Genomic DNA, 57,671 nt, shown 5'->3' on the forward strand with positions numbered 1-57,671 from the left:
CAGCAAAACCTGTTCCTGCTGCCGAATATGCAGATGACTGACTGTTAGCAATACTGCAGGCTGTGATGCAGTTGAAGAATTAACGTCTTGGATCGAATGCATCACGGGTCGCCTCCCCAATATAAATTAACAAGGACAGCACAATTGCTAAGGTAAAAAAGCCTGACAATGCCAACCAAGGTGCATTTAAATTATTTTTACCTTGTAACAACAACTCCCCTAAAGATGCTGCATCGGGCGGTAAGCCATAACCTAAAAAATCCAGTGCAGTTAAAGCTGTAATATTGGCGGTTAGCATAAATGGCAACTGCGACAAACTCGAACTCATGGCATTGGGTAAAATATGCCGAAACATAATGGTACGATCGGTTACGCCTAAACTTCGCGCTGCACGGACATAGTCAAAATTTCGGGCGCGTAAAAATTCTGCTCGAACCAAGCCGACCAGTGTCGTCCAGCCAAATAACAGCATAATCACAAATAGCCAATACACACTTGGGGTAAACATGCTGACCAAAATCATCACCATGAACAGCATCGGTAAACCGCCCCACACCTCTAAAACGCGCTGACCAATTAAATCGACCCAGCCGCCATAGTAGCCCTGAATTGCCCCGACCAAAATGCCCAAAGCTGCCGATGCAAAAGTCAATGCAAAGCCAAATAACAGCGATACACGCAAGCCATATAAAATTCGCGCCAACACATCGCGCCCTTGGTCATCTGTACCTAGCCAATTTTGTGCAGTTGGTGCAGAAGGTACAGGAACGGCCAAATCTAAATTCGGGGTCTGGTAAGAAAACTCAATGAGCGGCCAAACTGCCCATCCTCGGTCTGCAATCAGTTGTTGCACCACTGGGTCTTTATAATCTGCTTCGGTTTCAAATACACCGCCAAAGGTCGTTTCAGGATAAGCCTTGAACACTGGCAGATATAAAGATTGCTCATATTTGACCAATAACGGTTTATCATTGGCAATCAGTTCTGCCGCCAAAGACAACACAAAAATAATGATAAAGACAATGAAACAACCAAAACCCAATTTATTCTGTTTAAAACGCTGCACACGCGCCTGCATGATCGGTGACATTATTTTGCCCCTCGCGATTCAAAACTAATACGTGGGTCAATCACCTGATATAACACATCGCTGATTAAGCGTAGAATTAAGCCCAATAAGGTAAAAATAAACAAAGTGCCAAAAATTACAGGATAATCACGCTGTACAATCGCCTCAAAACCAAGCAGGCCTAATCCATCTAAATTAAAAATAATTTCGATGAATAAATTCCCAACAAAGAAAATACTCACCAACGCTTCGGGTAAACCTGCAATCACAATCAGCATGGCATTACGAAACACATGCCCATATAACACACGCGATTCAGTAAGACCTTTAGAACGTGCCGCCAACACATATTGTTTGTTTAATTCTTCCATAAATGAATATTTGGTCAGATAGGTCAGCCCTGCAAAACCACCAATCACCATCGCCAATAAAGGCAAAGTCATGTGCCAAAAATAATCGGTGATTTTTCCCCACAGACTCAATTGAGCAAAGTTTTCAGACACCAAACCCTGTAAAGGAAACCACTGAAAATATGAACCGCCTGCAAAAAATACAATCAGTAAAATAGCAAAGGCAAACGCAGGAATGGCATAGCCAATCGCCAACAAAATAGAAGTGGCTTTATCAAACAACAAGCCATGCTGACGGGCTTTTTTAATGCCTAAAGGAATAGAAATTAAATAAATCAGCAAGGTGCTCCATAAACCTAAAGATAGCGATACAGGTAATTTTTCCCATAACAATTGGGTCACAGGTTTATCTTTAAAAAAGCTGGTGCCAAAATCGAACTGCACATAGCTGGTGAGCATTTGCCAAAAGCGCTCATGTGCAGGTTTATCGAATCCATATTGCGCTTCGATTTTTGCGACCATTTCATCACTTAAACCTTTAGCACCTTGATAATTGCTGCTATTGGAGGTTGCAGCAGTTTCACCGCCTGTCGCCCCCATGCCCTGAAAGGCTTCGGCTTGCTGAATCGCCTGTTCGACTGGACCGCCCGGTGCAATTTGAATCACCACAAAGTTAATCAATAAAATGAAAAACAAGGTTGGAATAATCAGGAGCAATCTTTTGAGTATGTATGTGCCCATGTACTTACCTTTTGGCAATGTTCTGGTTTATCGCAAACACTGTCATGCTTGAGTTTTAAAATCGTTATTGTTGACGTAAATAATGTGCAACTTTCTTGGCTTGGGCAGCATCACTCCACCAATAATCAATTCCTGCCGATAGTTTAGGTTTGATGGCGGGCTGACGATACATATTCCAATAGGCATACCAGTTTTCACCTTTGCCATAGGTTGGAATTTGATAATACCCCGCACGCAATAAACGATCCAAAACTTTGGTACGCACAATCAATTGTTCACGATTAGGCGCACGAATCAACTGTTGTACCACTTCATCAATTACTGGGTTTTTAATGCCTGCGTAATTATAGTTTCCTGGTTGATCTGCGGCAGCACTACTCCAAAGCTGTGCTTGCTCATTGCCTGGACTTAAAGATTGCGGCATGACACTGGTGGTCATATCAAAATCGGCACGGCGCATGCGTTCAATATATTGCGGCACATCGACATGCCGAATATTTACCGTAACACCCAGACGTTTCATATTGCGCACAAAAGGCACTAATGTGCGTTGCAAACCATCCTGATGAATTAAAAATTCAATTTGAATGGCTTTGCCTTTGGCATCGACCAATTTACCTTGCTGAAAACGATAACCCGCTTTCAAAAGCAATTCACGGGCTTTAAGCAAGCCGTTACGGTTAAAGCCACTGGCATCAGTCACAGGATAATGCCAATTTTGCAATACGCCTTGGCGTTGAATAGGATGCAGCTTGGCCAAATAGGGTTTTAAAACAGACAATTCTGCGGCTGAAGGTGTGCCTTTGGCTTCTAATTCACTGTTAGAAAAATAACTTTGCAAACGGCGATATTGCCCATAAAACAAGGCTTTGTTTTGCCATTCAAAATCATAAGCGTAGGTTAAAGCCTGCCTAAAACGAATATCCTGAAACGCATGTCTACGGGTATTAAAAACAAAACTTTGAGTCGGAATTGGGTTTTGGTGCTGAAATTTATGCTTGACCACCATACCCGCATTCACAGCAGGAAAACGATATTCCGTAACCCATTTTCGTGCGGTATATTCTTCATGCAGCGTGTATTGCCCTGACTTAAACCCTTCAAAGGCAATATCCAGATTGCGATAATAAACATACTTCAGGCGGTCAAAATTATAGCGCCCTTTATTTACGGGTAAATCTTTGCCCCAATAATTTGGATTACGCTTATAAGTAATGCTGCGCCCTGCATCAATCCGCTCAATAAGATACGGCCCTGAACCTAAAATCGGTTCTAGTGTGATGCGGGTAAAGTCACGCTTTTGCCAGTCTTTTTTAGAATAGATTGGCATTTGCGACAAAATCAGCGGCATTTCTGCATTGTTAGTGGATTTAAAACTGACTTTAACCTGATGCTTAGACAAGACCGTGGTTTTATCTAAATCGGATAAATACATTTGCAAACCTGGATTAGACTTGGTCTGAAAAGCATCAAAACTGAATTTCACATCATCTGCTGTAACTGGGCTGCCATCACTAAATTTAGCTTTAGGATTTAAATGAAAAATGACAAATGCAGTTTGCTTGGGGTCATAGCTGACTTTTTCTGCCAATAAGGGATACATCACCCCCGGCTCATCTAAAGAACTGCTCATGAGTGAATCGAATATAAAACTCACCCCATCGGTTGAGCTGCCCTTGCCATTCATGTCATTTAAATTATCAAAAGTGCCATTACTGGCACGAATTAAATCGCCACCTTTGGGCGCTTGCGGGTTGGCATAAGGCATAGCCGAGCGCCCCACATACTGAGGCTGGCTATGTACGGCAATATAGGGCGTGGTTTGTAACGCAGCCCATCCAAACTGCGGCAAGACCACACAACCTAAAATACAGCCCAGATATTGGTGTGTCTTTTTTATGGCAAATGACATGCACACAGCTCCTTGTGCAGTATTCCTGAGGATGCCGTCAAAACATGACATCCTCAGGATTAAACTTTACAGATTCGGGACTTTAATCACATCGCCAATACGCAATTGAGTATTTGGCTGCATATCATTTAAATCTGCCAATGCTTTGGTGTCGATGCCATAACGACTGGATAAGCCAATCAGCGTATCCCCACGTTTCACTTTATATTCAGTTACGGTTTTGGGAACTTGAATATTTTGTCCAATGCGTAAACCTGAACGTGGCGTTAAGTTATTTAAACTCGCCAATTCTGCAACCGACACACCCACACGGCTGGCAATCGAATTTAAAGACTCACCACTTTTAACGGTATAAGTTTCGGTGGCTTTACTACTGCTGCTTTTCGCAGCACTTACGACCTCTGTTTTTACTTCATTTTTTGCAGCGCTGGCATCGACTTTTAAGCGTTGTCCAATGCGGACATTGGCAGTACGTGAAAGGTCATTCAGCTCTGCCAAATAATTCAATTGCAATTTATATTGGCGCGCAATACTGCTTAAAGTTTCCCCTGCTTTGACCACGTGAATATCATTGGTGGTTTCAGCCACCGCTTCAACTTGGGCTTTTTTCTCAGGAACATCACCCGTGAGTTTAAGAATTTGTCCTGCTCTTAAACCACTGTTACGGCTTAGATTGTTTAAGTCTGCAATATAGTCTTGGCTGAGATTATATTTTGTCGAAATCGCCGATAAGGTATCGCCACGTTGTACCGTATAACGCTCAGGCACATTGACACCTGCAGGCACTTTGAGGGTTTGACCAATGCGCACACCGCTTTGCGTGCTTATATTATTTAAACTGGCGAGCTCTGCCAAAGAAATTTTGGCTTGGTTGGCAATGCTCGATAAAGTATCACCACGCTGTACTTGGTAGTTTTCAGTCGGATAGTTTGGCTCTGCTGCTTTTGTTTCTGACTTACTGGCTTCAGCTTTGCTCGCTTCCGTTTTTTGTGCAGTCACTTCATTTACAGGCACATTAATGCGTTGCCCAACCAATAAGCTACTGTTCGCGTTTAAACCTGGAGTTAAATCAGCCAATTCCTGATTTGACAAGGCATAACGGTCTGCAATCAGTTTTAAGTATTCGCCACGCTTCACTACGTAAGTTTTGGTTGCGATTTTTGCAGCCTGTTCTGCGGCTTTTTTGTCGGCTTCTGCTTTGGCTTTAGATGCAGCCGTTTCTTTTAAACTTAGACGCTGCCCTACAAATAAGCCACTGGTGGTGCTTAAGTTATTAAAATCTGCCAATTGTTTTACAGTTAAACCAAACTGACTGGCGACACCTGTTAAGGTATCATTGGCTTGCACCACGTATTGCTCAGGCATGGTTTTTAGCTTAGCAGGCTCTGCCTGTACTTGTGGCTTGGCGTCGTATAAATAAATACTGGTGCCCACATACAAAGTTGCATCTGGAGCAATTTGGTTCCACTTGGCAATATCACGCCAGTTCAAGCCATTTTTCATGGCAATACTGGCCAAGGTGTCCCCCGCTAACACGGTGTACGTGGTACGTTTGCCTTTTGGTGGTACGACCACCACTTCAGACTCCGTACGCACATAATTCTTACCTTGGTTACGCTTTGCTTCTTCTGAATCTAGGCGCGTATTTTCTGCCACACTTTTCGGGTAAGCAAAACCTTTGGTTAATTCTTTACCTTGCTGCTCTGCAACAGACAGACTGGTCTGAATAGCGGTCAGCTTAATTTTTCCATCGTATGGATCAACAATTTCAGTGCCTTGAGGCGCAATTTGTTTCAACTCAGCCACAAGTTGTTCTTGTTCTGCTTTAGAAGCCACAGGCTGCAACACTTCTTCTACAGTTTTATTGCTACCTTCTGCCTGCACTGCTGCAAGAATTTGCTCACGCTCAGTATTGGAAATTGGTGGTTCAATCCGCACAGGCTGAATATTGGCAGCAGGTGTAACAGCAACAGGAATACGCGGCGCACTTGGAATATCGCTACCCGCAGCAAATGCTGCCAAAGCGTCCGAACCTTGTGGCGTACGTGACAAACGTGTAGGCGTAGTCGTTGCTGGTTTTGAAACACTGGCTGTAGTCGATGCTGTGCTTGGTGTAGTGGTAGTTGTGACTGCCGTAGAGGCAGCAGGCTTGCCTGTAGTCGTTCTGGTTGTTGTACTGGTCGTTAACGCAGGTGGCTCAGATTTAGATGGTGTAATGGCCACACCAGAAGATGAAAACGATGGTGTGTTGCTGCTATTGCTTGCCCATAAACCGCCACCACCTTGTAGTTTTTTCAATCGTGCATCGACTGTTGGGCTTAAATCTGCAGGAATCAAAATACGCATTGGACTTTGGGTGTCAATCCGATCCCCACGATGTCCAGGGTTAAGCGAATACAGTTCGGCACGGCTGAGACCGGTAATATTGGCCACATCATTTAAATTCACCGCGCCCACATTAATTTCACGGAAGTGTGGACGGTTGGCAATTGGGGGTAAAGACACGCCATAAGCATGCGGGCTTTTAATAATTTGTGCTACCGCCAAGAAACGCGGCACATAGTTCATGGTTTCTTGCGGCAGTTTTAAAGACCAATAATCGGTTGGTAAACCTGCAGCTTTATTGCGGTTAATGGCTTGTTGAATACGACCTGGGCCTGCGTTATAAGCCGCCAATGCCAATTCCCAAGAACCAAACTGATTATACAAACTGCCCAAAAACTCATAGGCAGCACGAGTCGACTCCACGACATCTCGGCGACCATCGTACATCGAAGTTTGTTTTAAGCCGTAAATACGCCCTGTACTTGGAATGAACTGCCATAAACCTGCGGCAGCTGCGCTACTGGTTGCTGCAGGGTCATAGGAACTTTCAATCACAGGTAACAACGCCAATTCAGTTGGCATACCACGACGTTCAGCTTCTTTAACCGTGTGATACAAATAACGTGACGCACGCGCACTTAAACGATCCAAATACGGTTGACGTGAAATAAACCAGCCTCGCTGCGCTTCAATACGTGGGTTCCAATGGTTTAAATCCATTTTGAAACCAACGGTCATACGCTTCCAGACATCACCGTGTTTTAAAATTAATAAACGGTCACCTTCTACCGCGCGCATATCGGTTGCAGAGAGTAAATCTTCCAGACCATCTAAAGTACTGGCATCTAAATAACCCGAACCGACCTGACTTGAAGTGAGTGGCTTGCTCGCACCCTGCGTCGAGCTACAGCCCGTCATCAAGCCAAGGGCAGCCAATGCTGAACCTAAAACTGTAATTTTTAAAAATGAAGGTAAAGTCGGCTGCCACATGCGCGTGGTTGGTTTATACATAAAAAAATCCAAACAACTCGTATATAAATTATTTTTTAGACTTGCCATTGTAGTAGAGCTAGACAACGACACAAGGCATTAATTTAGCGCGTTTCGTCTATAAATGTTACAAGAAATTAAAAAATAGACAGGATTTACACGTCTAAACCGAATTTGCGATATACAATAGCTTTTCATTTTGATTTATTTTGCACAACCTGCGGATCTGATTTATGTCTCAAACAATCACTTTATATGTTGATGGTGCTTGTCGTGGTAATCCTGGCTTGGGTGGCTGGGGTGCGTATATTGTTACCGAACAAGAAGAACATAAATTATATGGTGGCGAAGCTCAAACCACCAATAACCGTATGGAATTGACTGCAGCAATTGAAGGCATTTTATTTTGCCCAATGGATGCCAAGCTGATTATTTGGACTGACTCCAATTACGTCAAACAAGGCATTACCGAGTGGATTCACGGTTGGAAAAAGAAAAACTGGAAAGATGTCAAAAACCCTGACCTTTGGCAAAAATTAGATGCGGTCTGTCAAGGTCGTGAAATTGAATGGCACTGGATTAAAGGTCACGCAGGACATGCAGGTAATGAAATGGCAGATCAACTCGCCAATGTGGGTGCAGATCAAGTCAGCAAAATGTTAAAAACCGCAGACTCAAACCCAACCCTCAATGCAACCTTAATCACATCGGCAGTAGACATAGCAGAACATGATAAAAAAAAAGCGGAATCTGACTGGTTGCTCGATGACCCGTTTGGTTTTGATTTAATGGGCGATGATGCCGAGGTTGAAACAGAAGATATGCAAAATACGCTTCAGGAAGCTCATCAGGCAACCGACACGGAACTCGAAATCAGCGCATCTGTTCATGTCATTGAAGCAGAAACCAACGTGCCTGCAACTGAATCAACCATTACAGATGAAACTGAAACAGAAAAAACCAATCCATCAGCTCGCGTTGACGCAGTGAACACAACTCAATTGCATCCGCATATTGTGGTCACCCCTGCCACAATGGAGCTACACGGCCCGCGCCAACTGATTCTGGATACCGAAACCACAGGTTTTTACTATCAAGATGGTGACCGAATTATTGAAGTCGGTGCGCTGGAAATGATTAACCGTAAACTCACGGGCAGTTCCATCCACATTTATATTCAGCCTGAAAAACTGGTCGGTGAATCAGAAAACATTCACGGTATTTCAGATGAGTTCTTAAAAGACAAACCCAAGTTTGCCGAAATTGCCGATGTGCTGTATCAATATCTTAAAGGTGCAGAAATTATTGCGCATAACGCCACCTTCGATATGAACTTCTTAGATATGGAGTTCAGTCGTGCGGGGTTGGGCAATTTGTCCGAAGTATGCGAAGTGACCGACTCACTGCTCATGGCAAAAAGTAAGCATCCTGGGCAAAAAAACTCACTCGATGCGCTCGTCAGACGCTATGAAATTCCTGCGCGTGACCGTACGTTCCACGGCGCATTACTAGATGCTGAAATTCTAGCCGATGTTTACTTGGCAATGACTGGCGGACAAGTCGCCTTTGATATGGATGCTCTGTCTGCAAGCGAAGAACAGCAACGTCAAAGTGATCGTTTAAGCATTGATATTGATCTTGCTGTGATTCTGCCATCAGAAGAAGAATTGGCTGCACATGAGAATTGGGTCAAACAATTTGAAGAAAAACACGGTAAACCTTGCTTTTTTGCCAAATAAAATCTACGAGTTTTGTAATTTTATGTATTTAAAGATTTGCCAGTTCAGTTATAGTTAAAGCAAATAGGACTTTGTGTATTTTGCAAAGAACCAACAAACAGATAAAACACTAGGAAAGGTGCAGATCCATGTCTTACCAAACCTCTATACATTTTGATCCAACTGCCTTACTGATAATAAAAAATGAGGTTGATAATTCTATCAAACTGGTTGAATCCGCAGTAAGCACCTTAGCAGAAGATCAAACTTTGCCTTTTGGGATTGATGATGCACTGAATCAGTTTGAACAGTGTGCTCAGGTTTTAGCCTTAATTGATATGGAAAGCTTGGCAAAAATTGCGCAATACTCAGCAGAGCTGATGCGTAAAATTATGGGGAATCCAAGCAATATCAACACGCTGGAAGTCATTGCACTTAGCGAAGGCACCACCATGCTCAAGCGTTATATTGAGTTTATTTGCCTACGTGAAGTTAAAATTCCACAATTCCTACTCGACACTTTAAACCGTTTAGAATTGGCATTGGGTAAACCATTGACTCAGGAAGGTCAGCATATTGAAACTTTATTGGACTGCATCACTCCAAGTTTCCAATTGCCGCAAGTGCCTTCTTTAGAAAAGTCGGCTTATGTGCATCGCTTATATAAACTGTCATTACATAACCTGCTCAAGCAAGAAGAATCTGCCATGGATCTTCAAGCGATTAAACTGGTAGGAACGTATTTGGCAGGTTTGGCAGAACAACATCCGAGTCAGCAATATTGGGGCTTAGTACACGTTGCCTTTAACCATATTGATAACTTGTTGTTGAATGAGCCACGTTTGCGTACTTTTATTAGTATTGAGCACAATATGCGTCAATACTTTGCTACGCCAGAAAGCTTTACCGCCAGCTTGTCTGATCTTGCGAATGTGTTGAGCCTGTGTATTAGTCAAGAAGATGAAATTTCTCAACATATTCGCAGTCAAATGAATATTGGTGAAGACTTACTCACCGACATGCAGCTCCAAGTATTCAGCCGTCATTTATATGGTCCAGATTTTGACACCATGCATACCATTAGCGATTTGGTCACCACAGAAATGACACAAATTCGCAATGATATTGAATACAACTATCAAAACATGAGTCCTGAAAAAACGCTGGAATTACAAGGCAAATTAACAGAGTTAGCAAACTTGTTTAAAGTCTTGAACTTAAATGAAGCGCATTTGGACTTACAACGCCAAGCTGAATCATTAAGCCGTCCTGAATTACTCAAAGATGAAAACTTTGCCCAGCAATTAATGAACGTGATTTTATCGGCCATGAACTCAATCGGTGTGCTTGAACGTCACCACACCTCTAGCCGTTTGCAGTTACGTGTGAATAACATGAACATTTCGCTAGATCGTTTAGATGAAGCACACGAAGCATTGCTGACTGAAACCAAGTTACTGATTGACTTAATCACGCAAACACTGACACAGCACCTACAAACTCAAAGTGTTGCAGATTTAGAGCATACTTCAGCGCAAATTCGTGAAGTTGCAGGGGCAATGTTGTTCTTGAATGCTGAAAGTGGTCAAAAAGCACTAAAAGTATCTGCAGATTTTGTGCATGCACAAGTTGAAGCAGGGCAAAACTTAACAGCTGAACAGGTCAACAATATCTTAGATACGCTTGCCAGTGCAGATATGCTGATTGACAATTTAAAGAACAAACAACCTGTTCTGCAAAGCATGTTTAAGGTAGCATTGGACAGTAGTGAAAAATTGAAAACTGTAGCCTAATGACTGAACTCTCACTTGCATATATTTTTCAGCAACAACAACTTTTGGTCGATGAAAACTTCCAATTACCACGTGTGGAAAAGTTGGCAAGTGATTTAAGTTTTAGCTCGGGTGATCAAGTGATTGCCCGAGATCTACTTGAAGATGAATCTATCCCTGAAGGCTTTCAACTGGTTCCAATCCGACAACTTTTACAAGTCTGGAACACCCAACAGTTTGAACAAGCTAGCCGTGCCATTCAGTTACTCGAATGGCGTCGCAATCATAAATTCTGCAGCCATTGCGGTCATAAAACCGAAGTCCATGCGACTCAATATGCCATGGTCTGCCCTGCTTGTGGCTATCACCAATATCCGCGCGTAAATCCATGTGTCATTACCGTGATTACTCGTGGTGAAGATGAAGTCTTATTGGCGCGTAATGCACGCAATAAACTGCCCATTTACGGTTTAATCGCAGGCTTTGTTGAAGTGGGTGAAACACTCGAAGAAGCAGTACGTCGTGAAACTTTTGAAGAAGTTGGCGTACAACTTAAAAATATTCAGTATCTTGCCAGCCAGCCGTGGCCTTTTCCAAGTAACTTAATGATCGCCTTTAAAGCTGAATATGCAGGCGGTGAAATTCAGTTACAGGAAGAAGAAATTCGTGATGCACAGTTCTTTAAGTTTGATCAACTGCCTGATATTCCATTTAAAGGCAGTATCGCCCATGCCATGATTATGCATGTGACCCAAGGCACGCCTGTGGCAGATGACACCAAAGCTTGGCTATAAGTCTAATTCGCAATCTTGCATTTAAAAACCGTTGCACCCCATAAGCTGCAACGGTTTTTTTAATTACCATTTTCCACAGAAGATCAATCAACATCACGCATCTTTAAGTGCCTGATCTAAAGCACGCATAATTTGGCGTTTGGTCGCAAAGAAACGACTAAACAAACTCGACACCGATGCCATAACACTGACATGCCCTGTTTTTGGAATGACAATAATTTCACTATGATTGCCATATTTCTTTAATACGTGGTCGAAGTCTGTGGCATTACTTGCCCCCACAATTTGATCTTTTTCTGCCACCAATAAATAGTGTTTGACTGAATTCGGCTCCACAAAATAATACGGCATCACATCCTGATACGGCACCTCTTGATCAAAGGCATCGGCACATAGCGGATCATCCTTATAATCAAAATGATAAGGCCCTGCCAAACCAATAATCGCACGAATGTGATCTTTACAGCTTAAAGCATAGGGCTGGGGATGGTACAACAAGGACATCACATTAAATGCCCCAGCCGAATGTCCCATCAATACCACCTGTGCCGTAGAAATACCCAGTTTGTGTTGCTGCTGAGTCAAGTAATTCAGTGCAAGAGTTAAATCATCAATATAGGTGGGAAAAATATGCTGTGGCGCGAGTTGATAGTTCATCACCGCAACATCAAAGCCTTCTTTTGCAAAAGCTTCGCCCACAAAACGATAATCCTGCTTATCGCCACGTGACCATGCCCCACCATGCACAAACACCATGAGTGGACACTGCGGGCGTGGTGTTGTAGTGCGGTACAAATCCAGACGATGTCGCGCACGTAAACCATAAGCAATATTGCTTTGAACGGTATAACCCTGACGTGGGGTTAAACGGTTCAGCGCATAGCTGCCCAAACTATACAGGCGAAATTCTTCATAAATACGTTTCGCCTGTTCTAAAGTTTTATTCAGTTGTTTAAACCAGTGTCCCACATTATTGAACATGTGTCGGTTCAACCTGATCTGGGTCAATCGCGACTGGCGTTTGTGTTTCTGGAGCAACCATTGGGCTGACAAAGTTCGCATTGTTGCTCGGTTGTAGCTCAATATTATCAATCAGGGTAATAATTTTAGTGACATTGCCCACTTGTTGTAGCACTTGGTTTAAATCCTGCAATTCTGCATTGTTTAAACGTCCCATCACATACAACACACCATCTTCGGTATGAATACGCACTTTGCTGTCTGACACCACAGGTGCTTTCATAATCAAACCACGGGTATTTGCAGTAACCGTGGTGTCCTGCATAATGGTGCTATAGCTGATTTGATTACCCACTGTAATATAATTGTGGATGGTTTTTACATCACTCATGGCACGCACATTGTCTTCTGCCAACTGTTTTAAATGCGCGTCAGGCACTTGCCCTGTCAACAACACATTGCCATGAAAACTTTCTATATTGACACGTGATTGTTTAAAACGTGAATCCAGTTTATATAAATTAATTTTTGCAGTACGTTCAATAGAGTTATCTATAAACACTTGCCCAAGTGAGCGTGCACCACTTTCTGTACCCACTGGCGCAGTGCCTGTGCCACTTGAAATAAAACTTGCACAACCCGATAAACTTGCTACACACAGCAAGGTCACTGCAATACGCTTGAACACTCAGCAAGACTCCTATTATTTTCTTTCAATTCTGGCTTGTGCTGTGCATTTCATCCTTAGATTTGCACGATCAACAATACACCGACTGATGCTTTTGCTTTAAATTTCACTCAAAGATTAATCAAGTCTGCATCAAAAGTAAAAGCATTTTCAATCCATTGCAAATCATACGGGAATTTGGAAAAGTCTTGCTGTACTGTTTTTGCAAATTGCTGAGAAAAATCAAAGCAAATCACATCAAAACGACAATAATATTCTGAATAGTGTGGATATTCTGTTAAAAACTGCATGGCGGTTTTCATAATTTTACGCTGCTTAGATGCAGACACCACTTCGTAGGCTTTGCCATAGCCAGTTTGCGAACGCGCTTTAACTTCTACAAAAATCAGTTGTTCTGCTTGAATAAAAATACCATCTATTTCACCAAAAACACTGTGATAATTCTGCTCCAGCATACGCCAACCGTGTTGATGTAAATATTGCCAAGCCGTCTGCTCTGCCCATGTGCCAATGCTTTGCTGCAGTGTTTTTTGATTCATGCTATATCCGATTTTTTTTATTTTGTTATGGTGCGCAATCGTAGTATTCGCTGAAGTGCGATGACGCGAGTTTCACACGCCAGACTGCAATTCAGGTAGAATAAGCGCTTGGTCTGTAACTTGTATCAGACGCAAGCCAATACTGCTGTTGTTTCGTGTTCCATCATTTTTATTTTAGTTTGCTATTTCCCACGGAGAAAACTCAATGAGTGCCCAGTTATTTGTTGTTGCTACCCCAATTGGTCACTTAGATGATATGAGCTACCGTGCAATTGATGTGCTCAAATCGGTCAGCCTAATTGCCGCTGAAGATACCCGCACCTCTGCACAATTAATGAAACATTTTAATATTTCAACTCCGCTTACAGCCTGCCATGAACACAACGAAAGCAACAAGATTGATATTTTAGTCCAAAAATTACTCAATGGCGAAGATATTGCGCTCATTAGCGATGCAGGTACGCCACTGATTAGCGACCCAGGTTTTAAACTGGTTCGTGCAGCACAAGCCAATGGTATCCGTGTGATTCCAGTACCCGGTGCATGTGCAGCGATTGCAGCGCTCAGTGCTGTTGGTTTACCCAGTGATCGCTTTAGTTTTCAGGGATTTCTCGCGTCCAAACAGTCACAGCGATTACAGCAACTTGAAAAGCTGAAAGATGAAACCCAAACCCTGATTTTTTATGAAGCACCACATCGAATTTTAGATTCAGTCAAAGATATGGCTGCCGTGTTTGGTGCAGATCGCCCTGTTGGCTTTGCCCGTGAAATCACCAAAACCTTTGAAACCATTAAAAAAATGACTTTAGGTGAATTGGCTGAATTTATCGCAGCAGATCATCATCAACAAAAAGGTGAAATTGTATTGGTGGTGGGGGGAGCGAGCGAAGAAAAAGACATGGAACAAGAAAAATTAGATCAATTATTGCAGCGTTTGTTGCAAGATTTATCGGTAAAAGCAGCATCACAATTGGCGGCTGATCTAACAGGGATTAAAAAGAAAATTGCCTATCAACGTGCGTTGGAATTAAGCCAAGCAGCTGAATAAGCCGATTGAGCAATAACAGTGATGACGATCATCGCGCATAAAAAAAGCATCACCCTTTATACAAGGTGATGCTTTTTTATCTTGAAGTGATAAACATTAGAGCAGCCTGCATAGTAAGCATCCCGCCCTAACTCACTCAACAGTTCAACGAATAAATTCAATCAACAAGTTCAACAAGCACGTTCAACAGATTAGTCGCGCGCAGACTCATCTGGTGGCACTTCGGTAATTTTTCCGCCACGCGCCAAGAATGCAGCCACTTCATCTTCCAATGCCTGACGCTGTTTTAGTTTGGCAGTTACAGTGAGAGTTTCTGCTTCTGCAAGATCACCATCTACAGCACCTTCTTCTGATTCTGCTGCACCTTTTTCAGCCGCTTTCGCTTCATCTTCGTCTACAGTTGAATCTTCTACATCATCGTAATCGTTCATGTCCGTCATCTTAATCTCCCCACAAATGACTTCAATTTAGTCCAAGTGAAAACTGGTTATGAATTACGATGAAATTTAGCAATCTCTTGGCCTTTCGCATAGAGTCTAGATTAAAAAAAACGTATCTTTTTTAACCAAATTCGTAATCAGGTATGTATGACCGTACAAAAAACGACTGTTTTGCTTTAAACCGCGTAGCGTGTGTCTTTAAGCAGGCTTAATCCACTGGCTTGTGACATAAAGGCATCTTTTAACGCAGGCAGCTGCTCCACCTGTTTTAAACCAAAGTTACGTGCCCACACCACAGGGAATAAAGTGGTGGTTTCCATCCAGCCAATCGCAGACATACTATGCATCATGGCATCATTTTGTCCTTTACGACGATGCTCGTAACGCTTTAAAGTTTGCTCATGCGCCCAAACACCACGTTTGAAATCATGCAACAACACATCGCACAGTACGGCTGCATCCAGACAACCAATATTCACGCCCTGCCCTGCAAGCGGATGAATTACATGCGCGGCATCACCAATAAGTGCCAAACCATCTTGCACATAACGCTGCGCTGCACGTGCTTTCAGTGGGAAAATAGCACGTGGGGTTGCCTCTAAGACTTCCCCAAGCATGTGATGACTTTCACGAGTCAAAAGTTGGGTAAAGTCGTCATCATTCAGTTTGGCATATTCTTCGGCATAGTCATCAGGCAAAGTCCAAACAATCGACTGCCAATGCCCTTCCTGCTCGGCTTGTAAACTTGCCATCGGTAAATAGGCCAAAGGACCAGTTTCTAAGAAAATTTGACGTGCAACATGCTGATGCGGCTGCGCAGTACGAATTGCACAGGTTAGACCTGCCTGACGATAATCCAACACATCAAAATCAATAAAGGCTTGTTCGCGCACAAAGGAGTTAGCACCATCTGCGCCAATGACTAGCTTAGTCTGTAATTGTGTACCATCGGCCAAATAAATGTGCCAAACGCCAACACCACGCTCTAAACGGGTCACTTTGACTTGCGTTCGATAATCTTGCACTTGTTGCAACATTTGCTGCTGAATCGCTAGATTTAAAATGCTTGGCTCGACCATTGAACCCAGAGCCTGCTCAATAGCGGGTGTACGTTCGTTACTTGCCCCAAAGTTAATTTCGCCATAGCCATTTTTATTCCAAACCTGCATGCCGCTATACGGCATATGTCGCGCCAGTTTAGACCAGACATTGACTGTTTTTAACAGGTGGATGGTGGCCTGACTTAAAGCCAATACACGCGGATTGGCAACTGCAAGGGTTTTCTCTGCATCTAAAATAGGTGCGGCATCTAAAACTGTAGCCTGCACACCCCCTTGTGCCAATAAAAGTGCAGTTAAGCCTCCCACCAAGCCGCCTCCAATAATGACGACATCTAACACTTGCGTTTGTTGATTTGCTGTGATCATGCTTTTAACCCCATGGCATAATTGGCGACCAAAGGTTTAATGCCTGGAATGGTATCAAACGCGACTAAGCCTGTATTACGCATAAATTTCAGGATTGGGTTTTGATTGCTAAATCCACGTACCACGCTGTCACAGAATTTAATGACTCGCTGTTGATCTTTCAAACGCGATTGTTCATAGTCACGCAGCATTGCAGCATCGCCTAAATCTGCTGACTGTGCCGCCTGTTCGGTGAGATAACGCAATAATACGTAAGCATCTCGCATACACAAGTTAAAGCCCTGCCCTGCGACTGGGTGAATGGTATGCGCTGCATTACCCATCAGTACAACGCGACCAACCGCCTGTTTTTCTGCCAGAACTTGTGACAATGGAAAACTAAAACGACGTCCTGTTTTTTCAAACTTCCCTGCACGGTCACCATAGGCTTGTTGCAAGGCATTTAAAAAGTGTTGATCATTTTCATCACCAATCCATTCATGTTCTGTCCCTTTTGGCACAGGCCACACCACAGAACGGCGATATTCACCTGGCAGGGGCAGCAACGCCAAAGGCCCTAAATGACTAAAACGCTCAAAACCCACATGCGCATGCGGCTTGGAGGTTTGCACTGTGGTCACAATCGCTACTTGGTCATAATCATGTTCCGATGCACCAATGCCCAAGGCTTTACGGCAGAAAGAATCACGACCATCGGCAGCAATCAGTAGTTTGGCAGCAAGCTGTAATTGTTCCTGACCACGTACCGCTTCAATATAGGCAAAATCTGCATCTTGTTTAAGACTGGTGACCTGCACACCATCAATCAATTCAATCAAAGGTTGTTTACGTACTTCGGTCAACAACACTCGACCTAACCATGCATTTTCAATCACCTGACCAAAGCTTTCGACTTTTTCTTGTTCGGCCAATAAACGTGCCTTGCCAAAACTACCTTGTTCGGTAATTTGAACTTCTAAAATAGGCGTAGCATGTTCTTGCAAGGCATCCCATAAACCTAGCTCTTGGTAAATTTGTACGCTGCGACGCGACAAGGCACTGTTACGTGCATCAAAACTGGAATGATACGGCGCAAGGCTGGCATCGTCATAATTGGGGTATTGAATCGCTTCTAGCAACTTCACTGCAATGTTTGACTTAGCCAACATCAAGGCTAAGCTTAGCCCGACCATACCACCGCCTACAATGATCACTTCTTGTTGCATGCCTTGATCCTTTTTATGAGGTATTCGACTTCAAAAGATTCAATCGAAATACGTATAATCTGTAATGGATTTTATCTTACCGCAAAGTCATTTATTTTTATAATGAATTAGTGTTGAAGCTATGGAAGATGATTAGACTTCTTGCAAATGTCCGATTCAAACTATAATTATTAATCCCCCATCTTCTTGCTCCGAGCCATGCATGACACAAGAGAAGATATATTCCATACTTAGTACTATTGATGGCTGATGATCAATTTTGAAATAAGCTCAATGATAAAAATGATCTCACATAATGATTATTATACAAACTATCTTTGTAATGCATATTGCATTACAATATTTCCATACATTCAATAACTGAGAAAAGTGATGGCTACTGTTAATTTCAGGGTCGATGAAGCCCTTAAAGAAAAATCTTATTCTATTCTTAAAGAACAAGGTATTTCACCTACCGATTTCTTCACCAATATTCTTGAATATGTGGCAACGACTGGAAAACTTCCTGTACAAAAAGTATTGCTTTCAGAAGAAGATGCAGAACTATTGGCACTCGTCCGTAAACGCATGAATGATCCTAAAGAGATGTTCGAGGAAGTCACATTAGATGACTTATAAACTTTTACGTCACAAGGACTTCACTGCAGAATGGGAAAAGCTTCCGAGTGCTATCCGCGACCAATTCAAGAAAAAATTAGCCAAAGTCATTGAGCAGCCACATATTCCAAAGAACATGCTTAAAGGTGATCTTGCTGGCTGCTATAAAATCAAATTATTAAAAGCGGGTGTCCGACTTATTTATCAGGTCAAGGATGATCAGGTCGTTATTTTGCTCATTACCGTTGGAAAGCGTGCTGATAACATTGTTTATGATGAAGCAAAAAAGCGGATCAAAGACTAAAAATTATTTACATACTCAAAATTTACACGCGCTTTCTAATAAAAAAGCTGATCACTTGACCAGCTTTGATTAGACCCAATTAAGCAGATTTAGCTTTTGCCATCAATGCTTCAATCTCTTCCACAGTTTTAACCACTTTTGAAGTCAGATTCAATGGCCCGTTCGCAGTCGCCACAATATCATCTTCAATACGGATGCCTATACCACGCCATTTAGCATCTACCGTTTCATCATCGGGTGCAATGTATAGACCCGGTTCAACGGTCACCACCATACCTTCTTCATAAACACGCCAGTCTTCACCATGTTTATAGCTGCCGACATCATGCACATCCATGCCCAACCAATGCCCTGTACCGTGCATATAAAACTGACGATAACTTTCTGAAGCAATAATTTCTTCTAAATCGCCCTGCATAATGCCTAGATCAAGCAATCCTTGCACCAAAATACGCACCGCAACATGATGCGGCTCTTTGTAGGAGTTACCAATTTGCACGGCTTCAATTGCTGCAATTTGCGCATCCAATACAATGTTATACAGCGCTTTTTGTTCTGGGCTGAATTGACCATTCACGGGAAAAGTACGGGTAATATCTGAGGCATAGCACTGATATTCACAGGCTGCATCAATCAGGACTAAATCGCCATCTTTAAGCACTTTGTCATTTTCGACATAATGCAAAATGCAGGCATTTTCACCACCACCGACAATACTGTTATAGGCAGGTACGCAGCCATTTTTACCAAAAATATAATTCAGTTCAGCTTCTAGCTCATATTCCATCATGCCTGCTTTTACTGTTTGCATGGCACGAGTATGTGCTTCTGCACTAATATTTGAAGCAATTTGCATCAGTTCCAATTCAGACTCAGTTTTATGCAAACGCATTTCATCCAGCAAACGATCTAACTGAACAATTTTGGCAGGTGCAGTATTGCCTTGACGATGTTGTGCATCAGCTTGTTGGTTCCATGCCGCAACACGTACATCAAATTCAGTCTGATGCCCCAAGCGATAGTACAACGTGTCTTTATTGACAATTTTGGCGATGATTTCTGCATCTAATTGCGCAATTGCAAAAGACTCATCTGCCTCAAACAGCTCAATTGCACCTTCTAAACCTGCACGATAACCATTCCAGATTTCCATTTCACGGTTACGTTCACGGCAGAACAACGTGTAGGTATAACCTTCATCAATTGATTCATAGGTTTCAATCACCGCAACTGCTTCAGGTTCAGCAAAACCTGTTAAATAGAAAAAACTGCTGTCGGCACGATATTTATAATCTGCATCACGATTACGCATTGCCACAGGACTGGTTGCAATAATTGCGACACTATTGGGCCCCATCAGTTCTGCAAGTTGATCACGACGTTCTTTAAATTCGACTTGAGTCAGTTTTTTCATAAATACGGTCTACATATATAAAATGATGAAAATATGATTGTTGTAATGACTTAAAACACCTTACACCGACATACTTAGGCACACAACGCCCGATTAACTCGGACGATGTGGTGTAAACATTTCAACAACAGCACTTGCGTTTTGTGTTTGTGCGGTTTGTTGACGCGACTTGGCATGTAGATTTTGCAATAAAGAGCTTTCTTCTACAGACACTTTTTTACGTCCTACAGATAAACTCACAGGAATTAAACGTACAAATTCATATAATTCCTGATAGCTTTCTTCGCCTTCTTCGTCATTGTCTGAATCTTCAAATTCAACTGCAGCGACATCTTGTAAATGCTCAATCAGTTCAATTTCATCTGAACGAATATGCCCAGAAGCTAAACCAAACCCAAGCACGACGCCTGCACACCAATCCGCCAAAGCTTGCACACGTTCTTGTAAAAGATGTTCATCATCTGGCAACAACGGCAAATAATCCAACTCATCTTCAGACAAGGCATGTGCGACATCTTCTGATTCATCGGTTAAAAGTGACAGTGCGGCTGGCTCTAATTCTGGCACATTTAAAGTTTCTAAAATCTGCTGCCATTCGGTTTCGGTTGGTGCATTTGTCACACAAACTATACCTGTCAGCAAGCCATGTAACTCACTTGGGCTTGAAATTTCTTCAATGTTAGAAAAATTGCGGAACCATTCCGACCAACCTGAAATATCGTCTTGCATTCGTTTATCCAATCTCTATACTTCGTATATATTACCTTTGTTTGCAATACTGTGCGACCACGATATGTTAGAAGAATTACAGCGTCTACAAGCGTATATTGGTGTTTTAAAAACACGAATTAATCATTATGAAAGTGAAAATGCCGCCCTCAGCACAGCCAAGCAAACTGCTGAGGAACAGCATCATGCACAAATTGTGCAAAGAAACGGCATCATTACTGCCAAGCAAGATGAAATTGAGAATCTGACTGAGCAATTAAGCAGCACGCAAGCGCAATTACAGCAGTTAAATCAAGATGCGACAGCATTGGCAGATCGTTACAGTCGTTTGGAAAAAAGCTGTACTGATTTGAAAAACCGCTTTCAGGAAATTTTGGCTGAACGCAATGAATTACGCATTTTAAAAGAAAAAATGCTGAATGATCAGCGTTTAAATCAGCACGAAATTCAGACACTCAAACAAGAACGTGAAAGATTGTTACAAAAAAATGAGCATGCCAAAGCCAAAGTGGAAGCCATTATTCAGCGTCTTGCAATTTTAGGTACAGCTCAAGATCATCATGCGCAAGAAATTCAACAACTTGCCCACCCTGCCGAAGTGAGTGAGGAAGGTTAATATGTCAGTTCAAATTCCAATTGATTTACGTGTTTTAGGACATAGTTTCCGTTTAGCCACAACTGAAGAAAAAAGAGAAGATTTAGAGCGTGCGGCACAATTATTGAATGAACGCTATGATGAGTTTCGTCGTAAAGCGCCCAATATGGAACCGAGCAAACTGATTATTGTGGTGGCTTTAGAGTTGATGCAAGAGGTTCTTTCTATGAATAAATCTTTGCAGCATTATGAGCATTGTGAGCGTTTACTCAGCACCATTTTGCAAGAAGTTGAAGCCCTTACTTAAGTGGTGTTTTTTTGACTTAAGTTTGCATAAAGGCTATGCAAACAAGCTCTATCTTTATAGTTAATTCGTGAACATGAGTTGCCAAGCAACTGAGATGGGTTATACTAATTCTAACTCTGAGGTGTTCGCCAGCGAGTCTATATCCCTGCCGATACTTAAATCTTAGGATTGTGTTCTGCATATTTAGAGCGTATGCCCATCTCGTATGGGAAACCCAGCAAGTATGCGTCGCGTCCGCCTTGAACTTTTTCGGGTTCAGGGTAACGACATGCAGCGGCATCTTCGGAGCTATTTATTTTTAAATATCTAAAAATAAAATGTCTAAAAAATATAAAATCGTTTAGAAAAATGTATCAGCAGAAACCTTAAACCGCTCAGACAGCGCTTTAATATGACGAATATTCAACTGGCGTTTGCCGCTTAAAATCTCCGAAATCACAGATTGAGTTGCAACCTCTGCCAAGTCAGATTGACCTAATCCATGTTGCGCCATCAAAAAAGCTAAAGCAGCACGACCATCTCCATGAGGAATAGGCAGGTGTTCATTTTCATAAACAGAAACCAAGTCACCGAGTTGATGAATCAGCCCCATTAAAGGATGCGTTTCATCATCACCAACAATATCTAAAAGCTCATCTAAAGCCTCGACAAGTGCATGAAAATCTTTTTCATTTTCTGGTTTACTCAGCAAAGGAGCAACGTAGTGCCAGTGATCTACAGCCTGTTTAATCATTGCGTTCATACTAATCCTCCTTCCAATGACCTTTGTCATATTCTTTATGGGATAACACATGACGAATATACACACGCTTTGCCTGATACATCACAACAGCAATAAGTCGAATCTTATTCCCACCAATATCGAATACATGAAACTTTCCAACTTTATCAACTGCTGGAAATAACTGCTTCATTTCGGCAAAGTCTTTCGGATCATTTGCCTTAATAATTCGATACCAACCATCGAGTGCTGTTTCAGCCTGTGGCCACTTGTGCATTGCCTCTATAATTCTAGCGTGGGTGATCACATGCATAATATTTTATCGCATTTTGCTATAAATCAAGTATAAACTGATTATCGCATATTGCAATATTTTATAGCGAATTAAACAAACTCAGTTTCACCAACTTGATGATAGTGACGATTAAAATAAACCAACGCCTGATCTTGTTGATTTTTTTGAATGGCAACTATTGGGCAAATAAAAATAGTATGCGTCCCCACTTCTTGAATTTGCGAAATTTCACAATCAAAGCTGACCAATGCATTTTTTAATATAGGAGCGCCCGTTTCCAAAGCAGCCCATTCAGCCTGCTTAAAACGCTCATCGGAACTCAATTTTGATGAGGCAAATGCATTGGAAAGATGTTCTTGTTCTGCATTTAGCACATTCACACACAGCACTTTATTCTCTAAAAAACTGAGATGTGAACGCGATGATTTATTCATACACACCAATAATGTTGGCGGTGTATCTGTCACGCTACATACCGCAGATGCAGTAAAACCATGACGTCCTGCATCTCCCATTGTCGTCACTACATTGACTGCACTTGATAAGAAAGACATTGCATTTTTGAAGTCTGTTGCTTTAACCATCACCGTATTCCAACACTCAACTTTTTTAGAAAGTTCAAAGGATGCTTTTTGCCTGAAAAAGCATCCCTGATTCACTTAACTTAAATTCACTTGGCTTGAATTCACTTCGCCTGATCGAACGCTTAACTAGATAATTCTTGGCGAATAATCTTCGTACCAGCAGCCAAAGCCTGTAACTTGCCTCGTGCAACCTGACGACTCAATGGTGCCATTCCACAGTTAGTCGATGGGTACAACTTGTCAGCATCGACAAATTGCAATGCTTTGCGCAATGTATCTGCAACTTCATCGGCTGTTTCAATCGTATTCGTTGCGACATCAATCGCACCCACCATCACCTTTTTACCACGGATAAGTTCAAGCAAATCCATCGGAACACGTGAGTTGTGACATTCCAGTGAGATAATATCCAAATTAGACTGCTGTAGTTTTGGGAAAACTGCTTCGTATTGACGCCATTCTGAGCCGAGTGTTTTTTTCCAATCGGTATTGGCTTTAATGCCATAGCCATAGCAAATATGCACGGCTGTTTCACATTTCAAACCTTCTAACGCGCGCTCTAATGTTGCCACGCCCCAGTCATTCACCTCATCAAAAAACACATTAAACGCAGGTTCATCAAACTGGATGATATCCACGCCTGCTGCTTCAAGTTCACGCGCTTCCTGATTCAGGATTTTGGCAAATTCCCACGCCAGTTTTTCACGGCTCTTGTAGTGCGCATCGTATAAAGTATCAATCATGGTCATAGGACCAGGCAACGCCCATTTGATGGGTTGATCTGTCAGTGAACGCAGGAATTTGGCATCTTCAACAAAGACTGGTTTTTGACGAGAAACTGCACCCACCACAGAAGGGACACTGGCATCATAACGATCACGAATTTTGACTGTTTCACGTTTCTCGAAATCGACACCTTCAAGGTGTTCAATAAAGGTGGTGACAAAATGCTGACGGGTTTGCTCCCCATCACTCACAATATCAATCCCTGCTTGCTGTTGTTCATGCAGTGATAGACGTAGCGCATCTTGTTTTGCGTCCAGTAATTCTTGCCCTGTTAATTTCCAAGCTGACCAAAGCTTTTCAGGTTCTGCCAACCACGAAGGTTTAGGTAAGCTGCCAGCCGTTGAAGTCGGTAATAAAATAGCCATTTTGAATCTTCTATCTAAATTTTAAGTTAAGCAACACGTTCTTGATTGGTAGCATGCGGCGGTACGAATTTGGCAGCCCATTGTTCAAGAATGTCTTGATAAGGTTTGATAAAGTTTTCTTCAGTCCATTTGCCCTGCTTGACTGCCAACTGACCTCGCTCAACACGGTCATATACAACTTGGGTTAATGAATAATCCTGATAATTCAAACTTGGCTGATAGACCTCGCCTGCAGGTGAGTTGGTGTTATAAATTTCAGGACGATAAATTTTCTGGAAACTTTCCATAGTACTGATGGCACTGATCAACTCAAAATCTGTGTAATCACGCAGTAAATCACCAGAAAAATAGAACGCAAGCGGTGCATTGCTATTTTCAGGTTTGAAGTAACGCACAGTTAAACCCATTTTTTCAAAGTAGTCATCGGTACGTGAGTATTCATCATTTTTATATTCTGTGCCTAAGACAGGATGCACATTGGTCGTACGATAATAAGTTTTTGTGGTTGATACGCTCAGGCAAATCACAGGTTGTTTTTGAAACTCAGCTTGGAACACTGCTGAACTGACCAAATGCTGATAAAGCTTACCGTGCAAATCGCCAAAACTTTCAGGCTTTTCATTTGCTTTGCAGCCGAATGCACGCAATACCACACTAAAGTCATAATCGCGGACATAAGAAGAAAAACTGTTACCAATCATGCCTTCAATGCGTTCATTTGTTTGATGATCTGTGATCGTACTTTTTAGCATTTCAATGAATGGGAAAGTTTTGCCGTTTCCTTCAATATCAATTTCTGCAGAAATGATGTCAATTTCAAGCGAATAACGATCACCTTTCGGGTTATCGCAAGATGCGAGCGAGTTAAAACGATTATTGATCATCGCTAAAGTTCTGCGTAAATTTTCCTGACGGCTTTCACCACGCGCCAAATTTGCAAAATTGGTGGTTAAACGCGTGTTGTTAGCAGGTTCATAGTTTTCGTCAAAACGAATACGTTTAATTGAACAGGTGAATGGCTTTGTCATGATGATCTACTACCCAAATTTACAAAGTTAAAATTTCTGAATGAGGGTATTTATACTGGAACGACAAAGTGAATAAAAATGATTTAACCTCAGTCCAAAGTGAATTTTATTCACCTTAATTTAAAATATGCAGCAAAACATCTAAAAATGATGGTTTTTCTGTTATCCCTTAAATTTAAAAATTAAAATAAATATTTCAATAACAACAAGTTAAAACCAAAAAATATTTTTATTCCGATAAATATTGAAGAGTATATTTTAGAGGACAGCACATAGTTCATTCAGCAGATTTCAGCCCTGAATGAATGAAACTCAGCTTGAAGTTAGAAAATCTCAGCTTCTGATTGGCTTGGTTTAGCATCTTCGTGATCAAAATGTATTCAGTTGGTCACATCAAAAAACAACGAGAAAAAATCGGCAGGCAAAAAAATAGGTCAATTCGTCAGTTGACCAATTGACCTTACGATAAGCTCACACATTGGAGCTTCTTAGATGATGCAGTTTTATTGAACTTGTGCAGGAAAATCATCTTCTGCCAATGCAGCCGTAATTTGATCTACAGTTGCAGTGCTTTCCACGGTCACAATTTTAGTCGCTAAATCGACTTCAACTTTTGCAGCAGGATCAACATCTTGAATGGTTGCCGTGACACCACGTGCACAACCGCCACAAGTCATATTTTCAATCAATAGTTTCATTGCGAACTCCACACTTCTGCCTTTGTTGAACTGTAGTTTAAAGCTTACCATGCTGGCAAGGTCAAGCCTATTTTGGGTTAAAATTTACTTGACCTTACCATCGTGTCAATCTATATGCTAAACACATCCTCCAAATTATAGAGACGACCATGGACGCAAAACACCCAAATGCCTCTCCCTATCAGGAAACTTTGTCTATAGAAGGCATGACCTGTGCCTCATGTGTCGGGCGTGTCGAAAAAGCCTTAAAAAAAGTCGATGGTGTAGAAAAAGCTGAAGTGAATCTTGCAACAGAAAAAGCACTGATTCACGCATCGCAACCTTTAGACCGTGCACTGCTCATTAAGGCAGTGCAACGTGCAGGTTTTGATGTAGCTGCCATTCAACCAATAGAACTGTCTATTGATGGCATGACCTGTGCCTCGTGTGTAGCACGTGTCGAAAAAGCCTTAAAGAAAGTGTCTGGTGTAGAACAAGCCAATGTCAATTTGGCGACTGAACGCGCATGGATTCAACCGAATGCCACAGTTTCTAGCCAAGACCTGATTCGAGCGATTCAAAAAGCAGGTTATGACGCCAAACTGCTGCAACACGACTCTAACGAACAACACGATAAAAAGAATCTGGAACAGCAACAACTGAAACGTGATTTAGTAATTTCACTGATTTTAGCCTTGCCTGTATTTATTCTGGAAATGGGCTCACACATGATTCCCGCCTTTCACATGTGGGTGATGCACAATATTGGGCAACAACAAAGTTGGTTGATTCAATTTGCTTTAACCACATTGGTGCTGCTGTTACCAGGACGTCGTTTTTATCAAAAAGGGATTCCAGCGCTGTTACGTTTTGCGCCTGATATGAACTCTTTGGTGGCTGTGGGAACTTTGGCTGCATACAGTTTTTCATTGGTAGCGACATTTATGCCACAGCTTTTACCAGAAGGCACAGTGCATGTTTATTATGAAGCTGCGGCAGTGATTGTCAGTTTAATTTTGCTAGGGCGCTATTTCGAAGCCAAAGCCAAAGGTCGCACTTCACAAGCCATTCAGCATTTAATTGGTATGCAAGCCAAAACTGCGCGTATTCATCGAGATGGTCAAATCATTGAAGTACCTGTGGCAGAAGTCAGTTCCATTACCATTGTCGAAATCCGCCCGGGTGAACGTATTCCTGTAGATGGTGAAGTAGTCGAAGGTCATAGTTATATAGATGAATCGATGATTACAGGTGAACCTGTTCCTGTGGCAAAACAAGTGGGCAATCAAGTTGTAGGCGGTACCATCAACCAAAATGGCACACTAAATATTCGTGCTACTGCCATTGGTGAAGCTTCGGTGTTGGCGCAAATTATTCGTATGGTCGAACAAGCGCAAGGCTCTAAATTACCTATTCAAGCCTTGGTGGATAAAGTGACCATGTGGTTTGTACCTGCCGTGATGTTATTGGCTGCACTTACTTTTATTGTGTGGTTTATTTTTGGCCCAGAACCTACCCTAACCTTTGGTTTAGTCAATGCAGTCGCTGTTCTAATTATTGCCTGCCCATGTGCGATGGGTTTAGCCACACCGACTTCAATTATGGTGGGAACAGGTCGTGGCGCAGAAATGGGCGTGCTGTTTCGTAAAGGCGAAGCTTTGCAGCTTTTTCAAGATGTTAAAGTGGTCGCGGTGGATAAAACAGGAACGCTCACCGAAGGCAAACCGACATTAACCGATTTTCATGTGCAATCGGGTTTTGATGCAGATCAGGTCTTTGTACTTTTAGCATCGGTAGAAGCGAAATCTGAGCATCCCATTGCATTGGCGATTGTGCAAGCTGCAACAGAAAAGCAAGTCAGTTTACTGCCTGTTACCGAATTTGACAGCATCACAGGTTCAGGTATTGAAGCACTGGTGAATGGTCAACGTATTCAGATTGGTGCAGACCGTTATATGCAACAAATTGGGCTAGATGTTAGCGCTTTTAATGCAGAAGCTGCACGTTTAGGACAAGAAGGCAAAACACCAATTTATATGGCGATTGATCAACAACTGGCAGCCATTGTTGCCGTTGCAGACCCAATTAAAGACACGACTTTTGCTGCTATTGCAGCGTTGCATCAACTGGGTTTAAAAGTGGCGATGATTACGGGAGATAACCGACATACGGCTCAGGCAATTGCTGCACGTTTACAGATTGATCATGTGGTGGCCGAGGTTTTACCTGAAGGCAAGGTCGATGTTATACGTGAATTACAACAGCAATTTGGACGTGTGGCTTTTGTGGGTGATGGTATTAATGATGCCCCTGCTTTGGCACAAGCCGATGTTGGAATTGCGATTGGTACAGGTACAGATGTTGCGATTGAAGCAGCCGAAGTTGTATTGATGTCGGGCAATTTACAAGGTGTGCCCAATGCAATTGCTTTGAGTAAAGCCACTATCCGCAATATTCGTCAAAATCTGTTTTGGGCATTTATTTATAATATTGCCTTGATTCCAATTGCTGCAGGCGTGCTATACCCGTTTGCAGGTATTTTGCTCTCGCCTATTTTTGCTGCGGGCGCGATGGCATTATCTTCAGTGTTTGTATTGGGTAATGCGCTCCGTTTAAAATATTTCCAAGCAGCACAGATTTAAATGCAACATACAAAAGGGTTTAGAAGATTGCTCTACGCCCTTTTTATGAGAGAAGTCACATGAATATTGGTCAAGCCTCTAAGCTATCGGGTATTTCCAGCAAAATGATTCGTTATTATGAGCAAATTGGTTTACTGGATACCGCCAAACGCTCTGCTTCGGGTTATCGGATTTATTCTGAGCAAGATTTAAAAACTTTGTCTTTTATTAAGCATGCACGGGATTTGGGGTTTTCTTCTGAGCAAATGAAAGAATTGCTAGGTTTATGGAAAAATGCTGACCGACAAAGTGCAGAAGTGAAGCAACTCACGCTTAAACATATTGAAACCTTAAAACAGAAGATTACGCAATTACAGGAAATGGCGAATTGGCTACAAAGTTCTGCAGACCATTGCTCTGGCGATGAACAGGCAGATTGTGTGATTTTGAAGAATATTGAATTGGGCAAGTGAGAATTCAACCCAACATTTAATTTTAAATGGCTTTGGTGCACAAACTATCTCTAAGGCTTATTCCACAATATAATTTCCAAACGAATAAGCCTAAACCTTAAATTTATCCGACAACCCATTGGTCTTCCTATTACCGAGCACTCATTCTTCGCGAAAATATTGCCTTTTGGTTTGAGCCTGCTGCGTAATGCTACGCTCCATCAAAAGGCAAACAAGGGATAACCCAAACCTACTCCAAAACAGCCATCCAGTGCTGCTTAATGATGAAATCATTATTCCGTCTTTCTTTACCCATGGTCATTGGCTTTGTACAAAACATCTTTTTCTGAAATAAAGCACCTATTTAGCCGATAATTTTTTTAGAATGATTTATGCTATATCACACATCAATAAACGAAAATTGAATAACAAGAGAGTTTGATCTATGCCACATTCTTACCACCTCGAAAAACACTATATTGAACGGTCTGGATGGTTACGTGCTGCAGTATTGGGTGCGAACGATGGGATCATTTCTGTGACCAGTTTGGTCGTGGGGATGGCAGCCAGTGGTGCATCTTCTCAAACATTGTTAATTACCTGTATTGCAGGCTTAATTTCGGGCGCTGCTTCTATGGCAGCGGGTGAATATATTTCGGTGAAATCTCAACAAGACATTGAAAAAAATGACCTTGCGATGGAAGCACGTGAATTAAAACTCAACCCAGAGCATGAGCTAAAAGAGCTCACCAATATTTATATGATTCGCGGTTTAGATGCCAAATTGGCAGAACAAGTGGCCATACAATTGACTGCTCACAATGCTTTAGATGCCCATGCCCGTGATGAAATTGGTATTTTAGAACACACCGCAGCGCGACCCTTTACCGCAGCATTTTCTTCGGCATTGGCATTTACCATAGGTTCATTATTCCCGTTGGTGTCTATTTTACTCTTACCTGAACATCTGTTAGACAAAGGCGTAATGTTGGTTGGTGTAATCAGTCTAGGGGTTATGGGTGCGCTTGCCAGCTATGTCGGTGGCGCAAGTATGTGGAAAGGTGCATTGCGTGTCATGATCTGGGGTATTGTCGCCATGGTATTCAGTGCGTGGATTGGTTCAATGTTCCATGTCGCTGTGGCTTAAAAAATCTAGGAAATTCAGTGTAAATCTCTGCCCTATCTTTGGATAAAAATATATTCAGAGATAGGGCAAGCTTCAGAAATAACATGAATGAACAGCTTATCCATGCAAAGTTTATATCTCTAAAACTTCTATCTTCAAAGTTAATCAAATAAAACTACAACAGATTCAGCCCACAATTTTAAGTCAGTTTTAAGTTTCAAATTTTAAACTAAAGCATCTTAAAGTCTTTTGAATCATTGACAATGTCTAAGCAGCCCGAATCACCACTTGCTCCGTCTTTCTTTGCCCGACTGCGCTTTTGGCAAAAACCAATTTCATTATTCTATTTCAATCTGCTGCTTGCCTTATGGTTAGGCTTGGTGTTGAACTATGGATTTTATGCGAAAATTCAACAATTCACGCCTTATCAGGGCATTAAAGCCATAGGCTTATTGAGCGCAACCGTGATCGTGATCATATCGGCGTATAACCTATTGCTGCAATGGCTGAACTGGCGTTGGAATGCCAAAATATTAGCAAGTATTTTGATTGTAGTCGGTGGATTCAGCGCTTATTTTGTCAATAGTTTAGGTGTGGTGATTACCGCAGACCAAATTCAAAATATGCTGCAAACCGATGTACGTGAAGTACGTGATCTTTGGTCAGTGCGCTTGGTGGTTTGGAGTGTGCTGTTTGTGCTACTGCCATTGGTCTTGGTGTGGTCTGTTAAAATTCAGCCGACTCATTTTGCCCGTCAATTACTGCAAAAGACCTTAGGCAGTGTGGTTTCGATTGTGCTGATTTTAGGTTTATTGTTCTGTTTTTATGTGGATTATGCTGCAATCTTCCGTGAACATCGTGATTTAAAAGGCATGCTTTCTCCACAAAATGCGATTGCCTCTAGTCTATCGTATTATAAAAAGAAAGCACCCAAACAGAATTTGCCGCTGCTGCGCTATGGTGAAGATGCACATTTAATTCAACGTGCGCAAACAGGCACAGCACCCAAAATTATGCTGTTGGTGGTTGGTGAAACTGCACGTGCCGAAAGCTTCTCGCTGAATGGCTACGCAAAAAAAACCAACCCTGAACTCTCTAAGCTGCCTGTGATTAATTTCACTCAAGTCAGCTCTTGTGGTACAGCCACGGCTGTTTCTGTGCCGTGCATGTTCTCGGGGATGCCACGCCAAAATTATGATGAACAACTGGCAAGTCACCGTGAAGGATTACTGGATATTGCTCAGCGTGCAGGTTATCAAGTCACTTGGATTGATAACAATTCAGGCTGTAAAGGTGCCTGTGATCGGGTGCAGTAATATCAAATTCCTGCAGCGCTAAAACAAAAATGGTGTGATGCTAGCGGTGAATGTTTAGATGAAATTTTAGTGGACAGTTTACAGGCTTATCTTGCTCAGCTTGACCCGAAAGACAGACGTTCACATTTAATTATCTTGCACCAAATGGGCAGTCATGGACCTGCTTATTTCAAACGCTCAACCGTAGCTTATCAACCCTTCCAACCGACGTGTAACAGCAATGCGATTCAGGGTTGCAGTGCCGATGCCTTACGCAATACCTATGACAACTCGATTGTCTATACCGACCATGTTTTAAGTCAGTTGATTCAAACTTTAGAGCAACAAAAACACTATCAAACTGGTTTTTGGTATTTATCTGATCATGGTGAATCGACAGGCGAGCATGGTTTATATTTACACGGCGCACCGTATTCTATGGCACCGACTCAACAAACTCATGTACCGATGCTGATGTGGTTTTCAGAAGCTTGGCAACAACAAAATTCCGCGCAAGTGAATTGCTTAAAAGCACAACGCCAAGCAGCATTGAGTCAGGACAATCTTTTCCCAAGTTTATTGAGCTTACTAGATGTAAAAAGCCAAGTGATTGATCCGAAAAATGATATGCTGAATCAATGTTCTGCCCCATCTACCACTCAACCGCAGCACGAGTCATCACATGCCTAAAATATTAATCATTGAAGACGATTTTATGATTGCCGAATCGACCCAAACCTTGCTCAAGTTACAGCAATTTGATGTTACTTGGGTGAACAACGGGATTGATGGCTTAAAGCAATTACAGCAGCAAGATATCCAGTTGGTGTTGCTGGACTTAGGCTTACCCATGATGGACGGCATGCAGGTATTAAAAAACATTCGCCAGTTACATCCACAATTGCCCGTGCTGATTATTTCTGCGCGTGATCAATTGCAACAACGGGTGGATGGTTTAAATCAGGGTGCAGATGATTATTTAATTAAACCCTATGAATTTGATGAATTACTGGCGCGAATTTATGCCCTGCTCAGACGTAGCGGCGCACAAAATCCTGTAAACGATACCGCACATATTTTAAGTTATGGCGATTTAGTCTTAGATACCGAACAACATTTGGCAAAATTCAAAGGTGAATATATCGAATTGTCGAATCGTGAATGGGCAATTTTAATGGCTTTGGTCAGCCACCCTAATAAAATTTTCTCTAAAAGTAATTTAGAAGATAAATTATATGATTTTGACAGTGAAGTCAGCAGCAACACCATTGAAGTCTATATTCACCATTTACGCGCCAAACTTGGCAAGGACTTTATTCGTACCATTCGTGGTTTGGGCTACCGTTTAGGGCAAATTTAATGCAATCCTACTCTTTGCAAAAACGTCTGATTGTTTATGTTTCTATCTTTAGTGTCATGTTGGGCTGCGTTTTGGTATTTGCAGCGTATCGAATTGCCCTAGAAGAAATGAATGAAATTTTAGATGCACAAATGCAAAGTTTGGCAGAACGCATTGCAGCGAACCATCCTGAACCTACACAGAGCCAAATCGATTTAAATCAGAGATATAGCGAAGAAGACTTATTTGTCGATATTTGGTCATATGACGATGCTACAACACAATTACACCCTCAAGATGTGTTGCTACAACCCGTAGAAAAACCAGGGTTTTATAATCATCAAACCGAAGTTGGACTGTGGCATACCTATATTTTGCCGCAAGAAACCCTACAGATTCAAATTAGCCAGCAAAACTCTGTGCGCCAATATTTAGCTTTAGAATTAGCGGCAAATATGTTTATTCCCTATGCAATATTTTTACCCTTTGCCCTTTTGGCTTTGGGTTGGCTGATTCGTCATAATTTTCAACCACTAAATAACTTTAAAAGCGAATTGGCACGTCGTAAAGCGCAGGATCTCAGCCCGATTCACATGTTGGATTATCCTGTCGAGCTTGCACCCACGATTCAGGAAATGAATCAGTTATTTACGCGAATTTCTGCCGCACAGCAGGAACAGCGCCAGTTCGTTGCCGATGCTGCACATGAATTACGTACCCCACTCACTGCACTCAATTTACAAGTACAAATTTTATTGCAGCAATTTCCACATAGTGATGCCCTCAATAATTTAAGCCAAGGGGTTTTGCGTTTACAGCATTTAGTCAATCAGTTATTAAGCTTAGCCAAGCAAGATGCCTCAGATAGTCTAATTGAAAACGATCAAACCCTATCTTTAAATCAAATGACCATTGCCTGTGTGGAACAACTTATTCAATTGGCATTGCAAAAAGATATTGATTTAGGTGTCGAACAACGCCAAGAGTTGAATATTCATGGGCAAAGTTCTGCTTTGCATTCCATTATTTATAATTTAATTGATAATGCGATTAAATATACGCCCAAACAAGGCGTGATCAATGTGACTATTTTTCAGCAAGAACAACATGCAATTTTGCAAATTGAAGACAGTGGTGCAGGCATTGACCCCGCACTATTCAATCAAATTCGACAGCGTTTTTACCGTATTCACAACCATGCAGAAATTGGCAGCGGTTTAGGTTTATCTATTGTAGATAAAGCCACCCAACGCTTAGGTGCAAGTTTAGAGTTTTCTAAAAGTGCCAGTTTAGGTGGTTTATGTGTGCAGGTTAAATTTCCGATGCGTTAAGATCGGGTTTTAATTTAGATTTTGATTGTGGCAATTTATGCGCCAAGAACGCATAAGCGACTACGTTCAAACACCAAGTAATCCAGCCTGTCCAAAGATTATGACTAAAAAAATGTGCCCCGCGCATCATTTGCGCCCAGCCCATCCCCATGCCTAAAATGCAAGCCGCAATCAAGAAAAAATAAGCACGTTTAGGTTGAGCAGCCCGATAAACAAAATATCCTACCAATAAAGCAAAACCACTTGAGGCATGCCCCCCTGGAAAACAATGCCCTGCCGTTGCACTTAAATCCCACCAAACGCCATGCGCTGTGGCAATGCTCATATCCCACGGGCAAGCATGTGCCGACTGTGATTTAAGTATTGCAATCACACTGGTCGAAATCACCACCATCCAAAAGAAATAGCCAAACTCCCAACGACGAGCACGTAATTTTTGAAATTTGAAAGACAGCAACCAAGCCAGCAAATAGCTCAGATATACTGCAATCAGGATATATTTGACATAACGATGATTTAATTCAGCCAATGCCCAATTTTGTCGCAATGGAAATTCTGCATGTGCATCTATAAAAGGTTGAATTAGGTGTAAATCTAGCGTGCCTGCAACGCTAAAAAAATTGAGCAATATCAGCAAACTCAGAAGGAGTAAAATTGCTTGAAGAAGTAAAAATTTTGAATGCTGATGCCGCATGAGGATTACTCAACTCACTATCTATTTTAAAGTCTGTCTTATGCTTTTTGAAGGATTAAGCAGGAATCAGGCATGCGCCCCAAGTCAATGTGATAATTGCCAAAGCAACAAATTGCGCTGCACTGCCCATATCTTTGGCATTTTTAGACAAGGGGTGTTGCTCCATCGAAACACGATCGACCACGGCTTCAATAGCAGAGTTAATCAGTTCGACAATGATGGCAAGTAAACACACCACAATCATGAGCACTTGTTCAACACGACTGACAGGCATGAAAAAACTGAGCGGGATCAGCAGTAAATTAATCAGAATGATTTGCCGAAATGCCGCTTCATTTTGAAAGGCGGCTTTAAAGCCTGCCAAAGAATAGCCTGTGGCATTCAAAATCCGTTGTAAACCAGAAGTGCCTTTGTAAGGAGAGCGTGGAAGCATAGTGAATCTGATTTGAAATAAATCCGATGTTAAGTGATTTAGCTTAAAATTGGCTTAACTATAACCTTTTGAGACTATTAAATTAAATCGGTGTAATATGTAACATTATGAGTGCCCTATTGAATAATAAGACTCCATCTAAAGTAAGCTGTAAATACCATCAATTTCTTATTGTTGAATCTAAGGTTGTATCAATTGCTCGGCTTCAACTTGCTTAATATCAAAATCAGGACTTTCTTTGGCTTGAATAATTTGCACAGGAATAAAGCGCACTTGAACCACACTTGGTTTTCCACGTGGGTCTTGTGCTAATTTTTGATTCAATGCAGAAATCTGTTGAGGTTTTGGCGCTATATCTCCACGCAAGACTACGCGAATTAAAGTCATCTCTTTACGCCGATCAAACTGCACCGTATCAATCAAATTATTATGTTGATTAAATTGACTTTCAATCAAGCTTTCTACCTGATGTTCATACATCTGTTTATTTAACATCATCATAAAGTTAAAGCTTAAATAGATACCCAGCGCAAAAAGTACTAAAAGACTCACGATATTTCTTTTAATAAATTCAATTACTGTGCTATTTACTTCTTCATCTGAACCGCGTCTAAAACCAGCTGCCCATAACACCAGTGAAGAACTAATTTGAATAGCAACAATATTGGTCAGTGCCAACAGCAGAGCATTTGCTGCATGTTTCCATTCCAGATGCGCAATTAATATGCCACTTGCAACCAGCGGCGGTACCAAAGCAGTCGCAACTGCAACGCCAACAACAGCCACAGACAGACGTGGTGAAACGGCTGCAAATGCCCCTGCTGCACCACCCGCAAGTGCAATCATTAAATCCATAATGGTAGGCTGAGTTCTAGACAGAATTTCATGGGTGATAGGTAAGTTAATATTGATAAGACCTAAAATGATGCCAATACTGACAATCATCGACACACCTAAAACTAAGGTTTTAAATGCTGTTTTAAAAAACAACCATCGATTATCAATAAATGCTAAAGCCATACCTGAAATAGGACCAAGCATCATCGCAACCAGCATTGCACCAATCACCACTGCAGCTGAATTAGACAATAAACCATAGCCTGCAATAATAGCTGCCAAAGCATTCATTATAAAAAAGGTTTTGCTTGGCAAGGCATCGGCCTGAATATTCAGCCGTACTTGTTTATGGTCAATCTTTTTAGAGTTTTCGCGCTCCGCTTGTTTGTATTTCAGCTTTTCTTTCAGAAGTTCATATTTTTCTTGTTCAGGACTGTCTTCAACCACAATCGTTGGATCTTGATCTTTTTCCATCGCATGCCTCTGTGTTAGCTGAATAGGAATCTATCCAAATTCTCATGTAGCCGTAGACTTTGTGCAATTCCGCCCAGCATGTTTGGCTTCATACAATTTATTATCTGCAAGTTTAAGCACTTCAGAAATATCCTCTGCATCTTTAAACCAAAATGCGATACCAATTGAGATGGTAATTTCACCCATACCATTAATATTGGTTTGTTGCATGGTCGTTCTTAAACGCTCCGCAGCTTTATATGCCACACTTGGGTCGGCAGTCGTCATCAGCACTAAAAACTCTTCGCCCCCAGAACGGCAACAAATATCATGATCCCTAAAATTAGTTAGCATTATTTGCGCGAGCGTTTTAAGTACCACATCACCTTGATCATGCCCATAGTGATCATTAACTTTCTTAAAGAAATCAATATCAATAGCCAATGCTGCAAACTCAGTTCGGGTTTTGACCAACTCATTTAAAAATAATTGCATCCCACGACGGTTATATAAACCTGTCAATGGATCAGTATTGACGTGATGCTTTAACTCCGCAATCCGATGACTAAAGGTTTCCGAACTGAGTAATAATGAGGTTCTAAATTTTAAAACCTCGAAATACCACGGATCAACTTCTTTAATTTTATCTTGGATTTCAGCCTGATTCAGCATACTTGCCATACGTGCCAAGCGGTTCAAAGGTGAAGAAATAAAGCTTGAGATATACCAAACCAATAAGAAAATAAATAAGTAAAAAATAAAGATTCCAACCGATACTTTTAAAATCAAGGTATTGGCTTGTGCAAGTAAATCATCAGTGGGCTGTTGAGAAACCACAATCCAATTGACACTTGGAATATGTGCAAAACCTGCCAAATTATCTATGCCTAAACTATTTTTTAAACGGATTGAGCCATTTTTATGATGATTAATATAGTCTAAACCCGTATTGTTAATAATTTTTTCACCAATACGATTTTTATCTGGATGAAAAATAATACGGTTATGTTGATCAATCACATACATATAACTTTTTTTATAGTCATATTGTGTATTCAGCATTGTATTTAATAAGTTTTTCCGTTGTAAATAAATCGTACCACTGATCATGCCTAAATATTGATGTGTTTTATCATAAATAGGTTGTGACATCATGACAACTAAATTATTAGTTATTGACCAATATGGAGATGAAATATAAGTTTTCTTTTTCTCAATAGATCCAACAATACCAACACTACTATATGCATGATTAAAATTTAGCTTTAATGTTTTGGGTGCATAAGCCAAAATATGTTTATTCTGCCCCACCAATTGAATACTATTAAAATTATTGGATTGATTTTTTAAGCGTAGTACTTCTTCTTTTCTAAGTTGTGTATTATAAAAATTTGTTTCTAATAAACGTGCACTATAATCCAACTCTTGCAGCATATCTGCAAAGTGTTGATTGGAACTGGTCGCAATTTTTTCTGCATATTTTTCATTGATCGAAAGTGAATTTTGAATTAATTGTTCTTTAATTACATAATTCAAAATAAATACACTTACGACAAATAAGCCGGATACACTTAAAATTGTCGAAATTAAAATAAGTTTACGCAGATCTAATCCGAGTCTTAGTAAAAAACGCTTCAACAGCTCCAACCCCAAAAAATTCAAAAAACTGCGACAAGCGCAAACTTTAACACATAACTTTATAACTCAATCACATAATTTAAAGCGATACAGTTGAGTTTTAGTTGTCTATTTTTGGTGTTCAATTCCACAAATTGGATAATTCCCTTGTTGCTGACCACTACCTCAATTCAGAAATATATCCTGAAAATAGAACTTCTACCACACACCTCCCAAGAATGCACCGTCTAACAACAAAGAATGACAACTTGACGTTTTTTTTACTTAATTTTTTTTTGGAAAACCGTGACTATTAGATAAACTTCTAGGATCAATTATACACAAAATTACAAAAATTAAATATTTGCTCCATGCTTTAAATTTACCCTATCCGCTTAATAAATAGATTGTTTTCTCTTATGTTTAAGACACTTTTCACTTTAAGCATTTAAGCAATTGCTCACTTTTAACAGCATGTATTGGGGTTGACGGAACAGCATCGGGGCAGATTCCCAATATCGTCATTCAACCTCAAATTCCACCCAGTACACCTCTAGAACACCCTGCACAAAAAACCATTTAAGTGCCTACACCTATGCCTTATCCTACACAAACATGGCAACAAAAACTCAAAATTAAAACCTATGATTGCCGCTGCGTAGATTTTAGTCGCAGTAATTAACGTTCCATTCAGACTTCACATTGTCATGATGTAACCAATCAGCATTTCATTTTCCATCCTGATCAAAGTATTACCGTGCAAGGCAAATGTCTAGATGTAGCAGGAAAACAGAAACATGATGGTGCTGAAGTCATTGCTTATACCTGTAATGGACAAAGTAACCAAAAATGGTATCTCGATGGTCAGCGTATTCGTAGTGCAGATACAGGCAAATGTTTAGATATTTATAATGGAAAAATGAAAATGTATAGCTGCAATCAAAATCGTGGGCAGAAATTTAGTTTTATTGCCTTATAAAAAAGAATCACTAACTCCCTCAGCCTAGCCTGCTCTTTTGAAGATGAGGGAATTAGCGAATGATAATTTAAAAAATTATAAAAATTTTACTTTAAATACGATTAATTAAGGATGCTGACTAAACAAATCAAAAATCACTTTTCTTAACCACTGATGACTGGTTTGGTGATGACAAGACGTATGCCAATATTGTCGTACAGGATAGGTTGGAAAATTCAAAGGCGCACTCACTACTTGTAAATTCCCGCGTGCCAATAATACTTCACTTAAATAATAAGGCACTGTCGCAATCATATCGGTTTCTTGCACAATTAAACCGACCCCTAAATAACTTGGGATACTCATTAGAATATTACGTCTTAAACCACGATTGCTTAATTCATTTTCAATATGGTAGTGACCTATACTGGTATCTACATCGACATGCGATTCACGAATATAAGCTTCAACATCTAAACTTTTTTCACAAATACGTGGATGATCTTTACGACTAATCACCACATAATATTGTAAAAATAATTGCTGCTGATAAAAACCCTGCTCTAACTCAGGTAAAAAACCAATCGCAAAATCAATTTCACCATTTGCCATTTGATAACTGGTTTCACGGGTAATAGGACGAATTTTAATCCGCACTGAAGGTGCATATTTTTTTAAAAACTTGGTCAGTTTTGGCAATAAAACCAAATGCGAAACATCGGTCATTGCCAAGGTAAATAATTGATCGGAATGTGTCGGATCAAAATCGACTTTAAAATTATTGACCGTTTCAATTTTATTAATAATTTCACTAATCGGTGAAAAAATCTGTTTCGCCAACTCTGTAGGCAACATTTCATTGCCAACCCTTAAAAATAATGGGTCATTAAAATGCTGACGAATTTTATTTAAACAGTTACTAACCGCAGGCTGACTCATGCCCAATGCATCTGCTGCTGCAGACACATTTTTTAATTTATATACATAGTAAAAAATCTGTAGCAGTTTGCTATCTAACTTAAACATATCCATCTTTCCTTAGAATCAGTTTCACTGCTCAGTTTTCATCCTTATTTAACGCCAAGCTTTTAATTTAGAGCTATGCCCAATGCCCACATTAAAACAATTGGTCGGATCCAATTTTTGATAATGCTGCTTTAAGGCAGGCTTCGCCACATATAAATGCCCAACATTATGCTCTGCAGGATACTCTGCCCCACGTGCATCAAGCAATGACCACATTTGATGTTCCATCGCCAACGGGTCTACGCCTTTTTTAATAATATAGTCCTGATGAAAGACATGACATAAAAAATGACCATAATACAACTTATGTATAATCGCCTGCTCCAACTCTTCGGGCAAGGTTTCAACCCATTGCTGATCATTACGTCTTAACGCAATATCTAAAGCAACAATGTCTTCCACTTCATTTCGATGTGTATCACGATAACGAATTGCAGCACCTGCCACTGCAAAGCGATGCAGAAAAGCCTTGCGGCCTTCATCTTCATTACATAGAAAAAAACTGCCGGAATTGCGCGTGATAAAATAATCCATTAAAAACTGCTGTACTGCCGCAACATCTTGCTGCTCAATGCGCAAAATTAAATGATGTTCATACAAATCACGAAATTGGTTCATGCGTTCTGGTAAATGATTTGGCAGTAGTTTCGTGAACATTTGCAAAACTTTATCCGACAATCCACGCATGCCCCAACGGGTTAGAAAACCATCAACTTTGTCTTTCATGGCAAAAGCTGCAGGTACTTTACTGGTGCCAAACTTCTCGATAAACAAGAAGCTGTCTTTGCCATATTCTGCACCAATGTCATAGGCATCTCGATGAATATACTCGCCAGCAATCGGTACACGCGGCAAATCACGTAATAAAAAACGGCGAATCGCGGTTAAATCATCCTGCTGATTGCTGCCGATATAAAACACCTGACTCGGAATTTTCTCAAACGTATCCAAACGCACTGCAAACACACAGACTTTACCTGCCGAACCCGAAGCTTCAAACAAACGGCTCGGGTCGGCATTAAACCGTGCAGGCGTATCGGCATCGACTTGGGCAACATCATGCACGTAACGCTGATCTGAAGCACAACAATGTTCCGAATATTCAATATCTTCAGGGCGATATTGTTGTTGCTCAAGTTTGGTTAAAATTTCTTCTGGCGAGTTCCCTAAATTCACCCCCAAATGATTGATGAGTTGCAACTCGCCCAGTGCATCGACTTGTGCATATAAGGCCAACTCAGTATAGGCAGGACCACGTCTAACCAAAGCACCACCTGAATTGTTGCATATTCCACCCAAAACTGAAGCGCCAATACAAGATGAACCAATCACTGAATGTGGCTCACGTTGATGTGGTGCCAATTGCTGTTCCAATGCATCCAACGTAGCGCCGGGTAAACAAATCACTTGCTTGGCATTATTAATCAGCTGAATGCCTTTTAAACGCTGAGTATTAATCAGAATAACAGGACGGTCATAATCATCACCAAAAGGGGTCGAACCACCAGTCAGTCCTGTATTGGCGGCCTGCATAATAATGATACAGTCTGCCGCCACTGCCACTTGCAACACTTGCCACTGTTGCAACAGCGAACCTGGCGTGACTACAGCAAAAACCTGCCCCTCACCAAAACGTCGCCCTTGACGATATAAGCGGGTATCCGACTCATGGGTCAATACATGCGCTTTCCCCACAATATCGACCAAATTTTTGAGTGTCGCTGCTGCATCAAATTGTGCTATTGATGAATTTGTCTGTGGCATGGTGTGCATGTCCTGAATTCCAATGGTGAAGAAAATACAATTGAGCAATCAAGCCAAACTTTTAAAGTTATGGATTCATCGCCCATGTTTGCAAATTAGTCTTTCAGCTCACGCTCAAGTTGTACCAAGCAATCTGAGTTAATCGCTTGAATGTTTTTAGCACCCGTTAAGGTCATTGCGACTCGCATTTCTTTATCAATCAATTCGAGTAAATTACTCACACCCGCCCCACCTGCTGCACCTAGTGCATAAATAAAGGCACGTCCGAGCATACAAGTATCCGCACCCATCGCCAACATGCGCACCACATCTAGGCCATTACGAATACCTGAATCCACTAGAATTTTTAGATCTCCTTTTACTGCATCGGCTATTGGCGGTAAAGCACGTGCAGTCGAGAGCACACCATCTAACTGACGCCCACCGTGATTCGATACCACAATACCATCGGCACCAAAGCGGACTGCATCTTTGGCATCTTCAGGGTCTAAAATGCCTTTAATCACCATCGGGCCATCCCAAAATTCACGAATCCACTCTAGGTCTTTCCATGAAATGGATGGATCAAAGTTATTGCCCAACCAACCAATATAATCTTCCAGTCCAGTCGGCTTGCCCAAGTATTTGGAGATATTGCCCAAGTCATGCGGACGACCTAGTAAGCCAACATCCCACGCCCAGTTTGGATGCATCACTGCTTGCATATAACGGCGCATGGCCGCATTTGGCCCACTCATGCCTGAATGTGCATCACGATAACGTGCGCCAGGCACAGGCATATCTACCGTAAAGACTAAGGTTGAACAGCCTGCTGCTTTGGCACGTTCCAAGGCATTGCGCATAAAACCACGGTCACGTAATACATATAATTGAAACCACATTGGGCGTGAAATGGCAGGCACCACTTCTTCAATTGGGCACACCGACACGGTAGATAAAGTAAACGGAATACCTTTTTTGTCAGCTGCAACTGCGGCTTGTACTTCACCACGGCGCGCATACATGCCCGTTAAACCCACAGGTGCCAAAGCCACAGGCATTGACAAGGTTTCATTAAATAAGGTGGTTTCTAAACTCAAAGCCGACATGTCATTCAAAACACGTTGGCGCAAGGCAATCTGTGAAAGGTCTTCCACATTTCTTTTCAGCGTTTGTTCCGCGTACGCACCTCCATCAATATAGTGAAATAAAAATGGCGGTAAACGGCGTTTCGCTGCTTCGCGGTAATCATTCGCAGAAGAAATAATCATGGCGCTATCCTGTTTAATCGACTCGCACGCTGACGACGCGCATCTTCCTCGTCTATCATGCGTACTTGTTGAACTACAAATTCAATATGTCCACACACTGCCGAACGGGCAGCTTCTGGATCCTGGCGTTCAATTGCATCCATCACTTGAAAGTGTTGATCGTGCAACTGATCGAAACGGTGGGCTTCGGTATAGACTTTGCGTCTGCCCAAAACTACGTTGTATTGCAACAAATCAAATAAGCCACGCATCATTTGAATGAGCACCAAATTGTGCGATGCTTCGGCAATTGCCAAATGAAACTTGGCATCGGCAATTGCTGCCTGATCGTCATCACCTAAAATTTGAAAATGGGCGATTTGCTCATAACAGGCACGGATGTTTTTCAAATCCTCAGCAGTTGCCCGCTGTGCGGCATACCATGCCGTACCACCTTCAAGCACCATTCGAGCTTCCTGCACATCAAAACGATAAGCAGGGTCTTCATCAATCAGGTTACTTAAAGGCTGCACAATTTGATATTGCGACCAATTGGTGGGTAGCTGTTGCAAAAAAGTACCCGCTCCAACTTTGCTGACCAGCATGCCCTGACTGGTCAATTGCTGAATGGCTTCACGCAAAGAGGAACGGGAAACCCCGAGTTGTTCACATAACTTTCTTTCGGCAGGCAATCGGTCTCCGACTTGCATCTGATTTTTTTCAACCAGTGTGCGCAGGTCTTGTACAACTTTGTCGGAAACTTTCATGCGGCTATCCTCTTGTGCATGTGGTTATGGAATCATCCATGGGAACACATAAGCTTGTAGAGTGATAATAATACCGATCATTACGGTGAACGTGATACTGTGTTTCACGGTAAAGCGGAATAAATCCGATTCTTTTCCGACTAAACCCACTGCCGCACAGGCAATTGCAATCGATTGTGGTGAAATCATTTTGCCTGTTACTCCACCACTGGTATTGGCAGCAACCAACAAGACTTCTGGTACACCAATTTGCTGTGCAGTTGTGGCTTGCAAGGCAGCAAATAAGGCATTGGCTGATGTATCTGAACCTGTCAAGAACACTCCAATCCAACCTAAAAATGGCGAGAAGAATGTGAAAGCATTGCCTGTGTGTGACAAAGCCAATGCTAAAGTCGCAGACATGCCTGAATAATTGGCAATAAAAGCAAAAGCCAACACCATCCCAATCGAATAAATTGGTGTTTTTAACTCATTGATGGTTTCTGCAAAAGTTTTAACCGCTTCACGTGGTTTCATTTTTAAGTAAATGATGGTGATGACAGCCGCAATCATAATTGCAGTCCCTGTTGCACTCAGCCAATCGAACTTAAAGATTGCATCGTAGTCTTTAACTTCAGCAACCACAGGCGGCATTTTTTGCACCAATTGATGTAAAAATGGCACTTTGATGGAAATTACCCAGTCATGCATTGCCCCATCTTTTGCAAATAAATCTTTAAACGGTTTAATACTCCAAATGGTGACCATCACCGTTAACACTGCAAAAGGTGACCATGCTTTAACAATCTGCCCCATGCTGTATTTTTGCTGTTGTTCTGCAACTAAGTTGGCATCCACTTTGGTGTCTGCATCGCTAAAACGGAAAATGTGTTTTGGCTGCCAGAATTTAAATAAGACCGTTAAACTAATCAAAGAGGCAATTGCAGCGGTAATATCGGGTAACTCAGGCCCTACAAAGTTAGAGGTCAAGTATTGTGCAATCGCAAAAGCACCACCACCCACCAACACTGCAGGCCAAGTTTCTTTCACACCGCGCCAGCCATCCATAATTGCCATAATCCAGAACAGCACAATAGGCACCATAAATGGCAACTGACGCCCAACCATCTGGCTAATTTCCATGGTTTCTACACCCGAAACCTGACTCGCCACAATAATTGGAATCCCCATTGCGCCAAACGCAACAGGTGCGGTGTTCACAATCAGACATAAACCCGCAGCGTATAAAGGCTTAAAGCCCAAACCCACCAATAAAGCTGCAGTAATTGCCACTGGCGCCCCAAAGCCCGCTGCACCTTCTAAAAATGTGCCAAACGCGAAGCCCACTAGTAGCATCTGGAGACGCTGATCTTCTGTAATCGAAAGAATAGATGAGCGAATAATGTTAAATTGCCCTGTTTTTACAGAGATTTTATATAAGAATAATGCGCCAATAATAATCCATGCGATTGGCCATAAACCGTAAAAAAAGCCATAGATCAATGAAGCAAAAGCCATTGGTGCAGGCATGCCATAGGCAAATAACGACACCAATAACGCCAAAATCACCGTAATTGTTCCCGCAACACTTCCTTTTAAGCGAAATACAGCCAATGCCAGAAAGAAAAAGATAATCGGGATTAATGCAATAAGACTCGAAATCCAAATATTTGCCATTGGATCGTAGATCTGTTGCCAATGTTGAAGCATTGTCATCTCCTTGAAATGCTCACTCAAACGTAAACATAGGTCTAAGCATAGAGGTAAAATTCTAATTTTGGTCTGACCAATATTGAGGTTAAAATCAGAATTTCCTCAATATAAGGTACAAATGATAGTTTTAGACAAGAAAAAGTCAAGATTGGTCTGATTGTTTATCTTGAATGGTCATACCAATTTTACTGAAGGTATGTCTTTATATACAGCATAAAAAATATGCCAAAGAAATATTTAAACTTTGTTTTTTCTGCAGTTTTTAAAAGGAAGGAAAAACCAAATTTATTCGGCACAGCCTTATACAACTTTCGTCTAATACAGTAAAATACGTGTGCTTTCTTCTAAGATGAATTGAACGCTTGATCAAAGGAATCATGGATAAATTCAGCTCAAGTGGCCGCTATTCGGCTTAAAAACATGTGGATTAAAAGAATTTTTTAGACAAAAAAATAACGCCATTATTGACTGCAACAATGGCGTCATCGTGTATTTATAACAGCAACTCACACCTTACTGTGGCTTAACCTGTCACCACGTTCAAGCGCTTTAAACGCGAAATATGCAAATCAATTTGCCCTGCAATTTCAGGCAAAATCTGTTTTAAAAACTGACTATAACCCAAAGCATCTTCCAGTTTTAAAACGCCTGCTTGCACTAACTGTTCCTGCTGAAAAAGCATGGACTGCACTTGGTTTAAATCAGGTTTTTGCCCCTGACTTAAACCTAGACTAATTTGCTCAAAACCCCAGTACAATTGGTCACGCTGCTGAATTAAAGCTGCCTGAGTAGACTCCTGCTCCCTGACCTCAGTCTGTATAGGAAAGAATGCCGTTTGTGCTGTATCTTCAGCGTGTAGCGCCAATTTTGGGCTCATTGCTGGAGGCGTTATATTCGACCGAACTGACACTGTTTCTGTTACGGGGGGTGCTGATGGTTGAAACACATAGACCACTACAAACAATACAGCGACTGCAATAATAAAAAAACCAATGCCGAGCCATCGTGGATGTTTCATGCGCTTGCTCCAAACGCAAAGCATCTTCAATTTTTAGCGACAACGACATATCAGTGATTTTTTGGATAATCACTCTTTATTCAATGCACTAAAATCTGCAAAAGCTCAGTTTTTTTAGATGCTTCACGCTACCTGATTGGTTAGATTAAGGGGTTGACCAATCGCTTGGTGCATAACCCAAACGCACTCGCTGTGGGTGATTCCCCACTGGCACACTGCGGACTTTTTCTCCCGTAGCAAAGTCAATCACCGTTACCACATCGGTTTCACTTTCTGAAATCACACAGCTTTTTCCATCTGGGCTACGGGTTGCCCAATATGGTTTACCTGCAGGAATCAGTTTGCCTGCTTTTAAACTCTGACGGTCTACAATGGTCGCGTAATCATCCATCGTGCCTGCCACACAGAGTTTTTCGCCATCTGCGCTGATGGATAAACCATGATGACGTGAATCATTTACCCATTTGCTGCGGTCTTTTGGAATTGTACTGCTGCCCGGTAATTGTCCAATACGCGTGACTTTATCGGTTTTTAAGTCGTATTCCACCAAACCATTAAAAAATGAAACCTGCGCATAAAGTTTGCTTTCATCTTTACTTAGCACCATAGGACGCACTGAGTTGGATAAATCTTTACGTCCAAAGGCATCTAACGCAGGTCGGAAATCAATTTTTTTCAGAACTTTATAATTGTTGGCATCGGCAATGGTAATAAAGCGCTTACCTTTGGTAAAATCTTGCCACTGTGCATCCATCGAAGTTTCTACGTTACCAATCGCAGAGTTTAAGATTTTCGTTCCACCTGCAAAGTAAATATTTTCGTGCGGCTTATCCCCTGTTGCAAAACGCCCCAATTCTTTACCTGTATGAATATCTAAAACATGCACCACATTACCTGACGATGCCGACACAGCAACACGTTGTCCATCTGGTGAAACCGCCATGTGGTCTGCGCGGAAACCTTCGACTGGCGTACGCCAATTAATTTTGCCCGTTTTAATGTTGATGGATACCACATCGGCAAAACTTGGACGTGAAGCCACAATCGACTGTCCATCTGGCGTGGAATACATATCATCCACCAACTGGTCATTGCCCTCACCTGCAGTTTGTTGAATGTAAGTGTAGGCAATCAATTTCACTGGATTTAAATGAATTTCTAATAAACGCTCTTTGCGGTCAGGAATCATATTGACCACACCCACTTTGCCAAAGTCTTGTGAAGGGTGAATCACCGTCACTGTGCCATCCCAGTTATTGCCGACAAAAAAGACTTGTTGGGTATTCGGTGGCTGCGGTAAATAGGTCGAATCTGCATAACTTTGTGCGCTGACACAACTTCCTAAAGCCAGCACGCCTTGAAGTAGATGTTTAAACACCTTGTTGGAATAATTCATGTTCTTGTTCTCCCTGAACAGCAAAATGAAAGTGTTGTTTTTGTTTTGGCTTGTGTTTTTACATATTTGTTGTTTTTAACTGAAGCCTGCCTAATCCATCTTGAAGCGATCTTGAAGATTGTTGGCGTGGCATTGATTGGGCAATAGCATAAGAGTTTTTGTAATTTTGCGTCTAGGGTTCGAGCTAGACTATCCGATAGCAGGTCAAGTTTCAGATAAACAGAAATACAGCATCACATCCTGTTAAAATGCCAAGTATGATAAAAGCTTGTTTTTGTCGATGAAATGACAGTAATCCCATACCCATTCAAGCATTTAAACTCAAGAATATAAGGATGTGCCGAGATGCAGTTGTTGGAACTTAAAACCTTGCGTAAACAGCTTCGACAACAGCGCAGAGCGGTCACGCGCACCCAACAGCAACACGCACAGCAAGCTGTTTTGCAGCGGCTAATACGACTGCCAAAATTTCAGTACGCAAAAAAAGTAGGTATGTATTTACATGCTTTTGGTGAAATTCATACACACCGCATCATTGAATATTGCTTCGCGCATAGCAAACAAGTGTATTTGCCCATGATTTGCAATATGAATCAACACTTGGTGTGGGTACAAATCACCCCACAACAATATCGTCAGCGTCGCTTTGCCCATCATCGTTTGGGGATGCAAGAACCAAGAACAAGTCGCGGAAAACACATCTCCCATTTAGATTTAGTCTTGATGCCCTTATTGGCTTGCGATACGCATGGCACCCGCATTGGAATGGGCGGTGGTTATTATGACCGCACTTTAGCCTCTGCCCCGCAGCATCCTTATCGCTTAGGGATTGCACATGATTTTCAGCTAATTCATACACGCTTGCCACGTGAAAATTGGGATCAACCTGTAGATGCCTTACTAACTCCACAATATTTTTTACAGTTTAAACGCACCTTGAAACGCTAAATTGATCATTTTGACTGAATAGATCAATTTAAAATCACATATTTAGCTACTTTTTAAACAATTTGTGTTGACCTGCCCTTGTATTTTAAAAAATACCCATCACTATTAAAAACATGGCAACACCGTTGTCACTCATTAGGAGTGCCCATGTCTGAAATTATTATGAATCAAGAAACCTTAGAGCCTCAGGTTCCAAGTGTATTACCGCTTTTAGCGCTACGTGATGTTGTGGTTTATCCACACATGCAAATCGCGCTATTTGTAGGTCGTGAAAAATCGATCAATGCAGTTGATGTGGCTCGTAACAGTGACAATCTAGTATTTGTAGTTGCGCAAAAAGATTCGCTTACAGAAGAAATTGATCACGACAATTTATATCAATACGGTACTGTCGCGAAGATTGTGCAAGTTGTGAATCACGAAAATGATGAAAACTGTATCAAAGTGCTGATTGAAGGCTTATACCGCGCCAAACTCGAAAAAATTATTGATGAAGACGCGTATTTGACTGCAGAACACAGCTTGAGCCCAATGACTGTTGCGATGGATGAAAATACCCAAGCAACACGTTTGCAAGAATTACGTGCCTTATTTGCGCAATATGCAGAAGCAAAATTACGCAATGCACGTGAACTGATTGCTGCTGCCAATAAAATTGAAGATTTATTGCAGTTGTTGTTCTTTGTTGCAACCCGTGTGCCATTGAATATTGATGTCAAACAAAAATTCCTTGAGCACGATGAGTTTGAAGCTCACTTGACCGAGTTAATGACTTATTTATTGCAACAGTCTGAAGAACAGCAGATTGAGCAAACCTTGCATGACTCTGTTAAACGCCAGATGGAAAAAAATCAGCGTGAATACTTCTTGAATGAGAAGATGAAAGTCATTCAACGCGAACTGTCCGATATGAACGGCGGTGCTGAAGATGATGTCGCTGAAATTGAAAAACGTCTGGCCGAAGCAGACTTGCCAGAACATGTCCGCAAAAAAGCAGAAGCTGAGTTCCGTAAGCTAAAAGCCATGCAACCTGCATCTAGCGAAGCGGCTGTGGTACGTAACTATCTGGAAGTAATTTTAGATACGCCATGGAACAAAGCCAGCAAAGTCAGCATTAACTTGGCGAAAGCACAAGAAATTTTAGATGCCGACCATTACGGTTTAGATGAAGTCAAAGACCGTATTGTGGAATACCTTGCTGTGCAGTCGCGCGTGAAAAAACTCAAAGGTCCAATTCTGTGCTTAGTCGGTCCTCCGGGTGTAGGTAAAACCTCACTGGGTGAATCGGTTGCAAAAGCCACTGGACGTGAGTTCGTGCGCATGGCGCTAGGCGGCGTACGTGATGAAGCGGAAATTCGCGGTCACCGCCGTACCTATATTGGTGCGATGCCGGGTAAAATTGTGCAGTCATTGACTAAAGTTGGTGTGAAGAACCCACTGTTCTTGCTCGATGAAATTGACAAAATGGCACAGGATTACCGTGGCGACCCTGCATCTGCTTTGTTAGAAGTACTTGATCCATCACAAAACAACAAGTTTAATGATCACTATTTAGATCTAGACTTAGACTTGTCTGAAGTGATGTTCATTTGTACTGCCAACAGCATGAATATTCCAGAAGCTCTGTTAGATCGTATGGAAGTAATTCGTCTACCGGGTTATACCGAAGATGAAAAAGTGAATATTGCAGAACGCTATCTTGTCCCTAAAGCCATCAAAAATAATGGCTTGCGTGCTAAAGAATTGACGGTTCATGAAGAAGCGATTCGTGACATTGTGCAGCGCTATACACGTGAAGCAGGTGTGCGTAGTCTGGAACGTGAAGTGTCAAAAATTGCCCGTAAGGTGGTGAAAGAAGCAGTCAGCAAAAAAGCCAAAAACCTACAGGTAGATGTGACTTCACAAAACTTGCCTGACTACCTTGGTCCACACAAATTTGACTATGGTATGGCAGAAGAAGAAGCCGAAGTGGGTCGTGTAAATGGCTTGGCTTGGACTTCAGTGGGTGGTGAATTACTCACCATTGAAGTGGCAACCATGAAAGGCAAAGGTAATTTCATCACCACAGGTTCATTGGGTGATGTGATGCAAGAGTCAATCAAAGCCGCGATGACCGTTGTGCGTACCCGTGCCGACAGTTTAGGCATTGAAGCCAATGTATTTGCCGAAACCGATGTACACGTACACTTGCCAGAAGGTGCAACACCTAAAGATGGTCCATCTGCAGGTTTGGCATTGACTACGGCATTGGTATCTGCATTTACAGATATTCCAATTCGTCCTGATATTGCCATGACAGGCGAAACCAGCTTACGTGGTCGTGCAATGCGCATTGGTGGCTTGAAAGAGAAACTTCTTGCGGCACATCGTGGTGGTATCAAACTGGTATTTATCCCAGAGGAAAACGTGCGTGACTTGTCTGAAATTCCAGACAATGTCAAAGAAGGTTTGGAAATCAAGGCTGTGAAAAGCATTGATGAAATCTTGCCTTTGGCACTGACCAGTATGCCTAAGCCTTTAACCAAGGCACCGATTGTGAAGCCAGTAGCAGCAGGCAAAGCCGCACGTCATTAAGCAAGTTACTCTGCTTTAAGCATAGAACATCTCAAAAGAGCACTTCGGTGCTCTTTTGTTGTATTTAGATTCTGGATTTAAAATAATTGAATAATTTTTTAATTATTTTTAAAATGGTTAGTCTGTTTTTAATTCAATTTCCTTGAAAAATAGGCAAACCATCCACATATATAAATTTAAGATACATCGCGCTGTATGTTTCTTGTTTGGTCTATTTAGACCGATAAATTGATCAGACGCTTTTGATTGAAGTGTGCTTCATGGTCTGGTCATCCATATCTCCAGGTGGATGACCTTTTAACCGCAGTCCTATTTCAATTCAGGGCTGCGTTTTTTATGCGCTGCGATCAATCATCAAGGTGATAAAATCTGTGCAACCAAGCCATTCACGACATGTGCCATTTTTTCAAAATTTACTGTTTTTAAAGTATCACCTGTGGTATGGCGAAGTGTGCTGCGATAACTGCCTGTATCGGTAATTAAAATGGCAGGAATATCATATTTCCAATAATTTAAATGATCTGAAAAATCCATGCCCTTGACGAAAGTCGGTGCGACCACACGCTCACATTGCAATTGATTCAAACGCTGCATCGCATTGCAATAGGTTGCACTCATTTCACGTGACTGCATATTGCTCAATGCCGCAATAAAATTGCCATGACTTGGGTAAATCCACTTTAAACCGATTGGGTAATTTTGCACCAAGTTTTTGTCGTAATAACCAATCATATCCAGCACATACACCGCACGGATTTTTTCTTTTTCAGCCTGCACAGATTTGGCATGTACAAAACTGCCCATCGACTCGGTTTTAAAAAATGGTGGCTCTGCCAAGGTATAAAATACAAATTCTACATTTTGACTAAGTTTATTCTTTTCCTGCGCCAAAATTCGTGCTGTTTCGATTACACCTGCCACGCCAGAAGCGTTGTCATTTGCCCCCTGCTGCTGCCCATAAACATCGTAATGCGCACCAAAAATCGTTTTTTGCGCAGCACCGATATTCAATTTGCACACCACATTGCGGTAGCTTTGCTGATTGACCACATAATTTTGAAATTGACACGGAATTCCAAATACTCGCATTTGTTCCCGAATCCATGCCGAAACCCGATTCAGTTCAATCACATTTTTATAATGACGATACTGTTCGGAATTACCCAAACCCTGCTGCCCAATCACTTGCTGCATATAGACTTGCAAATTGTTTGGTTCTGCCCATTGAGCCTCAGGCACAGCAAATGTAGCAGTGGTCATCAATCCCATACCCGCGCCCAATATCCATGAATATAACTGCTGACTTTGAAACGCGCGCATGCTGATAATTCCAAGACAAAAAAGACCAATAAGATTGCTGAGTATTAAAGCAACAGCCTGTTGGCAAATTCAATTGCAAATTGTGTCGTTACACAGCGCTTGTGTTGAATCATGGTTATAATGCGAGATTCTGATTGATCGCTACATGAACTCGCCTATGAAAATTCGCATTCTGACCATTGGACAAAAAATGCCTGCTTGGGTGCTGACTGGTTTTGAAGATTATTTCAAACGGATTCAGCCTTTTGTGCAGACTCAAATTGTCGAACTGCCAATGGCGAAACGTGGCAAAAATGATTCTGAGGCCGATATTCTAAAATATCGCCAAATTGAAGGTGATAGCATTTTAAATGCCATGAAAAACAATGAGCTGTTAATTGCCTTGGAAGTGGGCGGCAAAGAGTTCAGCACCGAAAAACTTGCAGAAACCATGAAAGGCTGGATGCTAGAAGGCAATGATGTCGTGCTTGCGATTGGTGGACCAGATGGTCACTCTGAAGCAGTACGTAAAGCAGCAGCATGGCATTGGTCATTATCCAAACTAACTTTGCCACACCCTTTAGTTCGCGTGATGCTGATTGAGCAGCTATACCGCGCTATGAGCATCAACCACAACCATCCTTATCATCGTGCAGGTTAAATCAACTTATTCAATTTGTACGTTGAGTTATCAAAATATCTTTAACTCAAACGACGTTGCAAAGCTGCAACATAGCGTTGAACAAAAGTACATTTCGCTATACACACTTTTTTGCGATGCTGTAGAACAGCAGGCTTTAGGGATCTAGGCATGAACTTACAGACATTACCCAGTTTATTTATCTCACATGGTTCGCCCATGTTGGCACTCAATCCTGAACAGGTCGGGCCTGCACTCAGCCGTTTAAGTGAAAATTTGCCAACACCGCAAGCCATTGTGGTGATGTCGGCGCATTGGGAAAGTAATGCACTGGAGGTCAACACAGGTATTCGCCCTGAAACATGGCATGACTTCCGTGGTTTTCCTGAAGCCTTGTACGCCCTGCGCTACCCTGCACCTGGCTTACCTGAACTGGCAGAAGATATTTTGCAGCGTTTGGCTGATGCGGGCTTTGCTGCCCATGCCAACAGCACACGCCCGCATGATCATGGCGTATGGATGCCATTACTACACATGTATCCCGATGCCAATATTCCAGTGATTACCATTTCTTTGCCCATGAATATGAGCGCCGAACAGATTTATCACATTGGGCAAAGTTTAGCGCCATTACGTGAACAGCAAATTTTACTGATTGGCTCAGGCAGTATCACCCATAACTTACGTGAATTATCATGGAATACACCCAATGCGGCTGTGCCTGAATGGGCATCTAGTTTCCGTAATCGTGTGGTGCAGCATTTAAGTCATCGCAATTATGATGCAGTACTAGATTGGCAACAATTGCCACATGTAGCACGTAATCACCCAACCCTAGAACACTTTGCACCGCTGTTTTTTGCAATGGGTACGGGAGATCGATTTAACATTGTACATAGCAGCTTTAGCATGGGTTCACTCGGTATGGATATTTATCGTTTTGACTAACCGATAGCTCCGCTTATTTAAAATCTGACTTTTTAATTTGGATACATTTTGTTAGCAAAAGCTACGATTTGTATCCATATTTTTTGTTAATCTCTTGATTATAATCACGTTGAAACTTTAGCACATAGAATATAAACCAATGAAATTCAGTATTTTTGCGCTTGCCCTGCTCCCTTTGGCTTTAACTGCATGTCAATCTTCACATCTTCCTGCCACTTCAGGAGATCCGGCTATTTCTACTCTATCCACCACATTAAAAACGCCTACACAAATTTTGCCCGCTTATACCTGGGAACTTGATCGTGGGCTGCAACGCCCGATTGTTCTGAGCTTTGATCAACGAGGCAGACTAAGTGTAGCTTCTGGCTGTAATGGCCTTGGCACGAGCTGGACTGTTAAAGATAATACCCTGAGTACGGGTGACATGATGGGCACCATGATGGCATGTGATGCACCATTAATGGAACAGGAACGTTTTATCAGCCAGCTTCTGCAAAAGCGTAATATTCCGTTTAGTCTGGATCTAAATGATGCCAATCAGCCAAAACTGAGTATTACTGCAGCTGATGGTCAAAAATATGTCTTTACCGGAAAAATGACACCGGAAACCAAATACCAAGGTCAGGCAGAAACCATTTTCCTGGAAGTTTCGTCACAGACTAAAGCCTGTACGGGTGTAGCTCAGCAAACCTGCTTACAGGTGAAAGAAATCAAATATGATGAAAAAGGCTTAAAGACTCAGGTCGATAAAGACTGGACTTTATTTTACGATCAGATCGAAGGTTTTCAGCATTCATCGAATGAGCGTCAGATTATTCGGGTAAAACGTTATGAAATTAAAAATCTGGCAGCTGACCAGTCTAAATATGCCTATGTATTCGACATGACCGTAGAGCGTGAAGCAGTCAAAGGCACTCTATAACGATAAAATCGCAATATAAAAAAACCGAGGCATTCACCTCGGTTTTTTTTCAAGCTTAAACTCAGTCAGACTTAGAATACGCCTTGAGAAAGCATTGCATCAGCAACTTTTACGAAGCCAGCGATGTTTGCGCCGTCTACATAGTTCACGGTACCGTCTTCTTTCGTACCGAATTTTACGCAGTTGCGGTGAATTTCTTTCATGATTGCGTGTAAGCGCTCATCAACTTCTTCGAAAGTCCAGCCTAAACGCAATGCGTTTTGAGACATTTCCAGACCAGAAGTTGCTACACCACCGGCGTTAGATGCTTTACCTGGCGCATAAAGAATTTTCGCTTCAACGAATTTCTCAACCGCTTCAAGTGTAGAAGGCATGTTCGCACCTTCAGCAACACAGATTACGCCGTTTGCAAGAAGCACTGCTGCATCATTCGCATCAAGTTCGTTTTGAGTCGCACATGGAAGCGCGATATCACATTTAATACCCCAAGGACGTTGACCTTCAAGGTATTCAAAACCGTGCTTAGACGCAAATTCAGAAATACGACCACGTTTTACGTTTTTAAGTTCCATCACTTCAGCAAGTAATTCTGGCGTGAAACCTTCTTTCACGTACACAGTACCATTCGAGTCAGAAAGTGAAACTACTTTCGCACCCAAGTACATTGCTTTGTCTGCAGCAAATTGTGCAACGTTGCCTGAACCAGAAATCGCAACGACTTTATCTTTAAAGCAATCGCCACGAGTCTTGAGCATTTCCTCAGCGAAATACACAGTACCGTAACCTGTAGCTTCTGGACGCGCCAAAGAACCACCGAAAGACAAGCCTTTACCTGTGAATACACATGAAGTGTCATTGCTGAGCTTCTTCATCATACCCGCCATGTAACCCACTTCACGACCGCCTACACCAATATCACCCGCAGGAATATCCGTGTTAGAACCTAAATGACGATATAACTCGATCATTAAGGCTTGGCAGAAACGCATAATTTCGCCTTCAGACTTACCTTTAGGGTCAAAGTCTGAACCACCTTTACCACCGCCCATTGGCAATGTGGTCAAAGCATTTTTAAAGGTTTGTTCAAAACCTAAGAATTTTAAAATTGAAAGGTTCACTGATGGGTGGAAACGCATACCACCTTTAAATGGACCAATTGCTGAGTTGTACTGTACACGGAATGCACGGTTTACGTGGGTTTGACCTTGGTCATCTACCCAAGAAACGCGGAACTGAATTGCACGCTCAGGCTCAACCAAACGCTCAAGCAAACCATGTGCTGCATATTGAGGGTTCTTTTCAATGAACGGCCAAAGGCTGGTCATTACTTCTTCTACAGCTTGTAGAAACTCTGGTTGATGTGCATCACGTGTTTTAACGTAATCTAGGAATTCGTTAAGGCTGTTGTATTTCAACGCTTAATCCTCAGCAGAAAATGGATCAAAATTGGTCAAAATTTCAATCAATGATATATTTTGGCGCAAAATATTAAATATCTTTTGTTAACAATCTACAATAGTTTTTTTCAAAAAACTTTAAAACATTTGTATTTTCATAAATTTAACTTATTTTTTAGCGTGTTAAGCCCATAAGTTAATGTAACAAATTAATTCATAGTTTTGAGCATTTTTGCCCAAAAAGCTAGCAATTGTTGTTCTTAATTTGCGCACAAGCCTAAAAGCAAAAATCGTGCTAAAATCATCGACCTAGAATTTCCCCCTAGCCTTATCTTCCGTTTTTCTGCTGCTGTTTAAAGTGGCATTGGTTTGTCCATGAATTCGCAAATTGCTCTGATTCAAAATATTGATGCGCTACTCCCTCAAACTCAATGTGGCTTATGTGGTCACCGTGATGGCTGTTTACCCTACGCCAAAGCGATTGCAGAAGGCGAAGCGGCCAATAAATGCGTACC

52 protein-coding genes, 1 other RNA gene and 2 pseudogenes (2 of these 55 cut by a window edge) are annotated in these 57,671 nt (G+C 41.6%); 23 read left to right on the plus strand and 32 right to left on the minus strand.

The features are described from left to right. The 5 genes from FTV43_RS02025 to FTV43_RS02045 all read right to left on the minus strand — a co-directional run. Nucleotides 1-102 carry the beginning of an ABC transporter ATP-binding protein gene (locus FTV43_RS02025; protein ID WP_178319236.1) on the minus strand. Its footprint begins 1,500 nt before the window's first position, so only the first 102 of its 1,602 coding nucleotides appear in the window; its start codon is at nt 100-102; its stop codon lies beyond the left edge, outside the window. Then, complete coding sequence (locus FTV43_RS02030; protein WP_178319206.1) at nt 80-1,090, minus strand: ABC transporter permease; 1,011 nt, start codon at nt 1,088-1,090, stop codon at nt 80-82. The genes FTV43_RS02025 and FTV43_RS02030 overlap by 23 nt, the downstream gene beginning before the upstream one ends. Further along, nucleotides 1,090-2,160, minus strand: coding sequence for a microcin C ABC transporter permease YejB (locus tag FTV43_RS02035; protein ID WP_004972662.1), 1,071 nt, complete (start codon nt 2,158-2,160; stop codon nt 1,090-1,092). Before FTV43_RS02035 ends, FTV43_RS02030 begins: the two co-directional genes overlap by 1 nt. 64 nt (nt 2,161-2,224) lie before the next feature. Continuing rightward, on the minus strand, nt 2,225-4,072 hold the full coding sequence (locus tag FTV43_RS02040; RefSeq protein ID WP_179994764.1) for an extracellular solute-binding protein: 1,848 nt from the start codon (nt 4,070-4,072) through the stop codon (nt 2,225-2,227). A gap of 66 nt (nt 4,073-4,138) precedes the next feature. After that, entirely contained in the window at nt 4,139-7,408 is a 3,270-nt protein-coding gene (locus FTV43_RS02045; protein ID WP_179994765.1) for a LysM peptidoglycan-binding domain-containing protein, read from the minus strand. A 212-nt stretch (nt 7,409-7,620) separates the two neighbouring features. Between FTV43_RS02045 and dnaQ the strand changes: the two genes are divergently transcribed. The 3 genes from dnaQ to nudC all read left to right on the plus strand — a co-directional run bounded on the left by dnaQ (nt 7,621) and on the right by nudC (nt 11,671). After that, nucleotides 7,621-9,126: a DNA polymerase III subunit epsilon gene (dnaQ, locus tag FTV43_RS02050; RefSeq protein WP_004972656.1), complete on the plus strand. Its 1,506-nt coding sequence runs from the start codon at nt 7,621-7,623 to the stop codon at nt 9,124-9,126. A 128-nt stretch (nt 9,127-9,254) separates the two neighbouring features. Next, nucleotides 9,255-10,898 (plus strand): chemotaxis protein, encoded by a 1,644-nt coding sequence (locus FTV43_RS02055; protein WP_179989406.1) that lies wholly within the window; start codon nt 9,255-9,257, stop codon nt 10,896-10,898. Continuing rightward, nucleotides 10,898-11,671 (plus strand): NAD(+) diphosphatase, encoded by a 774-nt coding sequence (gene nudC, locus FTV43_RS02060; protein WP_096902169.1) that lies wholly within the window; start codon nt 10,898-10,900, stop codon nt 11,669-11,671. Before FTV43_RS02055 ends, nudC begins: the two co-directional genes overlap by 1 nt. A gap of 93 nt (nt 11,672-11,764) precedes the next feature. Here nudC and FTV43_RS02065 read toward each other — a convergent pair whose 3' ends face one another. From FTV43_RS02065 to FTV43_RS02075, 3 genes are all read right to left on the minus strand, one after another. After that, nucleotides 11,765-12,652, minus strand: coding sequence for an alpha/beta hydrolase (locus tag FTV43_RS02065; protein ID WP_179994766.1), 888 nt, complete (start codon nt 12,650-12,652; stop codon nt 11,765-11,767). Further along, nucleotides 12,642-13,319, minus strand: a complete 678-nt coding sequence (locus FTV43_RS02070; RefSeq protein WP_004972649.1) for a BON domain-containing protein — start codon at nt 13,317-13,319, stop codon at nt 12,642-12,644. Before FTV43_RS02070 ends, FTV43_RS02065 begins: the two co-directional genes overlap by 11 nt. 110 nt (nt 13,320-13,429) lie before the next feature. Continuing rightward, nucleotides 13,430-13,858, minus strand: a complete 429-nt coding sequence (locus tag FTV43_RS02075) for a YraN family protein (protein WP_004972647.1) — start codon at nt 13,856-13,858, stop codon at nt 13,430-13,432. A 205-nt stretch (nt 13,859-14,063) separates the two neighbouring features. Between FTV43_RS02075 and rsmI the strand changes: the two genes are divergently transcribed. Continuing rightward, nucleotides 14,064-14,906: a 16S rRNA (cytidine(1402)-2'-O)-methyltransferase gene (gene rsmI, locus FTV43_RS02080; protein ID WP_131261744.1), complete on the plus strand. Its 843-nt coding sequence runs from the start codon at nt 14,064-14,066 to the stop codon at nt 14,904-14,906. A 191-nt stretch (nt 14,907-15,097) separates the two neighbouring features. On the opposite strand, the gene FTV43_RS02085 is transcribed toward rsmI, so the two are convergent. From FTV43_RS02085 to ubiH, 3 genes are all read right to left on the minus strand, one after another. Continuing rightward, nucleotides 15,098-15,346: a hypothetical protein gene (locus tag FTV43_RS02085; RefSeq protein WP_004972644.1), complete on the minus strand. Its 249-nt coding sequence runs from the start codon at nt 15,344-15,346 to the stop codon at nt 15,098-15,100. Between the two features lie 176 nt (nt 15,347-15,522). Then, a complete protein-coding gene (locus FTV43_RS02090) occupies nt 15,523-16,773 on the minus strand; it encodes an FAD-dependent monooxygenase (protein WP_179994767.1) in 1,251 nt (416 codons plus the stop codon). Further along, nucleotides 16,770-17,978 (minus strand): 2-octaprenyl-6-methoxyphenyl hydroxylase, encoded by a 1,209-nt coding sequence (ubiH, locus tag FTV43_RS02095; RefSeq protein ID WP_179989404.1) that lies wholly within the window; start codon nt 17,976-17,978, stop codon nt 16,770-16,772. Before ubiH ends, FTV43_RS02090 begins: the two co-directional genes overlap by 4 nt. Before the next feature lie 372 nt (nt 17,979-18,350). Here ubiH and FTV43_RS02100 point away from each other — a divergent pair, with 372 nt between their 5' ends. After that, complete coding sequence (locus FTV43_RS02100) at nt 18,351-18,596, plus strand: type II toxin-antitoxin system RelB/DinJ family antitoxin (protein WP_167846138.1); 246 nt, start codon at nt 18,351-18,353, stop codon at nt 18,594-18,596. Beyond that, nucleotides 18,586-18,879 carry a type II toxin-antitoxin system RelE/ParE family toxin gene (locus FTV43_RS02105; protein ID WP_154320489.1) on the plus strand — a complete coding sequence of 98 codons (294 nt, stop codon included), beginning with the start codon at nt 18,586-18,588 and terminating at the stop codon, nt 18,877-18,879. Before FTV43_RS02100 ends, FTV43_RS02105 begins: the two co-directional genes overlap by 11 nt. A gap of 79 nt (nt 18,880-18,958) precedes the next feature. On the opposite strand, the gene pepP is transcribed toward FTV43_RS02105, so the two are convergent. Then, nucleotides 18,959-20,293 carry a Xaa-Pro aminopeptidase gene (pepP, locus tag FTV43_RS02110; protein ID WP_104852302.1) on the minus strand — a complete coding sequence of 445 codons (1,335 nt, stop codon included), beginning with the start codon at nt 20,291-20,293 and terminating at the stop codon, nt 18,959-18,961. A gap of 93 nt (nt 20,294-20,386) precedes the next feature. Continuing rightward, complete coding sequence (locus tag FTV43_RS02115) at nt 20,387-21,022, minus strand: UPF0149 family protein (protein WP_179994768.1); 636 nt, start codon at nt 21,020-21,022, stop codon at nt 20,387-20,389. A 64-nt stretch (nt 21,023-21,086) separates the two neighbouring features. Between FTV43_RS02115 and FTV43_RS02120 the strand changes: the two genes are divergently transcribed. From FTV43_RS02120 to ssrS, 3 genes are all read left to right on the plus strand, one after another. Next, complete coding sequence (locus FTV43_RS02120) at nt 21,087-21,638, plus strand: hypothetical protein (protein WP_154320487.1); 552 nt, start codon at nt 21,087-21,089, stop codon at nt 21,636-21,638. Between the two features lies 1 nt (nt 21,639). Next, nucleotides 21,640-21,924, plus strand: coding sequence for a cell division protein ZapA (locus tag FTV43_RS02125; protein WP_004970518.1), 285 nt, complete (start codon nt 21,640-21,642; stop codon nt 21,922-21,924). Nucleotides 21,925-22,034: 110 nt separating this feature from the next. After that, nucleotides 22,035-22,217: non-coding RNA, 6S RNA (ssrS, locus tag FTV43_RS02130), on the plus strand. Between the two features lie 47 nt (nt 22,218-22,264). Here the strand turns inward: ssrS and FTV43_RS02135 are convergent. From FTV43_RS02135 to FTV43_RS02160, 6 genes are all read right to left on the minus strand, one after another. Beyond that, nucleotides 22,265-22,666: a type II toxin-antitoxin system HigA family antitoxin gene (locus FTV43_RS02135; protein WP_004970519.1), complete on the minus strand. Its 402-nt coding sequence runs from the start codon at nt 22,664-22,666 to the stop codon at nt 22,265-22,267. A 1-nt stretch (nt 22,667) separates the two neighbouring features. After that, nucleotides 22,668-22,958: a type II toxin-antitoxin system HigB family toxin gene (locus FTV43_RS02140; protein WP_019836372.1), complete on the minus strand. Its 291-nt coding sequence runs from the start codon at nt 22,956-22,958 to the stop codon at nt 22,668-22,670. 71 nt (nt 22,959-23,029) lie between these two features. Further along, complete coding sequence (locus FTV43_RS02145; protein WP_004970523.1) at nt 23,030-23,524, minus strand: flavin reductase; 495 nt, start codon at nt 23,522-23,524, stop codon at nt 23,030-23,032. A gap of 122 nt (nt 23,525-23,646) precedes the next feature. Next, nucleotides 23,647-24,675 carry a methionine synthase gene (locus tag FTV43_RS02150; RefSeq protein WP_178319217.1) on the minus strand — a complete coding sequence of 343 codons (1,029 nt, stop codon included), beginning with the start codon at nt 24,673-24,675 and terminating at the stop codon, nt 23,647-23,649. 26 nt (nt 24,676-24,701) lie between these two features. Continuing rightward, nucleotides 24,702-25,703, minus strand: a complete 1,002-nt coding sequence (locus tag FTV43_RS02155) for a putative oxygenase MesX (RefSeq protein ID WP_179994769.1) — start codon at nt 25,701-25,703, stop codon at nt 24,702-24,704. A gap of 503 nt (nt 25,704-26,206) precedes the next feature. After that, nucleotides 26,207-26,401 (minus strand): heavy-metal-associated domain-containing protein, encoded by a 195-nt coding sequence (locus tag FTV43_RS02160; protein ID WP_004970528.1) that lies wholly within the window; start codon nt 26,399-26,401, stop codon nt 26,207-26,209. A gap of 149 nt (nt 26,402-26,550) precedes the next feature. On the opposite strand from FTV43_RS02160, the gene FTV43_RS02165 reads away from it, so the two are divergent. The 7 genes and pseudogenes from FTV43_RS02165 to FTV43_RS02195 all read left to right on the plus strand — a co-directional run bounded on the left by FTV43_RS02165 (nt 26,551) and on the right by FTV43_RS02195 (nt 34,544). Further along, nucleotides 26,551-29,022, plus strand: coding sequence for a heavy metal translocating P-type ATPase (locus FTV43_RS02165; RefSeq protein WP_179994770.1), 2,472 nt, complete (start codon nt 26,551-26,553; stop codon nt 29,020-29,022). 59 nt (nt 29,023-29,081) lie between these two features. Beyond that, nucleotides 29,082-29,474, plus strand: a complete 393-nt coding sequence (gene cueR / locus FTV43_RS02170; RefSeq protein ID WP_104852305.1) for a Cu(I)-responsive transcriptional regulator — start codon at nt 29,082-29,084, stop codon at nt 29,472-29,474. A gap of 101 nt (nt 29,475-29,575) precedes the next feature. Next, a pseudogene (locus tag FTV43_RS15880) lies at nt 29,576-29,794 on the plus strand (transposase); the annotation flags it as partial. Between the two features lie 104 nt (nt 29,795-29,898). Beyond that, nucleotides 29,899-30,600 (plus strand): VIT family protein, encoded by a 702-nt coding sequence (locus FTV43_RS02180; protein ID WP_179994771.1) that lies wholly within the window; start codon nt 29,899-29,901, stop codon nt 30,598-30,600. A gap of 242 nt (nt 30,601-30,842) precedes the next feature. Next, a pseudogene (locus FTV43_RS02185) lies at nt 30,843-32,564 on the plus strand (phosphoethanolamine transferase). After that, on the plus strand, nt 32,557-33,234 hold the full coding sequence (locus FTV43_RS02190; RefSeq protein ID WP_178866529.1) for a response regulator transcription factor: 678 nt from the start codon (nt 32,557-32,559) through the stop codon (nt 33,232-33,234). The pseudogene FTV43_RS02185 and the gene FTV43_RS02190 overlap by 8 nt, the downstream one beginning before the upstream one ends. Next, the gene (locus FTV43_RS02195) at nt 33,234-34,544 is read left to right on the plus strand and encodes an ATP-binding protein (RefSeq protein WP_104852308.1); all 1,311 of its coding nucleotides are present in this window, start codon (nt 33,234-33,236) and stop codon (nt 34,542-34,544) included. The genes FTV43_RS02190 and FTV43_RS02195 overlap by 1 nt, the downstream gene beginning before the upstream one ends. Here the strand turns inward: FTV43_RS02195 and FTV43_RS02200 are convergent. The 4 genes from FTV43_RS02200 to FTV43_RS02215 all read right to left on the minus strand — a co-directional run bounded on the left by FTV43_RS02200 (nt 34,525) and on the right by FTV43_RS02215 (nt 38,623). Next, nucleotides 34,525-35,238 (minus strand): phosphatase PAP2 family protein, encoded by a 714-nt coding sequence (locus tag FTV43_RS02200; RefSeq protein WP_104852309.1) that lies wholly within the window; start codon nt 35,236-35,238, stop codon nt 34,525-34,527. The two genes, FTV43_RS02195 and FTV43_RS02200, sit on opposite strands and share 20 nt — an antisense overlap. Nucleotides 35,239-35,293: 55 nt before the next feature. Then, nucleotides 35,294-35,671 (minus strand): diacylglycerol kinase, encoded by a 378-nt coding sequence (locus FTV43_RS02205; protein ID WP_004970542.1) that lies wholly within the window; start codon nt 35,669-35,671, stop codon nt 35,294-35,296. Between the two features lie 180 nt (nt 35,672-35,851). Next, a complete protein-coding gene (locus FTV43_RS02210) occupies nt 35,852-36,982 on the minus strand; it encodes a TIGR00341 family protein (protein WP_004970544.1) in 1,131 nt (376 codons plus the stop codon). Nucleotides 36,983-37,024: 42 nt separating this feature from the next. Continuing rightward, entirely contained in the window at nt 37,025-38,623 is a 1,599-nt protein-coding gene (locus tag FTV43_RS02215) for a sensor domain-containing diguanylate cyclase (protein WP_179994772.1), read from the minus strand. 685 nt (nt 38,624-39,308) lie between these two features. Between FTV43_RS02215 and FTV43_RS15965 the strand changes: the two genes are divergently transcribed. After that, complete coding sequence (locus tag FTV43_RS15965) at nt 39,309-39,557, plus strand: RICIN domain-containing protein (RefSeq protein WP_368856081.1); 249 nt, start codon at nt 39,309-39,311, stop codon at nt 39,555-39,557. A gap of 105 nt (nt 39,558-39,662) precedes the next feature. Here the strand turns inward: FTV43_RS15965 and FTV43_RS02225 are convergent, their stop codons facing one another. The 7 genes from FTV43_RS02225 to FTV43_RS02255 form a co-directional block, all read right to left on the minus strand. Continuing rightward, nucleotides 39,663-40,562, minus strand: coding sequence for a LysR family transcriptional regulator (locus FTV43_RS02225; RefSeq protein WP_004970549.1), 900 nt, complete (start codon nt 40,560-40,562; stop codon nt 39,663-39,665). 48 nt (nt 40,563-40,610) lie between these two features. Further along, nucleotides 40,611-42,326 (minus strand): D-lactate dehydrogenase, encoded by a 1,716-nt coding sequence (dld, locus tag FTV43_RS02230; protein ID WP_179994773.1) that lies wholly within the window; start codon nt 42,324-42,326, stop codon nt 40,611-40,613. 95 nt (nt 42,327-42,421) lie between these two features. Then, nucleotides 42,422-43,576 (minus strand): FMN-dependent L-lactate dehydrogenase LldD, encoded by a 1,155-nt coding sequence (gene lldD, locus FTV43_RS02235; protein ID WP_179994774.1) that lies wholly within the window; start codon nt 43,574-43,576, stop codon nt 42,422-42,424. Continuing rightward, nucleotides 43,573-44,322, minus strand: a complete 750-nt coding sequence (gene lldR, locus FTV43_RS02240) for a transcriptional regulator LldR (protein ID WP_004970689.1) — start codon at nt 44,320-44,322, stop codon at nt 43,573-43,575. Before lldR ends, lldD begins: the two co-directional genes overlap by 4 nt. 24 nt (nt 44,323-44,346) lie before the next feature. Beyond that, nucleotides 44,347-46,017, minus strand: coding sequence for an L-lactate permease (gene lldP / locus FTV43_RS02245; protein WP_179994775.1), 1,671 nt, complete (start codon nt 46,015-46,017; stop codon nt 44,347-44,349). A gap of 520 nt (nt 46,018-46,537) precedes the next feature. After that, complete coding sequence (locus tag FTV43_RS02250) at nt 46,538-47,032, minus strand: hypothetical protein (RefSeq protein ID WP_179994776.1); 495 nt, start codon at nt 47,030-47,032, stop codon at nt 46,538-46,540. 145 nt (nt 47,033-47,177) lie between these two features. Beyond that, nucleotides 47,178-48,428 (minus strand): YncE family protein, encoded by a 1,251-nt coding sequence (locus tag FTV43_RS02255; protein ID WP_096902747.1) that lies wholly within the window; start codon nt 48,426-48,428, stop codon nt 47,178-47,180. Nucleotides 48,429-48,779: 351 nt separating this feature from the next. Here FTV43_RS02255 and FTV43_RS02260 point away from each other — a divergent pair, with 351 nt between their 5' ends. Continuing rightward, nucleotides 48,780-49,376, plus strand: coding sequence for a 5-formyltetrahydrofolate cyclo-ligase (locus FTV43_RS02260; RefSeq protein ID WP_179994868.1), 597 nt, complete (start codon nt 48,780-48,782; stop codon nt 49,374-49,376). A 147-nt stretch (nt 49,377-49,523) separates the two neighbouring features. Continuing rightward, a complete protein-coding gene (lon, locus tag FTV43_RS02265; protein WP_136144120.1) occupies nt 49,524-51,950 on the plus strand; it encodes an endopeptidase La in 2,427 nt (808 codons plus the stop codon). Between the two features lie 354 nt (nt 51,951-52,304). On the opposite strand, the gene FTV43_RS02270 is transcribed toward lon, so the two are convergent. Then, a complete protein-coding gene (locus FTV43_RS02270) occupies nt 52,305-53,219 on the minus strand; it encodes a M28 family peptidase (protein ID WP_225531248.1) in 915 nt (304 codons plus the stop codon). 208 nt (nt 53,220-53,427) lie between these two features. Between FTV43_RS02270 and rlmH the strand changes: the two genes are divergently transcribed. The 3 genes from rlmH (at nt 53,428) to FTV43_RS02285 (ending at nt 55,759) form a co-directional block, all read left to right on the plus strand. Next, nucleotides 53,428-53,910 (plus strand): 23S rRNA (pseudouridine(1915)-N(3))-methyltransferase RlmH, encoded by a 483-nt coding sequence (gene rlmH / locus FTV43_RS02275; protein WP_026438445.1) that lies wholly within the window; start codon nt 53,428-53,430, stop codon nt 53,908-53,910. Nucleotides 53,911-54,060: 150 nt separating this feature from the next. Then, a complete protein-coding gene (locus tag FTV43_RS02280; protein ID WP_179994777.1) occupies nt 54,061-54,837 on the plus strand; it encodes a class III extradiol ring-cleavage dioxygenase in 777 nt (258 codons plus the stop codon). Nucleotides 54,838-54,976: 139 nt separating this feature from the next. Then, complete coding sequence (locus FTV43_RS02285; protein WP_179994778.1) at nt 54,977-55,759, plus strand: META and DUF4377 domain-containing protein; 783 nt, start codon at nt 54,977-54,979, stop codon at nt 55,757-55,759. Nucleotides 55,760-55,830: 71 nt separating this feature from the next. Here the strand turns inward: FTV43_RS02285 and gdhA are convergent, their stop codons facing one another. Beyond that, the gene (gene gdhA, locus FTV43_RS02290; protein WP_179994779.1) at nt 55,831-57,174 is read right to left on the minus strand and encodes an NADP-specific glutamate dehydrogenase; all 1,344 of its coding nucleotides are present in this window, start codon (nt 57,172-57,174) and stop codon (nt 55,831-55,833) included. 357 nt (nt 57,175-57,531) lie between these two features. Between gdhA and FTV43_RS02295 the strand changes: the two genes are divergently transcribed. Then, a protein-coding gene (locus tag FTV43_RS02295) for an RnfABCDGE type electron transport complex subunit B (protein ID WP_004970712.1) crosses the window boundary here: on the plus strand, nt 57,532-57,671 show its start. The gene runs 655 nt beyond the window's last position; only the first 140 of its 795 coding nucleotides appear in the window; it begins with the start codon at nt 57,532-57,534; the stop codon falls past the right edge of the window.

Origin of the sequence: Acinetobacter sp. YH16053, from assembly GCF_013417035.1 — a bacterium.
GTDB lineage: Bacteria > Pseudomonadota > Gammaproteobacteria > Pseudomonadales > Moraxellaceae > Acinetobacter > Acinetobacter towneri.

Excerpts from the sequence above, each read along its gene's own strand:
- FTV43_RS02250 (WP_179994776.1), bottom strand. The coding sequence starts at position 47,032 with ATGAAACATCCACGATGGCTCGGCATTGGTTTTTTTATTATTGCAGTC.
- FTV43_RS02040 (WP_179994764.1), bottom strand. The coding sequence starts at position 4,072 with ATGTCATTTGCCATAAAAAAGACACACCAATATCTGGGCTGTATTTTA.
- lldP (WP_179994775.1), bottom strand. The coding sequence starts at position 46,017 with ATGACAATGCTTCAACATTGGCAACAGATCTACGATCCAATGGCAAAT.
- FTV43_RS02035 (WP_004972662.1), bottom strand. The coding sequence starts at position 2,160 with ATGGGCACATACATACTCAAAAGATTGCTCCTGATTATTCCAACCTTG.
- FTV43_RS02055 (WP_179989406.1), top strand. The coding sequence starts at position 9,255 with ATGTCTTACCAAACCTCTATACATTTTGATCCAACTGCCTTACTGATA.
- FTV43_RS02200 (WP_104852309.1), bottom strand. The coding sequence starts at position 35,238 with ATGCGGCATCAGCATTCAAAATTTTTACTTCTTCAAGCAATTTTACTC.
- FTV43_RS02090 (WP_179994767.1), bottom strand. The coding sequence starts at position 16,773 with ATGATCACAGCAAATCAACAAACGCAAGTGTTAGATGTCGTCATTATT.
- FTV43_RS02065 (WP_179994766.1), bottom strand. The coding sequence starts at position 12,652 with ATGTTCAATAATGTGGGACACTGGTTTAAACAACTGAATAAAACTTTA.
- rlmH (WP_026438445.1), top strand. The coding sequence starts at position 53,428 with ATGAAAATTCGCATTCTGACCATTGGACAAAAAATGCCTGCTTGGGTG.
- FTV43_RS02115 (WP_179994768.1), bottom strand. The coding sequence starts at position 21,022 with ATGCAAGACGATATTTCAGGTTGGTCGGAATGGTTCCGCAATTTTTCT.
- FTV43_RS02255 (WP_096902747.1), bottom strand. The coding sequence starts at position 48,428 with ATGAATTATTCCAACAAGGTGTTTAAACATCTACTTCAAGGCGTGCTG.
- FTV43_RS02165 (WP_179994770.1), top strand. The coding sequence starts at position 26,551 with ATGGACGCAAAACACCCAAATGCCTCTCCCTATCAGGAAACTTTGTCT.
- FTV43_RS02075 (WP_004972647.1), bottom strand. The coding sequence starts at position 13,858 with ATGAATCAAAAAACACTGCAGCAAAGCATTGGCACATGGGCAGAGCAG.
- FTV43_RS02140 (WP_019836372.1), bottom strand. The coding sequence starts at position 22,958 with ATGCATGTGATCACCCACGCTAGAATTATAGAGGCAATGCACAAGTGG.
- FTV43_RS02180 (WP_179994771.1), top strand. The coding sequence starts at position 29,899 with ATGCCACATTCTTACCACCTCGAAAAACACTATATTGAACGGTCTGGA.
- dld (WP_179994773.1), bottom strand. The coding sequence starts at position 42,326 with ATGCCACAGACAAATTCATCAATAGCACAATTTGATGCAGCAGCGACA.
- FTV43_RS02045 (WP_179994765.1), bottom strand. The coding sequence starts at position 7,408 with ATGTATAAACCAACCACGCGCATGTGGCAGCCGACTTTACCTTCATTT.
- FTV43_RS02155 (WP_179994769.1), bottom strand. The coding sequence starts at position 25,703 with ATGACAAAGCCATTCACCTGTTCAATTAAACGTATTCGTTTTGACGAA.
- pepP (WP_104852302.1), bottom strand. The coding sequence starts at position 20,293 with ATGAAAAAACTGACTCAAGTCGAATTTAAAGAACGTCGTGATCAACTT.
- lldR (WP_004970689.1), bottom strand. The coding sequence starts at position 44,322 with ATGAAAGTTTCCGACAAAGTTGTACAAGACCTGCGCACACTGGTTGAA.
- rsmI (WP_131261744.1), top strand. The coding sequence starts at position 14,064 with ATGAGTGCCCAGTTATTTGTTGTTGCTACCCCAATTGGTCACTTAGAT.
- FTV43_RS02030 (WP_178319206.1), bottom strand. The coding sequence starts at position 1,090 with ATGTCACCGATCATGCAGGCGCGTGTGCAGCGTTTTAAACAGAATAAA.
- FTV43_RS02280 (WP_179994777.1), top strand. The coding sequence starts at position 54,061 with ATGAACTTACAGACATTACCCAGTTTATTTATCTCACATGGTTCGCCC.
- FTV43_RS02120 (WP_154320487.1), top strand. The coding sequence starts at position 21,087 with ATGTTAGAAGAATTACAGCGTCTACAAGCGTATATTGGTGTTTTAAAA.
- FTV43_RS02205 (WP_004970542.1), bottom strand. The coding sequence starts at position 35,671 with ATGCTTCCACGCTCTCCTTACAAAGGCACTTCTGGTTTACAACGGATT.
- FTV43_RS02225 (WP_004970549.1), bottom strand. The coding sequence starts at position 40,562 with ATGTTTAAGTTAGATAGCAAACTGCTACAGATTTTTTACTATGTATAT.
- FTV43_RS02195 (WP_104852308.1), top strand. The coding sequence starts at position 33,234 with ATGCAATCCTACTCTTTGCAAAAACGTCTGATTGTTTATGTTTCTATC.
- FTV43_RS02160 (WP_004970528.1), bottom strand. The coding sequence starts at position 26,401 with ATGAAACTATTGATTGAAAATATGACTTGTGGCGGTTGTGCACGTGGT.
- FTV43_RS02285 (WP_179994778.1), top strand. The coding sequence starts at position 54,977 with ATGAAATTCAGTATTTTTGCGCTTGCCCTGCTCCCTTTGGCTTTAACT.
- FTV43_RS02270 (WP_225531248.1), bottom strand. The coding sequence starts at position 53,219 with ATGGGATTGATGACCACTGCTACATTTGCTGTGCCTGAGGCTCAATGG.
- dnaQ (WP_004972656.1), top strand. The coding sequence starts at position 7,621 with ATGTCTCAAACAATCACTTTATATGTTGATGGTGCTTGTCGTGGTAAT.
- FTV43_RS02145 (WP_004970523.1), bottom strand. The coding sequence starts at position 23,524 with ATGGTTAAAGCAACAGACTTCAAAAATGCAATGTCTTTCTTATCAAGT.
- FTV43_RS02135 (WP_004970519.1), bottom strand. The coding sequence starts at position 22,666 with ATGAACGCAATGATTAAACAGGCTGTAGATCACTGGCACTACGTTGCT.
- FTV43_RS02190 (WP_178866529.1), top strand. The coding sequence starts at position 32,557 with ATGCCTAAAATATTAATCATTGAAGACGATTTTATGATTGCCGAATCG.
- FTV43_RS02105 (WP_154320489.1), top strand. The coding sequence starts at position 18,586 with ATGACTTATAAACTTTTACGTCACAAGGACTTCACTGCAGAATGGGAA.
- FTV43_RS02100 (WP_167846138.1), top strand. The coding sequence starts at position 18,351 with ATGGCTACTGTTAATTTCAGGGTCGATGAAGCCCTTAAAGAAAAATCT.
- FTV43_RS02085 (WP_004972644.1), bottom strand. The coding sequence starts at position 15,346 with ATGACGGACATGAACGATTACGATGATGTAGAAGATTCAACTGTAGAC.
- lon (WP_136144120.1), top strand. The coding sequence starts at position 49,524 with ATGTCTGAAATTATTATGAATCAAGAAACCTTAGAGCCTCAGGTTCCA.
- lldD (WP_179994774.1), bottom strand. The coding sequence starts at position 43,576 with ATGATTATTTCTTCTGCGAATGATTACCGCGAAGCAGCGAAACGCCGT.
- cueR (WP_104852305.1), top strand. The coding sequence starts at position 29,082 with ATGAATATTGGTCAAGCCTCTAAGCTATCGGGTATTTCCAGCAAAATG.
- nudC (WP_096902169.1), top strand. The coding sequence starts at position 10,898 with ATGACTGAACTCTCACTTGCATATATTTTTCAGCAACAACAACTTTTG.
- FTV43_RS02210 (WP_004970544.1), bottom strand. The coding sequence starts at position 36,982 with ATGGAAAAAGATCAAGATCCAACGATTGTGGTTGAAGACAGTCCTGAA.
- ubiH (WP_179989404.1), bottom strand. The coding sequence starts at position 17,978 with ATGCAACAAGAAGTGATCATTGTAGGCGGTGGTATGGTCGGGCTAAGC.
- FTV43_RS02150 (WP_178319217.1), bottom strand. The coding sequence starts at position 24,675 with ATGGCTATTTTATTACCGACTTCAACGGCTGGCAGCTTACCTAAACCT.
- FTV43_RS02125 (WP_004970518.1), top strand. The coding sequence starts at position 21,640 with ATGTCAGTTCAAATTCCAATTGATTTACGTGTTTTAGGACATAGTTTC.